At 57.0% G+C, this 54,245-nt stretch carries 62 protein-coding genes (2 of these 62 running past the window's edge); 38 read left to right on the plus strand and 24 right to left on the minus strand.

The genetic code is table 11. The features are described 5' to 3' along the window. Both ACR0BT_RS08745 and ACR0BT_RS08750 read left to right on the plus strand, forming a co-directional pair. Positions 1–112: the 3' portion of an SRPBCC family protein gene (locus ACR0BT_RS08745; RefSeq protein ID WP_170399086.1), read on the plus strand. 317 nt of this gene lie to the left of the window's left edge; the window shows 112 of its 429 coding nt (coding positions 318–429); the start codon falls outside the window, past its left edge; the stop codon is at positions 110–112. A 22-nt stretch (positions 113–134) separates the two neighbouring features. Further along, positions 135–455: a YciI family protein gene (locus tag ACR0BT_RS08750; protein ID WP_170406852.1), complete on the plus strand. Its 321-nt coding sequence runs from the start codon at positions 135–137 to the stop codon at positions 453–455. A 3-nt stretch (positions 456–458) separates the two neighbouring features. Here ACR0BT_RS08750 and ACR0BT_RS08755 read toward each other — a convergent pair whose 3' ends face one another. After that, positions 459–1,457: an asparaginase gene (locus ACR0BT_RS08755; RefSeq protein ID WP_480762957.1), complete on the minus strand. Its 999-nt coding sequence runs from the start codon at positions 1,455–1,457 to the stop codon at positions 459–461. A gap of 179 nt (positions 1,458–1,636) precedes the next feature. Between ACR0BT_RS08755 and ACR0BT_RS08760 the strand changes: the two genes are divergently transcribed. The 5 genes from ACR0BT_RS08760 (at position 1,637) to ACR0BT_RS08780 (ending at position 5,109) form a co-directional block, all read left to right on the plus strand. Then, entirely contained in the window at positions 1,637–2,170 is a 534-nt protein-coding gene (locus ACR0BT_RS08760; RefSeq protein ID WP_170399079.1) for an invasion associated locus B family protein, read from the plus strand. A 176-nt stretch (positions 2,171–2,346) separates the two neighbouring features. Continuing rightward, positions 2,347–2,517 (plus strand): hypothetical protein, encoded by a 171-nt coding sequence (locus ACR0BT_RS08765; protein ID WP_480762958.1) that lies wholly within the window; start codon positions 2,347–2,349, stop codon positions 2,515–2,517. Between the two features lie 157 nt (positions 2,518–2,674). Beyond that, positions 2,675–2,995, plus strand: coding sequence for a lysozyme inhibitor LprI family protein (locus tag ACR0BT_RS08770; protein ID WP_480438911.1), 321 nt, complete (start codon positions 2,675–2,677; stop codon positions 2,993–2,995). A gap of 77 nt (positions 2,996–3,072) precedes the next feature. After that, entirely contained in the window at positions 3,073–4,260 is a 1,188-nt protein-coding gene (rlmN, locus tag ACR0BT_RS08775; protein WP_170562225.1) for a dual-specificity RNA methyltransferase RlmN, read from the plus strand. A 225-nt stretch (positions 4,261–4,485) separates the two neighbouring features. Continuing rightward, positions 4,486–5,109 (plus strand): cytochrome P460 family protein, encoded by a 624-nt coding sequence (locus tag ACR0BT_RS08780; RefSeq protein WP_170425939.1) that lies wholly within the window; start codon positions 4,486–4,488, stop codon positions 5,107–5,109. A 3-nt stretch (positions 5,110–5,112) separates the two neighbouring features. On the opposite strand, the gene ACR0BT_RS08785 is transcribed toward ACR0BT_RS08780, so the two are convergent. The 3 genes from ACR0BT_RS08785 to ACR0BT_RS08795 form a co-directional block, all read right to left on the minus strand. Further along, positions 5,113–6,771, minus strand: coding sequence for a U32 family peptidase (locus tag ACR0BT_RS08785; protein ID WP_170425938.1), 1,659 nt, complete (start codon positions 6,769–6,771; stop codon positions 5,113–5,115). A gap of 62 nt (positions 6,772–6,833) precedes the next feature. Then, complete coding sequence (locus tag ACR0BT_RS08790; RefSeq protein WP_170406831.1) at positions 6,834–7,178, minus strand: hypothetical protein; 345 nt, start codon at positions 7,176–7,178, stop codon at positions 6,834–6,836. Then, positions 7,175–8,092 (minus strand): DnaJ C-terminal domain-containing protein, encoded by a 918-nt coding sequence (locus ACR0BT_RS08795; protein ID WP_480762959.1) that lies wholly within the window; start codon positions 8,090–8,092, stop codon positions 7,175–7,177. Before ACR0BT_RS08795 ends, ACR0BT_RS08790 begins: the two co-directional genes overlap by 4 nt. A 157-nt stretch (positions 8,093–8,249) precedes the next feature. On the opposite strand from ACR0BT_RS08795, the gene ACR0BT_RS08800 reads away from it, so the two are divergent. Then, positions 8,250–8,633, plus strand: a complete 384-nt coding sequence (locus ACR0BT_RS08800) for a hypothetical protein (protein WP_170399056.1) — start codon at positions 8,250–8,252, stop codon at positions 8,631–8,633. On the opposite strand, the gene ACR0BT_RS08805 is transcribed toward ACR0BT_RS08800, so the two are convergent. After that, the gene (locus ACR0BT_RS08805; RefSeq protein WP_480762960.1) at positions 8,634–9,731 is read right to left on the minus strand and encodes a cystathionine gamma-lyase; all 1,098 of its coding nucleotides are present in this window, start codon (positions 9,729–9,731) and stop codon (positions 8,634–8,636) included. Between the two features lie 3 nt (positions 9,732–9,734). Further along, positions 9,735–10,577: an LOG family protein gene (locus tag ACR0BT_RS08810; protein ID WP_170399048.1), complete on the minus strand. Its 843-nt coding sequence runs from the start codon at positions 10,575–10,577 to the stop codon at positions 9,735–9,737. Positions 10,578–10,655: 78 nt separating this feature from the next. Here ACR0BT_RS08810 and ACR0BT_RS08815 point away from each other — a divergent pair, with 78 nt between their 5' ends. The 5 genes from ACR0BT_RS08815 to dapD all read left to right on the plus strand — a co-directional run bounded on the left by ACR0BT_RS08815 (position 10,656) and on the right by dapD (position 14,798). Further along, positions 10,656–11,567: a threonine/serine dehydratase gene (locus tag ACR0BT_RS08815; RefSeq protein WP_170611365.1), complete on the plus strand. Its 912-nt coding sequence runs from the start codon at positions 10,656–10,658 to the stop codon at positions 11,565–11,567. A gap of 44 nt (positions 11,568–11,611) precedes the next feature. Beyond that, positions 11,612–12,211 (plus strand): GntR family transcriptional regulator, encoded by a 600-nt coding sequence (locus tag ACR0BT_RS08820; RefSeq protein ID WP_480762961.1) that lies wholly within the window; start codon positions 11,612–11,614, stop codon positions 12,209–12,211. 121 nt (positions 12,212–12,332) lie between these two features. Further along, positions 12,333–12,920 (plus strand): biotin transporter BioY, encoded by a 588-nt coding sequence (locus ACR0BT_RS08825; RefSeq protein WP_480763040.1) that lies wholly within the window; start codon positions 12,333–12,335, stop codon positions 12,918–12,920. Next, complete coding sequence (gene bioB / locus ACR0BT_RS08830) at positions 12,913–13,878, plus strand: biotin synthase BioB (protein ID WP_480762962.1); 966 nt, start codon at positions 12,913–12,915, stop codon at positions 13,876–13,878. The genes ACR0BT_RS08825 and bioB overlap by 8 nt, the downstream gene beginning before the upstream one ends. Before the next feature lie 92 nt (positions 13,879–13,970). Next, the gene (dapD, locus tag ACR0BT_RS08835; RefSeq protein ID WP_170399035.1) at positions 13,971–14,798 is read left to right on the plus strand and encodes a 2,3,4,5-tetrahydropyridine-2,6-dicarboxylate N-succinyltransferase; all 828 of its coding nucleotides are present in this window, start codon (positions 13,971–13,973) and stop codon (positions 14,796–14,798) included. A gap of 52 nt (positions 14,799–14,850) precedes the next feature. Here the strand turns inward: dapD and ACR0BT_RS08840 are convergent, their stop codons facing one another. Next, complete coding sequence (locus ACR0BT_RS08840; RefSeq protein WP_480762963.1) at positions 14,851–16,032, minus strand: aromatic ring-hydroxylating oxygenase subunit alpha; 1,182 nt, start codon at positions 16,030–16,032, stop codon at positions 14,851–14,853. A 142-nt stretch (positions 16,033–16,174) separates the two neighbouring features. Between ACR0BT_RS08840 and ACR0BT_RS08845 the strand changes: the two genes are divergently transcribed. The 3 genes from ACR0BT_RS08845 to ACR0BT_RS08855 are packed head-to-tail and all read left to right on the plus strand — an operon-like array spanning position 16,175 to position 17,392. Further along, positions 16,175–16,417: a hypothetical protein gene (locus tag ACR0BT_RS08845; RefSeq protein ID WP_480567968.1), complete on the plus strand. Its 243-nt coding sequence runs from the start codon at positions 16,175–16,177 to the stop codon at positions 16,415–16,417. Further along, positions 16,417–17,010 carry a TetR/AcrR family transcriptional regulator gene (locus ACR0BT_RS08850; RefSeq protein WP_480567966.1) on the plus strand — a complete coding sequence of 198 codons (594 nt, stop codon included), beginning with the start codon at positions 16,417–16,419 and terminating at the stop codon, positions 17,008–17,010. Before ACR0BT_RS08845 ends, ACR0BT_RS08850 begins: the two co-directional genes overlap by 1 nt. Positions 17,011–17,047: 37 nt before the next feature. Continuing rightward, positions 17,048–17,392, plus strand: a complete 345-nt coding sequence (locus ACR0BT_RS08855) for a hypothetical protein (protein ID WP_170399025.1) — start codon at positions 17,048–17,050, stop codon at positions 17,390–17,392. On the opposite strand, the gene ACR0BT_RS08860 is transcribed toward ACR0BT_RS08855, so the two are convergent. After that, the gene (locus ACR0BT_RS08860) at positions 17,389–18,447 is read right to left on the minus strand and encodes a transporter substrate-binding domain-containing protein (protein ID WP_170514903.1); all 1,059 of its coding nucleotides are present in this window, start codon (positions 18,445–18,447) and stop codon (positions 17,389–17,391) included. The genes ACR0BT_RS08855 and ACR0BT_RS08860 overlap by 4 nt on opposite strands. A 207-nt stretch (positions 18,448–18,654) precedes the next feature. Here ACR0BT_RS08860 and dapE point away from each other — a divergent pair, with 207 nt between their 5' ends. The 3 genes from dapE to rnr are packed head-to-tail and all read left to right on the plus strand — an operon-like array spanning position 18,655 to position 22,689. Then, on the plus strand, positions 18,655–19,794 hold the full coding sequence (dapE, locus tag ACR0BT_RS08865) for a succinyl-diaminopimelate desuccinylase (protein WP_480562281.1): 1,140 nt from the start codon (positions 18,655–18,657) through the stop codon (positions 19,792–19,794). A gap of 3 nt (positions 19,795–19,797) precedes the next feature. Further along, positions 19,798–20,373: a TIGR04282 family arsenosugar biosynthesis glycosyltransferase gene (locus ACR0BT_RS08870; RefSeq protein ID WP_480762965.1), complete on the plus strand. Its 576-nt coding sequence runs from the start codon at positions 19,798–19,800 to the stop codon at positions 20,371–20,373. 57 nt (positions 20,374–20,430) lie between these two features. Beyond that, the gene (gene rnr / locus ACR0BT_RS08875) at positions 20,431–22,689 is read left to right on the plus strand and encodes a ribonuclease R (protein WP_480762966.1); all 2,259 of its coding nucleotides are present in this window, start codon (positions 20,431–20,433) and stop codon (positions 22,687–22,689) included. Here the strand turns inward: rnr and ACR0BT_RS08880 are convergent. Together ACR0BT_RS08880 and ACR0BT_RS08885 are read right to left on the minus strand one after the other, a co-directional pair. Beyond that, complete coding sequence (locus ACR0BT_RS08880; protein ID WP_170406797.1) at positions 22,680–23,066, minus strand: DUF1801 domain-containing protein; 387 nt, start codon at positions 23,064–23,066, stop codon at positions 22,680–22,682. The two genes, rnr and ACR0BT_RS08880, sit on opposite strands and share 10 nt — an antisense overlap. Next, on the minus strand, positions 23,063–23,761 hold the full coding sequence (locus ACR0BT_RS08885; protein ID WP_480762967.1) for a glutathione S-transferase family protein: 699 nt from the start codon (positions 23,759–23,761) through the stop codon (positions 23,063–23,065). Before ACR0BT_RS08885 ends, ACR0BT_RS08880 begins: the two co-directional genes overlap by 4 nt. Positions 23,762–23,843: 82 nt before the next feature. Between ACR0BT_RS08885 and ACR0BT_RS08890 the strand changes: the two genes are divergently transcribed. Both ACR0BT_RS08890 and ACR0BT_RS08895 read left to right on the plus strand, forming a co-directional pair. Beyond that, on the plus strand, positions 23,844–24,551 hold the full coding sequence (locus ACR0BT_RS08890; protein WP_170425977.1) for a helix-turn-helix transcriptional regulator: 708 nt from the start codon (positions 23,844–23,846) through the stop codon (positions 24,549–24,551). Positions 24,552–24,621: 70 nt separating this feature from the next. Next, positions 24,622–25,938, plus strand: coding sequence for a lytic murein transglycosylase (locus ACR0BT_RS08895; protein ID WP_480762968.1), 1,317 nt, complete (start codon positions 24,622–24,624; stop codon positions 25,936–25,938). 40 nt (positions 25,939–25,978) lie between these two features. Here ACR0BT_RS08895 and ACR0BT_RS08900 read toward each other — a convergent pair whose 3' ends face one another. Further along, positions 25,979–27,376, minus strand: coding sequence for an aspartate aminotransferase family protein (locus ACR0BT_RS08900; protein WP_170406785.1), 1,398 nt, complete (start codon positions 27,374–27,376; stop codon positions 25,979–25,981). 75 nt (positions 27,377–27,451) lie between these two features. After that, the gene (locus ACR0BT_RS08905) at positions 27,452–28,135 is read right to left on the minus strand and encodes a GntR family transcriptional regulator (RefSeq protein WP_170406782.1); all 684 of its coding nucleotides are present in this window, start codon (positions 28,133–28,135) and stop codon (positions 27,452–27,454) included. 140 nt (positions 28,136–28,275) lie between these two features. Between ACR0BT_RS08905 and ACR0BT_RS08910 the strand changes: the two genes are divergently transcribed. The 5 genes from ACR0BT_RS08910 to ACR0BT_RS08930 all read left to right on the plus strand — a co-directional run bounded on the left by ACR0BT_RS08910 (position 28,276) and on the right by ACR0BT_RS08930 (position 33,562). Then, positions 28,276–29,361 carry a polyamine ABC transporter substrate-binding protein gene (locus ACR0BT_RS08910; RefSeq protein WP_170398992.1) on the plus strand — a complete coding sequence of 362 codons (1,086 nt, stop codon included), beginning with the start codon at positions 28,276–28,278 and terminating at the stop codon, positions 29,359–29,361. Between the two features lie 70 nt (positions 29,362–29,431). Continuing rightward, positions 29,432–30,559 carry an ABC transporter ATP-binding protein gene (locus tag ACR0BT_RS08915; protein WP_170425908.1) on the plus strand — a complete coding sequence of 376 codons (1,128 nt, stop codon included), beginning with the start codon at positions 29,432–29,434 and terminating at the stop codon, positions 30,557–30,559. Further along, positions 30,559–31,449: an ABC transporter permease subunit gene (locus ACR0BT_RS08920; protein WP_170406776.1), complete on the plus strand. Its 891-nt coding sequence runs from the start codon at positions 30,559–30,561 to the stop codon at positions 31,447–31,449. The genes ACR0BT_RS08915 and ACR0BT_RS08920 overlap by 1 nt, the downstream gene beginning before the upstream one ends. Next, the gene (locus tag ACR0BT_RS08925; protein WP_170398984.1) at positions 31,446–32,264 is read left to right on the plus strand and encodes an ABC transporter permease; all 819 of its coding nucleotides are present in this window, start codon (positions 31,446–31,448) and stop codon (positions 32,262–32,264) included. The genes ACR0BT_RS08920 and ACR0BT_RS08925 overlap by 4 nt, the downstream gene beginning before the upstream one ends. Next, the gene (locus tag ACR0BT_RS08930; protein WP_480762969.1) at positions 32,261–33,562 is read left to right on the plus strand and encodes an NAD(P)/FAD-dependent oxidoreductase; all 1,302 of its coding nucleotides are present in this window, start codon (positions 32,261–32,263) and stop codon (positions 33,560–33,562) included. Before ACR0BT_RS08925 ends, ACR0BT_RS08930 begins: the two co-directional genes overlap by 4 nt. On the opposite strand, the gene ACR0BT_RS08935 is transcribed toward ACR0BT_RS08930, so the two are convergent. The 3 genes from ACR0BT_RS08935 to ACR0BT_RS08945 form a co-directional block, all read right to left on the minus strand. After that, positions 33,557–34,357 carry a phosphotransferase family protein gene (locus ACR0BT_RS08935; RefSeq protein WP_480762970.1) on the minus strand — a complete coding sequence of 267 codons (801 nt, stop codon included), beginning with the start codon at positions 34,355–34,357 and terminating at the stop codon, positions 33,557–33,559. The two genes, ACR0BT_RS08930 and ACR0BT_RS08935, sit on opposite strands and share 6 nt — an antisense overlap. A 121-nt stretch (positions 34,358–34,478) precedes the next feature. Beyond that, a complete protein-coding gene (locus ACR0BT_RS08940) occupies positions 34,479–35,144 on the minus strand; it encodes a flagellar hook capping FlgD N-terminal domain-containing protein (RefSeq protein WP_480762971.1) in 666 nt (221 codons plus the stop codon). A 3-nt stretch (positions 35,145–35,147) separates the two neighbouring features. Beyond that, complete coding sequence (locus ACR0BT_RS08945) at positions 35,148–36,377, minus strand: flagellar hook-length control protein FliK (RefSeq protein WP_480762973.1); 1,230 nt, start codon at positions 36,375–36,377, stop codon at positions 35,148–35,150. A gap of 115 nt (positions 36,378–36,492) precedes the next feature. Between ACR0BT_RS08945 and ACR0BT_RS08950 the strand changes: the two genes are divergently transcribed. The 6 genes from ACR0BT_RS08950 (at position 36,493) to ACR0BT_RS08975 (ending at position 40,180) form a co-directional block, all read left to right on the plus strand. Continuing rightward, a complete protein-coding gene (locus ACR0BT_RS08950; RefSeq protein WP_480762974.1) occupies positions 36,493–36,765 on the plus strand; it encodes a rod-binding protein in 273 nt (90 codons plus the stop codon). Further along, on the plus strand, positions 36,758–37,105 hold the full coding sequence (locus tag ACR0BT_RS08955; protein ID WP_170398969.1) for a flagellar export chaperone FlgN: 348 nt from the start codon (positions 36,758–36,760) through the stop codon (positions 37,103–37,105). Before ACR0BT_RS08950 ends, ACR0BT_RS08955 begins: the two co-directional genes overlap by 8 nt. Positions 37,106–37,315: 210 nt before the next feature. Next, complete coding sequence (locus tag ACR0BT_RS08960; protein ID WP_170406757.1) at positions 37,316–38,533, plus strand: flagellin N-terminal helical domain-containing protein; 1,218 nt, start codon at positions 37,316–37,318, stop codon at positions 38,531–38,533. 77 nt (positions 38,534–38,610) lie between these two features. Next, complete coding sequence (gene flaF / locus ACR0BT_RS08965) at positions 38,611–38,985, plus strand: flagellar biosynthesis regulator FlaF (protein WP_480762975.1); 375 nt, start codon at positions 38,611–38,613, stop codon at positions 38,983–38,985. Then, entirely contained in the window at positions 38,985–39,386 is a 402-nt protein-coding gene (flbT, locus tag ACR0BT_RS08970) for a flagellar biosynthesis repressor FlbT (RefSeq protein ID WP_170398959.1), read from the plus strand. The genes flaF and flbT overlap by 1 nt, the downstream gene beginning before the upstream one ends. Further along, positions 39,383–40,180 (plus strand): DUF1217 domain-containing protein, encoded by a 798-nt coding sequence (locus tag ACR0BT_RS08975; RefSeq protein WP_480762976.1) that lies wholly within the window; start codon positions 39,383–39,385, stop codon positions 40,178–40,180. The genes flbT and ACR0BT_RS08975 overlap by 4 nt, the downstream gene beginning before the upstream one ends. A 119-nt stretch (positions 40,181–40,299) precedes the next feature. Here the strand turns inward: ACR0BT_RS08975 and ACR0BT_RS08980 are convergent, their stop codons facing one another. From ACR0BT_RS08980 to ACR0BT_RS08990, 3 genes are all read right to left on the minus strand, one after another. Continuing rightward, on the minus strand, positions 40,300–41,859 hold the full coding sequence (locus tag ACR0BT_RS08980; protein ID WP_170398954.1) for a DUF427 domain-containing protein: 1,560 nt from the start codon (positions 41,857–41,859) through the stop codon (positions 40,300–40,302). Positions 41,860–41,949: 90 nt separating this feature from the next. Then, positions 41,950–42,651: a winged helix-turn-helix domain-containing protein gene (locus tag ACR0BT_RS08985; protein ID WP_170398951.1), complete on the minus strand. Its 702-nt coding sequence runs from the start codon at positions 42,649–42,651 to the stop codon at positions 41,950–41,952. Next, the gene (locus ACR0BT_RS08990; protein WP_170425885.1) at positions 42,623–42,910 is read right to left on the minus strand and encodes a hypothetical protein; all 288 of its coding nucleotides are present in this window, start codon (positions 42,908–42,910) and stop codon (positions 42,623–42,625) included. The genes ACR0BT_RS08985 and ACR0BT_RS08990 overlap by 29 nt, the downstream gene beginning before the upstream one ends. Positions 42,911–43,085: 175 nt before the next feature. Between ACR0BT_RS08990 and ACR0BT_RS08995 the strand changes: the two genes are divergently transcribed. From ACR0BT_RS08995 to ACR0BT_RS09010, 4 genes are all read left to right on the plus strand, one after another. Next, the gene (locus tag ACR0BT_RS08995) at positions 43,086–43,565 is read left to right on the plus strand and encodes a hypothetical protein (protein ID WP_170425883.1); all 480 of its coding nucleotides are present in this window, start codon (positions 43,086–43,088) and stop codon (positions 43,563–43,565) included. A gap of 109 nt (positions 43,566–43,674) precedes the next feature. Next, positions 43,675–44,292, plus strand: coding sequence for a ribonuclease HII (locus ACR0BT_RS09000; protein ID WP_170406743.1), 618 nt, complete (start codon positions 43,675–43,677; stop codon positions 44,290–44,292). 105 nt (positions 44,293–44,397) lie between these two features. After that, positions 44,398–45,501, plus strand: coding sequence for a site-specific DNA-methyltransferase (locus ACR0BT_RS09005; RefSeq protein ID WP_170398940.1), 1,104 nt, complete (start codon positions 44,398–44,400; stop codon positions 45,499–45,501). A 132-nt stretch (positions 45,502–45,633) separates the two neighbouring features. After that, the gene (locus ACR0BT_RS09010) at positions 45,634–47,016 is read left to right on the plus strand and encodes an adenylate/guanylate cyclase domain-containing protein (protein WP_480762978.1); all 1,383 of its coding nucleotides are present in this window, start codon (positions 45,634–45,636) and stop codon (positions 47,014–47,016) included. Between the two features lie 74 nt (positions 47,017–47,090). On the opposite strand, the gene ACR0BT_RS09015 is transcribed toward ACR0BT_RS09010, so the two are convergent. Both ACR0BT_RS09015 and mutY read right to left on the minus strand, forming a co-directional pair. Continuing rightward, positions 47,091–48,227 (minus strand): alkane 1-monooxygenase, encoded by a 1,137-nt coding sequence (locus ACR0BT_RS09015; protein ID WP_170398934.1) that lies wholly within the window; start codon positions 48,225–48,227, stop codon positions 47,091–47,093. A 59-nt stretch (positions 48,228–48,286) separates the two neighbouring features. Further along, complete coding sequence (gene mutY / locus ACR0BT_RS09020) at positions 48,287–49,342, minus strand: A/G-specific adenine glycosylase (RefSeq protein ID WP_480438894.1); 1,056 nt, start codon at positions 49,340–49,342, stop codon at positions 48,287–48,289. 81 nt (positions 49,343–49,423) lie between these two features. Here mutY and ACR0BT_RS09025 point away from each other — a divergent pair, with 81 nt between their 5' ends. Then, positions 49,424–49,930, plus strand: a complete 507-nt coding sequence (locus ACR0BT_RS09025) for a DUF721 domain-containing protein (protein ID WP_170398930.1) — start codon at positions 49,424–49,426, stop codon at positions 49,928–49,930. A gap of 14 nt (positions 49,931–49,944) precedes the next feature. Then, positions 49,945–50,610: a DsbA family protein gene (locus tag ACR0BT_RS09030; RefSeq protein WP_170398926.1), complete on the plus strand. Its 666-nt coding sequence runs from the start codon at positions 49,945–49,947 to the stop codon at positions 50,608–50,610. A 38-nt stretch (positions 50,611–50,648) separates the two neighbouring features. On the opposite strand, the gene lpxK is transcribed toward ACR0BT_RS09030, so the two are convergent. The 4 genes in view from lpxK to ACR0BT_RS09050 are tightly spaced (each overlapping or abutting the next) and all read right to left on the minus strand, a layout consistent with a single transcriptional unit that may run on beyond the window. Continuing rightward, positions 50,649–51,647 carry a tetraacyldisaccharide 4'-kinase gene (gene lpxK / locus ACR0BT_RS09035; RefSeq protein WP_480762979.1) on the minus strand — a complete coding sequence of 333 codons (999 nt, stop codon included), beginning with the start codon at positions 51,645–51,647 and terminating at the stop codon, positions 50,649–50,651. Beyond that, positions 51,634–52,869 carry a 3-deoxy-D-manno-octulosonic acid transferase gene (locus ACR0BT_RS09040; protein WP_223117142.1) on the minus strand — a complete coding sequence of 412 codons (1,236 nt, stop codon included), beginning with the start codon at positions 52,867–52,869 and terminating at the stop codon, positions 51,634–51,636. Before ACR0BT_RS09040 ends, lpxK begins: the two co-directional genes overlap by 14 nt. Further along, positions 52,866–53,666, minus strand: coding sequence for a 3'(2'),5'-bisphosphate nucleotidase CysQ (locus ACR0BT_RS09045; RefSeq protein ID WP_223117141.1), 801 nt, complete (start codon positions 53,664–53,666; stop codon positions 52,866–52,868). The genes ACR0BT_RS09040 and ACR0BT_RS09045 overlap by 4 nt, the downstream gene beginning before the upstream one ends. Next, positions 53,653–54,245: the final stretch of a TldD/PmbA family protein gene (locus ACR0BT_RS09050; RefSeq protein ID WP_170562302.1), read on the minus strand. It continues 754 nt past the right edge of the window; only the last 593 of its 1,347 coding nucleotides appear in the window; its start codon lies beyond the right edge, outside the window; it ends in the stop codon at positions 53,653–53,655. The genes ACR0BT_RS09045 and ACR0BT_RS09050 overlap by 14 nt, the downstream gene beginning before the upstream one ends.

The following is a 54,245-nucleotide window of genomic DNA, read 5'->3' on the forward strand; positions in this document are numbered from 1 at the left end:
CGGATCACGGCTGGTGGTTGATCACCGTGAACTTGTCGATGCCGAGTCGGCCACGAACCACAACGAAGGCTGGACATCGTCGCTGCGCAAACTCGAAGCACTTTGCAAATAGGTTTTCATCAGGGAGGAGCGATATGCCCCAATATTTGTTTGTTTATCACGGGGGTCACACCCCAACCGATCCCGCCGAGATCGAGGCGACCATGGCCGCTTGGGGCGCTTGGTTTCAGGAAATCGGCGGCTCATTAGAGATTCCGGGAAATCCTGTAGGCCAGTCCTACACTGTCAGCAGCGGAGGGGTTGAAGACAATGGCGGATCAAATCCGGCCTCAGGTTTCACGGTGGTGAAGGCCGACAGCATTGAGACTGCAACCGAGATGGCCAAAGGCTGCCCGATGGTCGTGAATGGCTCGGGCTCGGTCGAAGTGGCCGAGGTGCACGAGATCGAGATGTAAGCCTCAGCCGGGGAATCCCGGTGAGGGTTTGATTACACCACATTCCAACCCGCGGCGGCTGTATTGCGTGGCGTTCATGAATTTGCGGGTGGCCGGGTGATCGGCCTCTAGCACACCTAAATGCACTAGAATCGCGGCGATGGCGCATTCGCTGGCGCGGGTAGTGCCGTCAGTGATTTTTAGCGCAACGCCCATTCGCTGTTCAGGGATGATGGCAACAAAGACGGCCTCGGCCCCTGTCTTGATTGCAACGCGCCCGTTCATCGCTCGCATCAACTCGGTACAAGCGCGAGTTTCACCTGCTACAAGTTCGGGATGTTTCACCATTGCTTCTGTGAGCTGTACCGCTGCTTCGCTGGAGCGGTCCGAACGGTCTGCGGCAGAGGCAAACCAAGCCATCGATCGCGCAAGTCCCACCAGAGACGTCGCAAAATTTGGGGCGGAGCAACCATCGATCCCATAGGTGGGGCTGGTCTCGCCAGTGGTTTCCTCGATGGCGGACAGGCAGGCCTGCTGAACTGGATGGTCGATTTCCAAGTATTCCGGCCCGGCCCCCATATGCTGCGTCAAAGTCAGGAAACCGCAATGCTTGCCTGAGCAATTGTTGTGAATCTGGCAGGGTGTATCGTCCGCAAGAATCAACCCGTCGCGGGCCGCCATGTCGGCAGGTTCCTGTGGGCCGCAGCGCAGATCGGGCTCGGACAGACCGAGATGATCGAGCCATGCGGACACGCGGTCAGTATGGATATGCGCCCCGTTATGTGAAGCACAGGCCAAGGCCAGATGTTCGCTGTTCAAACCGTATTTTGCAGCTGCTCCCGAGGTGATCAGCGGCAGGGCCTGGATCATTTTGGCCGAGGAACGGGGATAGATCACCGCGTTTGGATCACCCCAGCTGCGCACGATCTGACCACTATCGTCACAGATCACTGCATGGCCCATATGCAGGCTTTCCAACAGTGACCCGCGCCAGAGTTCTGTCATCGGTACGGCTTGTGTCATGTCCACCCCATCAATCATGCGCAAAAATCTGCCAATCGCCCTTTCGCCTGTGGCGAAACCTGCGTTAGTGTGTGTATGTCGACAATCATCGGAATACGCAACTGAACAGACGAACCGGCAGAGTTCGCACGTATTTCCGATGGGTATGAGGTAATAGGTCGGGCTAGGAGGCTGAACCGATGGGATTAAAGCTCGTCCGCGTGATCGCGGGCCTGTGCATGGCAGGAATGGCGACAACGGCAATTGCTCAGCAGGCAACCAGTACCAATCGCGTCGCTGCAAAAACGGACTGGAGCGTGTTTGTCGAGGACGACCCAACCGAATGCTGGAGCGTATCTGCCCCGAAAGAGACCGTGAACACACGCGGTGGCCGGGTCGTTTCCGTTCGGCGCAGCGATATCCTGCTGTTTGTGTTCTATCGTCCGAATGCCGAGGTTAAAGGGCAGGTGACCTTTACCGGCGGCTATCCGTTTGCGTCTGGTTCTACTGTCAATTTGGTTGTCGATGGCAGCGAGTTCGAGCTGTTCACCGATGGTGAGTGGGCATGGCCTGCGACCGCCTCGGATGATGCCAAGATCGTCACAGCGATGAAGCGCGGAAGTGAGGCGGTGCTGACCGCCCGTTCGGAACGTGGTACGCAGACCAAGGACACTTTCTCGTTGCTGGGCTTTACGGCCGCGATTGAAGACGCGGAAACGCGCTGCACGAACTAAGCCACAAGCAGATCAAATTCCGAAACCCCGCTTTCCGGCGGGGTTTTATTTGTTTGGTCCGATCCTGTGTGTTTTCAGAAATTTACGCCACGTAGAGCGGTGTTTCTTGATCCGTGTCAAAGCCTGCGTCCCCATTTTCTGAACTAATTAGTTCAGAATTTGTTGAGGAGTCGGCAATGGACTTAAGCAAAAACCTGGCAGTGCTCTTGATGGCGTCTGCGGTGATCCTTGCAGGTTGTGAGAAAGGATCGGAAACCTATCCGATAACGGGTGAGCAATGTGGTCCGGAAGATCCCGTAAAGACCCTGGATGCAGAAGACTGCTACATCCCGCCCGCAGTAAACTAACAAAAATGGGCCGCTTAAGTTTCTGCTTTAGTGGCCCATCTTGATTGGGCGCGCATCTTGATCTGTGATAGACAGATATCTCTGTCTGGAGGATTGATGGATGCGATGGGCGTTTGTTTTTTTGATGTTTCCGATATCCGCAAGTGCGGATCCAACTATGGAGTGTATTGACGCCGGTTCGCAGGTGGAAATTGGATCTTGTGTTTCGGATATGGAGTTGCGGGTAAACGCTGCGATAGACTCCAGCTATTCGCTGGCGCTTGGCTCCGCACAAGAACTGGACGAGGTCACCGGACGGGTCGTCGCTGTGCCTGCGCTGGAGGCCTCGCAAAACGCGTGGGTGGCCTATCGCGATGCGCAGTGCGAAGCGGTAGGTGCTTCGTTCGGCGGAGGATCGGGTACGGGGATCGCCATCACTGCCTGTCGGGTTGACCTAGGCCGGGCGCGAGTTGACGAATTGTTGCGTTACGCAAATTGAAGCACGAATTCTTTTGATCTTTACGTGTGTTCCTATATAGAGGCGCATCCCAAGCCAGAATCCACCGAGATACGCCAATGTCGCCCAAAGCGCCGATCACTCAAGACGTCATGACCATCCCCCGCAAACTGCCCGAGGGGAAGATGAACCTTGTCGGTTTGACCCGCGATCAATTGCGTGAGGCGCTAATTGAACACGGCACGCCCGAAAAGCAGGCGAAGATGCGCACGGGGCAGATTTGGCAATGGATCTACCAATGGGGTGTGCGTGATTTTGGTGAGATGACCAATCTGGCCAAGGCCTATCGCACGCAACTGGCCGAGCAGTTCGTAATCGAAATCCCCGAAGTCGTGACCCGTCAGGTTTCAGAGGACGGCACCCGCAAGTATCTGTGCCGCATCGCGGGCGGGCATGAGGTTGAGGTTGTCTATATCCCTGAAGATGATCGCGGAACTCTATGCATTTCATCTCAGGTGGGCTGTACTCTGACCTGCTCCTTCTGCCACACGGGCACGCAGAAATTGGTGCGCAACCTGACAGCGGCCGAAATTGTCGGGCAGGTCATGATGGCGCGGGACGATCTTGAGGAATGGCCGACACCCGGTGCCCCCAAGGACGAGACACGGCTGTTGTCGAATATCGTGCTGATGGGTATGGGCGAGCCGCTTTACAACTTTGAAAACGTCCGTGACGCAATGAAGATCGCGATGGACCCCGAAGGGATTTCTCTGTCCCGTCGCCGCATCACGCTGTCGACCTCGGGTGTGGTACCCGAGATCGCGCGCACGGCTGAAGAAATTGGATGCCTGTTGGCGATCTCGTTCCACGCTACCACTGATGAAACTCGCGACGTACTTGTTCCGATCAACAAGCGCTGGAATATCGAGGAACTGCTGCAGGCGTTGGCCAGCTATCCCAACGCGTCGAATTCTGAACGGATCACGTTCGAATACGTGATGCTGGATGGCGTGAACGACAGCGACGAAGACGCACATCGCCTGATCGCACATATCAAGCGCCATAACATCCCGGCCAAGATCAACCTGATCCCGTTCAACGAATGGCCGGGCGCGCCCTACAAGCGCAGCTCGAACAATCGTATCCGCGCCTTTGCGAACATCATCTATCAGGCGGGCTATGCCTCACCCATCCGCAAAACGCGGGGTGAGGATATCATGGCGGCCTGTGGCCAGTTAAAATCGGCCACCGAACGGGCCCGGAAATCGCGAAAGCAGATCGAGGCTGAAGCCGGGCTAAACCGTTAAGGGCATGGGCCGTGGCTTCGCGCGAAAAACTTAATGAATTGAGTGCTGTTTCCTTGTTCAAAATTTGGTATCTTCGGCGCAGACCCGCTCTGGATGGGGAACTCACCGACAGACACAAGGTGGTGAGATTGCTGGGGCGGTGCTGGTAACACCAATTAAGGCCGCTACCATTTTTCTGAAGCAAAGCGGCATTTAGGCGAACTGATCAGTCAGGGAGGCCACAATATGATTGTAAGTCACCGGCAAGTCTTGGGTATCGCGGCTGTTCTGGCGATCTCGGGATTTGTTCTCCACGCGGCATCTGCTCAGACCAAAGATCAGGATGCGCATTTGGCGATTGAAAACCCAGCCGATCTGACCAAGGAGCAAGCGCAGAAACACTATCAGTCATTGATACGACGCATGTCGCGGGGTTATGCGGCGGCACAGATGGACTTGATCCGAAACTATCAGAACTGGCCGTTGTTCAACGATGCGCCCTACATCTCGGCCACGCATGGGCAGCGCTATGTCAACAGCTATGCGAACCGCATGGCCCACAATTACGGCACATTGCAAGAAGGCGAAGAGCTGCCTGCGGGCTCGGTCCTGGCCAAAGACAGTATGACTGTCACAGATGAGGGCAATATCCATCCCGGTGCCCTGTTCGTGATGGAGAAACTGCCAGAAGGCACCAACCCGGAAACAGCCGACTGGCGTTATATCATGGTGATGCCGGACGGTTCGCTGTTCGGTGATACGATGGGCTTTCGCGCGTCAGAGGTCGATTACTGCCATGTCTGCCACGAGGCCGTCGCGGACCGGGACTATACGTTTTACGTACCCGAAGAGTATCGTGTCGCAGAGTGATCTTCAGGCCGCCGGGTCAGGCAGCTTCAGCTCAGTCGCTTCCTGACGACTGAGTTGCTCACCCTGTTTGCGTTTGGATAGGACCTCGCGGGCGAGCGCGTATTTCTCATCCTGCCAGAAGATCAAACAGCCGTTGCAGCCTTTGCCGCAACATCCCTCGGTTCCGATACGATTGGTTTTGAAGCGGCGCTCATTGCCGTCTTCGCCGATTTTCTCGACCAGCTCGTCACGACGGCGGGTATAGGCCTTAGGGTTGTCGCGACCTGAGGTTTCCAGCCCCTGCACCAGCTTGTCAAACCGAATGCGACTCCAGTGTTCGTCGGTCAGGGCACGTTCTTTGCGCAGGACGGAGTAGACCGGGAAACGGGCGCGCAGATCGTCGATATCCTCGTGATCGAACAGGGTGAAGGGAAGGCGGATCATGGTTTTGGTACTGCCATGCACAACGTTCAGCCGCGCCCCATCATGAGCGCGTTCAAAGTCATAGACCCGCAGCAGAACCGTCTCGCGCGAAATCGGAGAGACGAAATCCAATACATCCCCCGGTTCCAGCTTGTTTTTCACCTCGACCAGAAAGGCATCCTCGGTCACCTCGGTGACGATCCCGGCATATTCCCACTGCGCAATCGAGGCTGTGTGTTCGTAATCATGTGCATAATTGGTCAGGCGGCCTTCGTGGAAAGCCAGCGTGTAGCCGCGGTTCCCGATTGTTTCGAGTTCACGCATATAGGGCTTCGGGTCCCAGTTCTCGGGGTCGGCGTGATAGTCGTCGATGGCCATACGATAGGCGCGCGCGACGATGGCGGCATAATACTCCGATTTGCCGCGCCCTTCGACTTTCAGACTGTCGACACCGATCTTCAAGTATTCATCCAGCTTGGGCATGATGCACAGGTCGCGGGAATTGAGGATGTAGGATCCCCGATCATCCTCTTCGATGGGCATCAAATCACCGGGGCGACAGCCTTCTTCCAGCAGGAATTCGAATAGGTCGGCGTTTTCATCGGTAATGCGCAGCTCCTGATGCGTTCCGTCTTTCAGACGCAGTTTCAAACCATAGTTCCAGCGGCAGGAATTGGCGCAGTTGCCCTGATTGGCCCCGCGTTCGGCCATGAAGTTCGACAGTAGGCAGCGGCCCGAATAGGTCATGCACATGGCCCCGTGCACAAACGCCTCAAGCTTGATGTCCGGGCATTTTTCGCGAATCTCGACCAGTTCGGGATAGGAGACTTCGCGGGCCAGCACCACAAGTTCAGCCCCCTGATCCTGCCAGAACTTCACCGACAGCCAAGAACAGATATTGGCCTGGGTTGAGATATGAAGCGGCAATTCAGGCGCTCGTTCGCGGACGTATTGGAACACGCCGGGATCAGCGATGATCAACCCGTCGGGTTTCACCTTGCGGACGGTGTCGATGTATTCATCGAGCTTCGGAATGTCCTTATTGTGCGAGAACAGGTTCAGTGTCAGGTACGCGCGCCGGCCATGGTTGTGGCAGAACTCGACCCCCTCGATCACCTCTTCCAGCGAGAACTCGGATTTAGTGCGCAGCGACATATCCGGTGTGCCCAGATAGACCGCATCCGCGCCATACAGGATAGCGAGTTTCAACTTACGCAGATTGCCCGCAGGCATCAGCAATTCGGATCTGGACTGGGTCATGGGGATACCGGGCTAGGATCAAGGGCGCCTTCTACGCCAAAATCCCGGCTCCCAAAACCCCGTTAACTGCGACGGAATCGCGCTGTTCCGATCACTTCGATCAGTTGTTGGCGAACCGGTTCCGGTTGCGCCTCGACCGCGTTCAAAACCTCGCGCAGTTCGGCGCGTAGCCCATGCATCTGGTCGATCAGAGAGATCATCATCGACAGTGCATCGGCCTCCATGTCGTACTGGTCATGCAGTTCGCATGCCAGTTCCAGACGAGCAACGTCGATACGCTGATATCGCAGCCCTTGCTCCGATTGCTCGGGGATCACGATCTCAGCGGCCAGATATTCGGTCAGGCGATCCGAAGTCAGGCGGGCGATGGCGTCGATCAGTTCGGCTTCGGTCAATGTGCGGCTCATGACGGCATTCCTTTGCGTGGATCATAGCCGTGGGTTTCGCGCCATGTCTCCATGAAGTGCTTCAATTCATCGTCTACCTTGTCTGGCATTGCGACGGTCAGTTCTATGAACTGATCGCCCCGCTCGGACGAGCCGCGTTTCTTGACCCCTTTGCCACGCAGGCGCAGGGTTTTGCCGCTGCTGGTCCCCGCTGGGACACTGACATTGACGCCACCGTCGATGGTAGGGGCGGGAACCTTGCCACCCAGAACGGCCTCATCAATGGTGATGGGCAGCGTGATGTGGATGTCATCGCCTTGACGGTCGAACACCGGGTGATCGGCAACCGAGATCGTCACAAGCGCATCGCCGGGAGGCCCATCGCCGTACCCCGGGGCCCCTTTGCCACGCAGGCGGATGGTTTGCCCGGTCGTGATGCCCGCAGGTATCTTCACTTCAATCCGGTTCCCATCTGGCAGGGTCAATTTCTGGCTGGCTCCGAAAACGGCATCCAGGAAGCTGATCTGCAGCGAGTAGTTCAGGTTGTGGCCCGGTGCATGGAATTCCTGCGTGCGCTGTCCATATCCACCCCGCCCGCGCATGAATTCGGCAAAGATGTCGGACATATCGTCCTGTTCAGCCGCGTGACCGCGATAAGGGTTGCCAGCAGCCTCGGCATATTCGCGATAATACTGCTGCTGCGGACGTTCCTGACCCGACGCATCAATTTCGCCATTGTCGTAGCGTTTGCGCGTCTCGGGGTCTTTCAGCAGGTCATAAGCAGCAGCAGCGGCTTTGAACTTGGCCTCTGCCTCGGCATCGCCCGGCTTGAGGTCCGGGTGGCATTCTTTGGCGATCTTCCGATAGGCTTTCTTGATCTCGGCATCGCTAGCGTCTTTGGCGATGCCAAGTACGGAATAGGGATCGTCGCTCATCTTGCCTCTCGTCGATGTGGGGTTTGGCCTTGATGAAGGTATTTTATCAATTGATTTCAACAGGTCAAAAAGAAGAGGCGGCTAAATTGTCTCGTAAATCTGTCAAGCTCTGCTAATATTAAGATGTTTCAGATTGATCATTGACGGAGATCACCCCATGACGCGCAGGCTCAAATCGGTGCTGGCATTGCTGGCTGGGAACGCCATCGGGCTGCTTTTGGCCAGTTTGCTGCTGTCAGAGTTTGCGATCCGACCGATTTCCTTCATCGTGGTGGTAGTCGTGTTCACCCTGGTCCAGGTGATAGCCGAACCGCTGATCCTGAAGCTGGGGGAAAAGAAGGCGCCGGCGCTGAAGGGCGGAATTGCCTTGATCGTAACCTTTGTTGGCCTTCTGGTCACCGATCTGATCACATCCGGTCTGACCATTGGCGGTATCTCAAATCTGTTGGCCGCAACCTTGCTGGTATGGTTGGGCGCTCTGATCGGCAGTATTGTGCTGCCGATCTACGTGTTTCCCGAACTGCGCGACCCTAAGAAATAGTCATATCGCGTCTAAACTGGCCTCGATGGCCTGCCACAACTCGTCCACCGGTTCGCACCCCACGGACAGGCGGATGAAAGCAGGATCGACAGCATCCCCCCAACGGGCGCGCCGCTCGGCCGAACTGTGGACGCCGCCGAAGGATGTAGCCGGACGCAGCAGTGGGCAGCTGTTGATGAACTGTTCGGCTTTGTTCTCGGTCTCAAGCGTGATGCTTAGCAGAAACCCGAAGCGCGTGGTTTGAGCCGTCGCCAATGTGTGCGCCGGATCATCGGTCAGTCCAGGATAGCGGATCTGTTTCACGGCCGGGTGCGCCGCCAGCCGTTCAGCCAGTATTTGTGCTGAGCTACACATCCGATCAAACCGCACATCCAGAGTCTCCAAACCCCGATGTAGCAACCACGCTTCATTTGGCCCCGGGATCGCACCGGAGACGCGGCGCCATTCCTCAACTCGCTCCATGATTTGCGGATCGCGGCTGGCTAAATGACCCATCAACAGGTCCGAATGCCCACCCATCGCTTTGGTATCTGAACTCACAACCACATCGACGCCAAGGTCCAGTGGGCGCTGGCCCAATGGGGTCATCGTAGTGTTGTCGGCGATGGTGATGCCGCCGGCCTCGCGCACCGCCTCGGCAATTGCACGCAGATCAAGCATGTCCAGACCGGGGTTCGAGGGGCTTTCCAGAAACACAACATCGACTTCATCAAAGCCACCTTCGGCAAAGTCGGTGGTTGGGCGTTCGATAACCGAGACGCCCAGATTTGACAGGAAACGATCAGCCAAAAGGCGCGTCACATAATACCCGTCGGACGGGATCAGCAGCCGCGACCCGGCTTGGACCGTCGCAAACAAGGCCGCCGAAATCGCACCCATACCGGAAGGAAAGCTGAGGCAGGGTGCATCTTCGAGATGCGACAGAACGTGTTCCAGATGCACCCAGGTCGGGTTATCGACCCGGCCATAGCTGGCATGCCCATCCGGCGCGCCGGGCAGATGGTACATGCTGCTTTGGGTCAACGGCAGGGCCACAGGCTCGCCCTTGTTCAGTGCATTCCCGCGCAGGTGCAACATTTCTCCGGTCTTCGGGCTCATGGCTCAGCGCCCCGGTATTTCATCGCGTGGGGGCGCGGGTTCCCAGTTCTCGATGATCTCGACTGCCTCTTGCGCAGTGTCGACAAAGCGGAACAGGTCAAGATCCTCGTCCGAGATCGTGCCCGCATCGGCCAGCGCTTCCCAGTTGATAACCTTTTCCCAGAACTCACGCCCGAACAGCAGGAAAGGGACGCGGTCCATGCGGCCGGTCTGGATCAAAGTCAGGGATTCGAAGAGCTCATCCATGGTGCCGAAGCCGCCGGGGAAGATGGTGATGGCGCGAGCGCGCATAAGGAAGTGCATCTTGCGGATGGCGAAGTAGTGGAAATTGAAGCTGAGATCAGGCGTCACGTATAGGTTCGGAGCCTGCTCGTGCGGAAGCACGATGTTCAGGCCGATCGAACACCCGCCCGCATCCTGTGCACCACGGTTACCCGCCTCCATCACGCCGGGGCCGCCACCGGTGACGATCACATTTTCGCGGCAGCCTGTCTGATTTGACTTCTCGGTCATCAGCCGCGCAAACTCACGCGCTTCATCGTAGTATTTCGACAGCCCGGCCAAGGTCTCGGTCCGCGCCGTGTGTTTCTGAGCGGGTTCCGGAATGCGCGCGCCACCGAACATGACGATGGTCGAGGTGATCTCACGCTCTGTCATGATCATCTCGGGCTTCAGCAGCTCCAGCTGCAGTCGTACGGGGCGCAGCTCATCCCGGCACAGGAAGTCATCATCAGCGAAGGCAAGGCGATAGGCCGAAGACCGCGTCTGCGGGGTATCTGGTACCTCGCTTGCGGTCGAGCGGTCGGTCTGTGCGTCGCGAAAGGGGCTGAGGCGATCTTCTCTCATAAACGGGGTTCCCTGCTTGCGTGTTTCCAAAACAGCTATAGGGTTCGCGGGCAGAGTGCCAGTCACGGAAAGACAAGAATGGATTGGAAAAGTGAAATATTGGCAGCGCGGGATCGCATTGCCGGACACGCGCAGGTCACACCGGTGATGGAAAGCCATATTCCGGGCTATCCGATTGAAATGAAGCTTGAACATATGCAGCACACCGGCAGCTTCAAAGCGCGCGGGGCGTTCAATACCCTGCTCAGCATGGATGTGCCCGCGGCAGGCGTCGTGGCGGCTTCCGGTGGCAACCACGGTGCGGCAGCGGCTTATGCCGCGCAATCACTGGGCTACCCAGCGAAGATTTTTGTGCCCGAACTTGCAGGTCCCTCCAAGATTGCGCTGATCAAGCGGATCGGGGCTGATCTGAGTGTTGTTTCGGGTGAATACGCCAATGCACTGACCATGGCGCAGGCGCATGAGGAAAGCACCGGCGCCATGCAAATCCACGCCTATGATGCGCCAGCGACGGTGGCAGGGCAAGGGACATGTTTTGCTGAATGGGACGCGCAGGGCTTGCAGGCGGACACAGTATTGGTGGCCGTGGGCGGCGGTGGGCTGATTGCCGGAGCTTTGGCATGGTTTCAGGGTGCGCGCAAAGTCGTGGCGGTCGAACCGGAAACCTCTTGCGCGCTGAATGCGGCGTTGGCTGCGGGCGAACCGGTTGATGTTTCCGTTTCAGGCATTGCAGCGAACGCACTGGGCGCACGGAGAATTGGTGAGATTTGCTTTGGGCTGGCCCAAGGTATGAGTTCGGTTCTGGTTTCTGATGATGCGATAGCGCAAGCCCAGAATACTCTGTGGCAGACGCATCGAATACTGGTTGAACCAGCAGGGGCTGCTGCGCTTGCCGCACTGATTTCGGGCGCTTACCAGCCGGAGCCGGGTGAGCGTGTCGCAGTGCTGATTTGCGGCGGGAACATCGCGCCAGATCCGCTAACGGGTTGAGAATACGGCTTGTAGATGTTGTTCATGGATTTTATCTATAATTCATGACCGCAACCATTGCCGACACAATCTATAATGCCCTGAGCCAGAAAATCATCACCGGCGATCTTCCTGCCGGTGAAAAGCTGCGTCAGGACCATATCGCGCGCGACTTTGAGACCAGCCATGTTCCGGTGCGCGAAGCACTGCTGCGGCTTGAGGCGCATGGATTGGCCAAAAGCGAGCCGCGAAAGGGCATGCGCGTCACCGCGTTGGACCCTGCCGAAGTGCGTGAGGTGATCGAAATGCGTGTCGCGCTGGAAACGCTGGCAGTGCAGCATTCCGTGCAAAACATGACTCCACCTGCTCTGAAGGCCGCTGATGATGCACGAAAGGCGTGTGATGAGGCAGAGAGCATGCCTCAGTGGGAGGCGCGGAACAGGGTGTTTCATCGTGCCATCCTGACACCATGCGGGTTGCCCCGTCTTTTGCATGCTGTCGATGATCTGCACATTGCCAGTGCCAGGCACCTGTTTGCACATTGGCGGCCCAAATGGGTGCAGCGCGTCGATACGGATCACGCTGCGATCATTCAGGCACTGAAGAGCAAAGACGTTTCCGCCGCAACCTCGATACTTGTGCGCCATATCCGTCGTGCAAGCTGATACTTTCTGCCTTTGAAACGACAATCTGTGCCTCCTCAGAAGATTTGACTTGATTTTTAATAGATAAAAATGATGATCAATTCCGAATCTATGTAATATTATCTATAAAAAGAGAATGACGATGAAAGCCACTCTGCAATCCACCCTCCCGGCCGCCGGAGTAATAACCCCTGCGGGTCAGATCCTTCGTGTCGCGTTGGGTATTCTTCTTTTGACCGCCAGTGCAAAAGTCCAGGTGCCATTTTGGCCTGTGCCCATGACCCTTCAAGTCGCCGCTGTCATGGCTATCGCCGCGGCATTTGGGCTGCGTCTCGGTTCTGCAACCGTGATCGGTTACATGGTCGCCGGGGCAGTGGGTTTGCCGGTGTTTGCCGGAACGCCCGAAAAAGGCATTGGGCTGGCCTATATGATGGGCGGAACCGGAGGTTATCTGCTGGGCTTCGTCGCCGCTTCGGTTATGGTTGGATGGGCAGCGGACAATCTGCGCAAGCTGTTTCTGGTTCCGGCGATGCTGGCTGGACTTGCGGTGATCTATGCGCTGGGTCTGGGTTGGTTGGCTCAGTTCGTGCCTGCAGACAAGGTTCTGGTTTACGGTTTCAGCCCTTTCATTCTGGGTGATCTCGTGAAGATTGCATTGGCAGCCGTTCTCGTGATTGGCCTGCCGACGGGTCTGATGCAGAAAATCCGTGGGCCGCAGCCAGATGCTTGATACCGGGCAAGATATCCGCAGCGATTGGACCGTGGATGAAGTGGAGGCGCTGATGCGCCTCCCACTGTTGGATCTGGTAGGTCGCGCAAATGTAGTTCACCGGACATATCACGATCCAAACGACATCCAAAAAGCCAGCCTGCTGTCGATAAAAACCGGAAGCTGTCCCGAGGATTGCGCCTATTGCCCGCAATCCGCTCATCATCGCGAGGTCGAGCTGACCAAGGAAAAGCTCATGAACCCTGCGCATGTCATCTCGCTTGCCAAACGGGCGCGCGATGCGGGGGCTGAACGGTTTTGCATGGGTGCTGCATGGCGTCAGGTGCGCGACGGCGAAGAATTCGACAATGTGCTGGACATGGTGCGGGGCGTGCGCGATCTGGACATGGAGGCTTGCGTCACCCTGGGCATGCTCAAGCCACATCAGGCCAAACGATTGGCCGAGGCGGGACTTACGGCGTACAATCATAACCTGGATACTTCGCCGGAATTCTATGGCGAGATTATTGGAACTCGTACCTATCAGGATCGTCTTGAGACCCTCAGCTATTGCCGGGACGAAGGCATTGATCTGTGCTGCGGCGGCATTATCGGTATGGGTGAAAGCCTGCGGGATCGTGCCTCGCTGTTGCAGGTTCTTGCGAATTTCGACCCGCATCCCGAAAGCGTACCGATAAACGCGCTGATCCCGATCAAAGGCACGCCGCTGGCGCATCTAGAAAAGGTGGGCATTTTTGATCTGGTGCGCATGGTTGCGACCGCGCGGATCACAATGCCGCAAACACGGGTGCGTATGTCCGCAGGGCGGTCGGATTTTTCAACTGCCGAGCAGGCTTTGTGCTTTCTGGCTGGTGCAAATTCGGTTTTCTACGGCGATGTGTTGCTGACCGCACCCAATGCCGGAACCCAAAATGACCGGGATATGTTTGCCGCACTCAGCGCACTTACCGATGATTGACGCAAACCGAGGTATCCGCGTCGCATTGCGCCATGGGTCTCGCTTGCGTATAGGCCACATCAACGTGAACAGATTCTCTAGGGAGACGCCCCATGTCCAATGCGCAACTGGAAGCCGCCATCGAAGCCGCCTGGGAAGTACGTGACACAATCACCCCTGCGACCACCGGCGAGCAACGAGAAGCAATCGAAGACACGCTGAGCGCGCTGGACAGCGGTTCGCTGCGGGTGGCTGAAAAGCTCGACAGTGGTGATTGGCACGTGAACCAGTGGGCGAAAAAAGCAGTTCTGCTGGGGTTCCGCATCAAGGACATGGAAATCCAGACCGGAGGCCCGCAAGACGGCGGCTGGTGGGATAAGGTCGACAGCAAGTTCGCTGGCTGGGGAGAGAACCAGTGGCGCGCGGCAGGGTTCCGCGCCGTGCCAAACTGTGTGGTCCGCAAGTCGGCCTATGTCGCACCTGGTGTGGTGCTGATGCCCTCGTTCGTCAACCTTGGTGCTTATGTCGATGAAGGCACGATGGTTGATACCTGGGCCACCGTTGGTTCCTGCGCGCAGATCGGCAAGAACGTGCACTTGTCGGGCGGCGTCGGCATTGGAGGCGTACTGGAGCCGATGCAGGCCGGTCCGACCATTATCGAGGACAACTGCTTTATCGGTGCGCGTTCGGAAGTGGTCGAAGGCTGCATCGTCCGCGAGGGTTCGGTTCTGGGCATGGGCGTATTCATCGGTAAATCCACCAAGATCGTGGACCGCGAAACCGGTGAAGTCATGTATGGCGAGGTTCCGCCCTATTCGGTGGTTGTTGCGGGTTCGATGCCGTCCAAGAACAATGTAAGCCTGTATTGCGCGGTCATCGTGAAGCGCGTCGATGAAAAGACCCGTTCGAAAACTGGGATCAATGAGCTACTGCGCGACTGATCCCGTCGTTTCAGTCTGAATAGGCCGCAGAGTGCATGCTCTGCGGCCTTTCTTATTTTGGCATGAACTCCAGCACTTTCTGCTGAAAGAAATCAATCGCCGCCTCACCTCCGGCCCCTTTGGCCAGAGGGCCGACTTGATATCGTGGCGATTGAAGGGCGCGCTGCATCTTTTCGCACACCCAGACATCCTCGGTCTGAAAATCCCCCGTCTCCAGTGGGTGCTGGGTCCAGTGAGAGGATTTGATCCGACCGGATTCCGGGTCGTATCCGGGTATGTCCGCCGCGCGATGCGTATAGGTGAACCAGCCTTTAGGTGACCAGTTTCTGACCCGCAGAAGTGTTGTGTTGGCGTCGGCCGGTTCCATGGTCGATATCGAAAACCCCCAGGGGTTTGGCGTCAGGATCGTGGTCGGAAACAGCATGTAGACCCCGCCATAGCCCGGCGTTTCGGCATTCCGTACCGTTTTCAGGCCGGACCCTTTGGCCGAGTTTTCAACAAACTGAGGGATACGATGTTTGACGCCTTCGCGCTCGGTCGACCACCAAACCATGTTTTGGCCAAAAACCTCCCATAGATTCTTGTCATGGGTTGGCCCGCCCAACGTGTCTTTGTGCAGATAGGCCAGATGATAGCCGTCTATTGCATTTTCAAAGAAGACCTTCCAATTGCAGTTGATCTCATAGACAACGTCGTCGGGGTTCTCTTGTAGCTCGCTTGATGCCAGATCATGAGGCCAAGGTTTTTGAGCCAGATCGCCAAGCCACGCGTCAAAGCTTTGATCCGGTTCTGGGTGAACAAAAACAAGGTTGCGGAAGACACCGACTGAGGCACCGAACAACGCGGTTGCCTTCTTGTCCAGGTCCGGAAAGCACTCGCGCTGGGCTGGTACTCCGCGCAAAGCGCCATCCAGATTGTAGACCCAGTTGTGATAAGGGCAGACAATGGTTTTGCCTGCGTTTCCACAGCCTTCCAACAACTCGGTTCCGCGATGGCGGCATTGGTTGTGGAAGGCGCGCAAGTCGCCATTTGCGTCCCTTATGACGATCAGAGCGTAGGCCCCGGCCTGAATCGTCCTGAAATCGCCAGGCTCGGTGAAATCCATAGTCACGCCGGCAAAACTCCAGCACTTGCTGAACAGGGTTTTCTGTTCGGCCTCATACCAACTGTCCGAGACATATGCCTCACGCGGCAGTTGTTGCTTGGGTTGATCCGGAAGTGCGTCAGGCGGCATTGTCGAGTCCGTTTATTGTCAAAAATGATAATCATCAATATTGACAATAAACCTTCGAATGTCCAGATTTCACCTTAAGATTTTTCTGAACCCGCTTGGAGGCAGGATGACTTTTATTCAAACCCTGAGGAATCAAAGGTGGATGACACTGCTAATTCTGGCGGCGCTTCTTGTCTCGACCTTCGCCGGGTATTACGGCCTTTGGGGTCTGTTGTTCATATTTTGGGGGCTCTTGGCGGTGCGCTCGGGGCAGGCCTTCTTGATCGAACCGATAAACCGTGCGACAGATCCGGCACTGTTCTGGTCGCTGACGGTTTTGTGGATCGGTTTGGGCGTTCTCTACGTTCTGGCGGATGTTTTTCCACCAGTTTCGAACGGATTCTGATGCCCCGTCCCAGTATGAAAGACGCCAGATCCGAGCAAATCCTGAACGCATTTATGCGTTGTGTCGCGCGGTACGGGCTGGATGGCTCGACCCTGGCGCGCATATCAGAAGAGGCGGGCGTCGGGCGGCCATTGCTGCGCCACTATCTGGGCAACCGGGATGAGATGGTTCGCAAGCTGCTGGATCACGTCCTGAAAGTCTTCGCGGATCAAGTTGAGGCGCTCTTCGACACTCTGCCGTGCGCTAGTCGGGTTGCAGCGATGCTGGACGCTTTGTTCGGACGCGGCACCTATTCTTCGGAAAGTGCTGCGGTTTTTGCCGCTTTGGTCGCAGCCTCAGAAAGACACGCGGATTTGCGAGAACCCTTGCTTGGGTTTGTCTATGACTTCGAGGCAAGGATCGCTGCTGAAATCATGAACGAACTGCCTGCTGCCAATATGCAAGGGGTCCAAGCCGTGGCAGCGGGTATGTCCGCAATTTATTTCAATACGGATGCTGTGATGCCATTGCGACCCCGGGCGGAATGGCGCGACACGCAGCGCGTGGCAGCGCAGATGCTGTTGGACCACCTACACGACAGCACCTGCGACTGAGTTGACCGTGCCATCGGGCCAGCGTATTGCGGGCACTATGGAAAAGCAGAAAAAACCTTCGCGCCAGCAAGTCTATACGTTGTTGGTTCAGATCGGTCGCAAAGATGGCGACGGCCTGCCCGAAGGCGCGACCGGGGCGGCGTTGATGTGTTTTGCCAGCGGCGTGGACGAGGCCGAAGCCGTGCGCGAGACAGTAGCGATCCTGAAGCAGGCCGATACTGCACCGCTGGATGTCACCGGCTATGGCACCCTGGCCGAGCGTGAGGCGCAAGGACATGATATCGATCCGGATGAGCGGGCATTGATGCAACGGGCGCTGGATGAAAACGCGGTTATCGTGGCACAGATGACGCCATTCTTCGGCGACGAGGAAACTGCTTAGTTTCTTACCCCGAACCACTTGCGATAGATTTCGTCATAGGTGCCGTCTTCGCGCAGGGACAGCAGCGCCTGATTGACGTCTTCGACCAATGGCGATCCGGTTGGAAATGCGATCCCATAGTTTTCACGCAGGAAGATGCCCCCGGTCATTGTCGCCATTCTGCGCCCTTCGTGGCTTGCATAATAGGACAGGATCGGAGCGTCGAAAACGACCGCATCCAAATCCTTATTCTCAAACGCGTTCAACATGTCCTGCAGATCGCCATAGCCGGTATAGTCGATCTCGCGCCGGTTCAGAAAACTGGCGGCGGTTGAATCGGAAATCGTCCCGACCTGTTTGCCGTAAAGGTCGTTGACCGAATTGACGCTGCCGGTGATTGCGTCCACCGTCATCACCGAGGTGATCCGGGCCGTGAAAACGGAGACGATGAATAGGGATGACACCACCAGTACTACACCCAACAGGCGGCCAAACGGGGTGCGCGGCATCCGCTCTTCAAAGCCACCGTTCACCACCAGGTTGAGGGCCCACCAGAACGACGGGAACCACGCCTCATTCAATTTGCGATCAAAGTAGGGCTGCGCGCGTTTCTCAAAACTCCACATCAGCATGCCGCCACCAAGCAGGATCGCAAAGGCCAGCCCGATGGCGATGAACAATTCCCGAGACAGCAAAGCGTGCAACAGCGATGGCTGGCGAGCGGCCTCTGACGGGACCATGATCTGTAATCCGGCCTCAAATATCGGTTGTGTGAAATCCATTCGGGTTTCGCGCAAGGCGGTGATCGATATATTAGCGATCGCCAGATCGGCAGAGCCATCCTGAACCGCGCCCAACATTTCTCCAAATGTCTCGACGCGGTTGATCGAGTATTTCCAGCCGAGCGATTCAGACAGTGCCGCCAGAAGATCCATCGAGAAACCGGTCTGGGCACCGTCCTCGACAAATGAGAACGGAGGACGGGTTACCGTTGTAACCGTAAGAGACTGGGCCTGGCTTTGCTGCGCAAGAGTCGCGAAAGTCAGGCAGATCAATGCGAAGAAGACACGCTTCATGTGGAATCACCTGTTTCGCGGCCCTCTAACTCACTTAAGGGCAGCGCGGCAAGGCAGCCGCTGGGTCAACGCTCATGTTTTGTTGGGGTGCAAAATCAAGCCGCTTGGGCATTCGGTCTCGGAATTCGACTATTCGGGGTTGGCAATCCGGGCAATTCGTTGAATCTGTGCACGAACACAGGCACCCCTAAGGACAAGAGGCCCAATATGACCGATCCAGTTGAGCTGACAGCAAATCTGATCCGTTGCCCATCGGTCACACCCGATGAAGGCGGGGCTTTGGTCTTGCTGCAGCAAGTGCTGGAGGAGGTCGGATTTTATTGCACTCGCGTAGATCGTGGTGGAATCTGCAACCTCTTCGCCCGATGGGGGCAGAAGGGTCATGCATGCAGCTTTGGCTTTAACGGGCATACGGATGTAGTTCCGGTAGGGGATGAGGCGGCCTGGACCATGCCCCCTTTCGGCGCTGAGGTCCGGGACGGGGTGATGTACGGCAGGGGCGCGACGGATATGAAATCGGGCGTGGCAGCATTTGCGGCAGCGGCTATCGATTTTGTGCGTGACACGCCCCCGGATGGGGCGGTGATCCTGACGATCACAGGTGATGAAGAAGGCGACGCACTGGATGGCACTGTTGCTTTACTGGATCACATGGCCGCAACGGATGAGCGGATGTCGGTTTGTCTGGTGGGCGAACCCACCTGTCCGAACACGATGGGCGAAATGATGAAGATCGGTCGGCGCGGCTCGATGACCGCGTGGTTCACTGTGACCGGAGTGCAGGGGCATTCGGCCTATCCGCATCGGGCAAAGAACCCGGTGCCCGCGATGGCGCGGCTGATGGATCGGCTGGCCAGCCACGAACTGGATCTGGGGACAGACCACTTTGACGCCTCGACCTTGGCGGTTGTCACGATCGACACCGGTAATCCGGCGACAAATGTGATACCGGCGCAATGTTCTGGGACAGTGAACATCCGGTTCAATGACCTGCATTCCGGGGCCAGTTTGAGCGATTGGTTGCAATCCGAGGCAGCCGCCGTTGCCGAGGCGTTCGGCGTCGATGTCGAGACCCGGATCAAGATTTCGGGTGAAAGCTTTCTGACCCCTCCGGGGGCATTGTCTGATCTGGTAGCTTGCGCTGTCGAAGCAGAAACAAATATCCGCCCCGAGCTTTCGACCACCGGCGGGACCTCGGATGCCCGCTTCATCAAAGATCATTGCCCGGTGGTCGAGTTTGGTCTGGTCGGGCACACCATGCATCAGGTCGATGAATGTGTCGAAGTGGCGCAAATTCATCAACTCAAGGCGATCTACACCCGTATTCTGACGGATTACTTCGCCTGATCCATGCAGAAAACGCTGGTCATCATGGTGAAAGAGCCACGTCCAGGGCGGGTCAAGACCCGTTTGGGGCGCAATATCGGCATGGTTGGGGCTGCTTGGTGGTTTCGGCACCAAACGTGTTCCCTGATCCTGCGTTTGCGCGATCCGCGCTGGCAGATTGTACTGGCGGTCTCTCCGGATAGGGAGGGAATGAACAGTCGGGTCTGGCCTGTTGATTTACCCCGGAAGCCTCAGGGGCGCGGAGATCTGGGCGATCGTATGGGGCGGATGTTGCGCGGTGCTCCCGATGGTCCGGTGTGCCTGATCGGTGCGGATATTCCCGGCATCACAAGGGGTCACATTGCGCGGGCCTTTCGCGCGTTGGGCCGGGCTGAGATGGTGTTCGGGCCATCCCCGGATGGCGGCTATTGGCTGGTCGGTGCGCAGCGCTATGGGGCGCTGCCCTCAGGGTTATTCCGCGATGTGCGCTGGTCAACGGAACACGCGTTGGAAGACACACTGAATTCGGTTCGCGGGTGCCGAGTAGCGTTGCTGGATAATCTGCGCGATGTGGATACCGTGGCCGATCTGCACGGCTGACATGAGGCACCGCTTTTTGACCATGACGCGGTCGCATGCCCGTGCTAGGCCAAACTCATGACACGCATTCCGACCAAGCAAGAGGTCCTCGACTGGATCTCGGCGAACCCTACCCTGACCTCGAAACGTGATATCGCCAAGGCTTTTGGCATCAAAGGCGCGGATCGGATCGATCTGAAGCGTATCCTGAAAGAACTTGAGGCCGACGGCCATCTGGAAAAACGCAACCGCAGCTATCGCGATCCGGATCGTCTGCCGCCGGTCAGCGTGTTGCAGGTGAAGGCCCCGAACGTAGATGGCGACCTGTTTGCGCGCCCGTTGGAATGGCACGGAGAGGGGGTCGAGCCCATCGTTCTGCTCGTAACGCGTGCCAGCGATCCGGCGCTGGGTGAGGGTGACCGCATTCTGGCCCGCCTGACCGTGGTGCATGAGGAAGATCACAATTACGAAGCCCGCTTGATCCGCCGCATCGGCACCAACCCGCGCAAGATCGTCGGCATTTTCCGCAAAGGGGCCGAAGGCGGGCGGATCGTGCCCATCGACAAGGCTAGTCAGACAGAATGGCTGGTCGCGGACGGGGCCGTTCTGGGGGCCAAGGATGGTGAGTTGGTTGAGGCCGAACAGGCCGGACCCAAGAACCGCATGGGTCTGCCGCGTGCGCGTATTGTTGAACGGCTCGGCGATCCGACCGCGCCCAAGGCTGTCTCGTTGATTGCCATTCACCAACACGGTATTCCCGACGATTTCCCGGACAAGGTAATCGAAGAAGCCGACAAGGCCAAACCCGTTGGACTGAAAGGGCGTGAAGACCTGCGGGATATGCCCTTGCTGACCATCGATCCTGCGGATGCACGGGACCACGACGACGCCTGCTATGCCCATGCCGATGACGATCCCAAGAACCCGGGTGGCCATGTGATCTGGGTCGCCATAGCTGACGTCGCCGCCTATGTGAAACCCGGTACGGCGCTAGATCGCGAGGCACGCAAGCGGGGCAACTCCAGTTACTTCCCGGACCGCGTAGTGCCGATGCTGCCGGATCGCCTGTCCGGCGATCTATGCTCCCTGCACGAAGGCGTGCCGCGCGCTTGTATCGCGGTTCGGATGCAGATTGATGCCGAAGGCAACAAGATCGGCCACCGTTTTGTACGGGCTCTGATGCGCTCTGCCGCCTCGCTGAATTATAACGAGGCGCAGGAGGCGATCGACGGCAACCCGAACGACCGCACCGGGCCGCTGTTGGATACGGTGCTGAATCCGCTTTACGCCGCCTATGCTGCGCTGAAAAAGGCGCGTTCCGTGCGGCAGCCGCTGGAGCTGGACCTACCTGAACGCAAAATCGTACTCAGCGATGCGGGTGAGGTGACCAGCGTCGCGTTCCGTGACCGGCTGGATGCGCATAAGCTGATCGAGGAATTCATGATCCTCGCCAATGTCGCCGCTGCCGAGACCCTGATCACCAAACGCCGCCCGCTGCTGTTCCGCGTCCACGAAGAGCCCGCGCCCGAAAAGCTGGAAAGCCTGAGAGAGACGGCGCAGGCGGCGGGATTAAACCTCGCCAAAGGGAAGGTATTGCAGACCCGACATCTGAACGCGCTGCTAAACGCCGCCGCTGGTACCGAGGATGCGGAGCTGATCAACCTGACGACCCTGCGGTCGATGGCGCAGGCCTATTACAACCCCGAAAATTTCGGCCATTTTGGGCTGGCTCTGCGGAACTATGCGCATTTCACTTCTCCCATCCGGCGCTATGCTGATCTGATCGTGCATCGCGCGCTGATCTCAGCCCATGGCTGGGGCAAGGACGGTTTGACCGAGGATGAGATTGCACGGTTGGAAGAAACGGCAACCCATATCTCGGATACCGAGCGCCGCTCGATGATGGCCGAGCGCGATACGACTGATCGCTATCTGGCGGCCTATCTCAGCGAGCGGGTCGGCAATGAGTTTTCTGGCCGGATCAGCGGTATTGCCCGGTTCGGTGCCTTCGTGAAGATGGACGAGACCGGAGCGGACGGTCTGGTTCCAGTGCGTTCGCTGGGGCGAGAGTTTTTCCATTTCGACCGAGAGGCCGGGACGCTGATGGGCTCGGACACCGGGCTGATCATCGCCATTGGCCAGCGTGTCACGGTGCGGTTGACCGAGGCGACGCCGGTGACGGGCGGATTGGAATTGGAGTTGCTGTCCATCGATGATCAGGCGCTGCCGCGCGGCCGTGGCCCCGCCAAGCGCGGAACGCGGCGCAAGGCCGCCAGCACCAAGCGCAAGAAGGACAAGATCAAGCGCAAGGTCGAACGCAAACGCCGTCAGAGGTGATAAGTAAGCGCGCGCGCAATCAGCCAGCCATGGCGCGTAGGATCAATCTGATCGGGCCGGTCGAACAGAATCGCGCGATTGCCGTCGATCCGATCCTCGCCAGGAAAGGCGGAGGTAAAATCCCCCATCAGTCGGCTTTGGCAGTGTACGAACAACGCAAAGCAAGCCGCCTTGTGTCCGCCCAAACGAATCGTCGAGCCTTTGGGCGCCAGATAGGCGGGCTGGCCCCATCGCAACGCTTCTTCCAGAGGCTGAGCGCGTGGCAGAGAGGCCGCAGTTTCGAAGATCAACTCGCGCAGCGCTAGTGCCCCATTGCGCGTCTCTTCCGGTAGCGCCTCATAGGCTGCAGCGACTTTTTTGTCCTCAAAGGCTGTCATGATAGCGGGATCGCCTGCTCCATTCGGTCGATATAGCTGTTGAGCAGCTTATCTTGTTTAATCCGACGGGTCAGGGGGGTGTCTGATGGTGTCGCGCGCATCGCCGCCAGCATTGGACCGACGCTCATGTCCGCCGAGGTAGGTTTCTCTCCCATCAGATAAGGCGATTGCCAAAGATAGGCCGAGATCGCCTCAAAGTCGCGCTCCAGCCGGTCTTGTCGTTCGACGGGCGAAAAGCGGGATACACCTTGAAACGCGAGCCCCTTGAGAACGGATTTCCGGATCGAATTCGAAACCGGCTTGCGGATCAATGCGGGAATGACGGTAAAGAAAGTATCGCGCAGAATTGGCCAAACCTCATCATTGGCCCAACGGTCCTGGACGACATGGAAGTACAGATGTTCCTCGGCCATGCGGATCAGCGCGCGGGACTGGGCCTTTTGCAGGTCAGTCAGGCCAGCATCGAAATCGGCCCCCTGAGCCTCAAGCCAGTCGCGGATCAGGTCGCTGTCCGGAATCAGACGTTCAGGCGTGCGCAGAACCGGCAGCTTCTGGTGTGGCATCTTGCGTGGATCCAGCAGATCGGACCGTTGCCAGCGCAGGCCCGCGTTTTGAAGCATCAGGGCCGTTTTCACACAGAATGGGCTGGCGCTGAACAGGCCAAAGGCGGAGGGGAAGGTGAGAAGGGTCAGCATCATCAGCTCCATAGTTGGGACGCCTGATGGATACGCCGGACTGATGACAGATTCTGACATTAGGCTTAGAGTAGACTATACTATGTCCCGCACCGCCCGTCTTTTTCAGTTGATGCAGGCCCTAAGATCTGGCCCCTCGCCCAGAACGTCGGTTCAATTGGCGCAGGATTTAGGCGTTTCGCCGCGCACAGTGCACCGGGATATCGATGCATTGCGTGGCCTCGGGGCGATAATCGACGGAGAGGCCGGGTTCGGGTTCACCCTAATCGAGGATGCGACCCTACCGCCGCTGGGTTTTACCAATGATGAGCTTGAAGCGTTGGTTCTGGGCTTGCGCGAGGTGCAGCTGATTGGTGACCCGGCGCTGTCGGATGCCGCAAGCGCGGCCCTACGCAAGCTGCAGGGCCGGTTGCCGCAGCGCCAGTCGCACCGATTGAGCCACGCCGTTTTGACCGCCACGCGATTTGACAGGCCGGCCGTGCCAACCATCGATGTCGCCGAACTGCGCCAAGCCGCGTGGGACGAACGCGTGATCGAGTTCGCCTATACCGATGCCAAAGGCGCAGACACCCGTCGTCGGGTCAATCCGCTGAGCATCGTCTATATGGACCGTGCCAGCGTATTGCTGAGTTGGTGCCACCTGCGACAAGATTTCCGAGTGTTTCGGCTGGATCGTATGCAGGGCATGGATGTGACCGAGGATAGCTTCCGACCCAATCGCGTATCGCTGTTGCGTGATGCCATTGCGCGTATTCGCGCGGAACGTGAGGAACAGGATCAGGAAACCTGACGTTCTGCGTTTTGAGAAATCCCGATTGTGCGCTATCATCGGCTCCGAGCAGTAATCAGGATAAAACGGAATGCGTAAGTGTGTAGGTGGCGTTATGACCGCCGCATTATGGGCATCCATCGTGCAGGCGGATACAACAGAAAATTCGATACGGCCTCTGGCCCGACCTATGGTCGACAATGTGCAACTGGCCTCGGCGGACGTGACGGTCTCGGTACGGCCCGTGCTGCGGCCTAAGGTCGAGGTGCAACGTGTATCAGCAGACGGGAATGCCCGATTTCAGGCTTGGCTGGGGGCATTTCGCAAGCGGGCGCAAGAGCAGGGCATCTCGGTCAATACGCTGGATCGGGCGTTGGCTGGGGTGACCTATGACAGTGACATCATCAAACGCGATCGCAATCAGGCGGAGTTTTCCAAACCGATCTGGGAATATCTGGACGGAGCGGTTTCAAAAACGCGGATTTCCAACGGTCGTGTTGGACTAGACAAGCACCAAGAGACTTTGACCCGGATCGAAGCCCGGTACGGCGTCGAAAAAGAGGTCGTGACCGCGATCTGGGGGCTTGAGACTTCGTTCGGCACCTACCGAGGAAGCAAGCAAACCATTCGGTCGCTGGCGACTTTGGCCTTTGATGCTCGACGAGCAAGCTTTTTTGAGGAACAGCTGATCGCCGCGTTGCAGATACTGCAGGCAGGGGATGTCGACCCTGAGAATATGGTAGGCAGTTGGGCTGGGGCGATGGGGCATACACAGTTCATGCCGACCTCGTTTCTTGATTACGCGGTTGATTTCGATGGAGATGGGCGTCGTGAGATCTGGTCGGATAATCCAACTGATGCCTTAGCATCAGCTGCTTCCTATTTGGCAAAACATGGATGGACCAAAGGCCAACCTTGGGGGGTCGAAGTGCAACTACCATCCGACTTTGACTACGCCAATGCGCGGCGAGATTTCACTCTGATGCCGTCGGAATGGGCGGCCCGTGGGGTTCTTGCTTACTCGGGCAAGGCAGTGCCCGATCACGGGCAAGCAGCAATCTTGTTACCGGCGGGTGGTCGGGGTGTCGCCCTGATGATCTTCAATAATTTCAAAGTGATCGAGGCCTACAACGGCGCCGATGCCTATGTGATCGGCATCGGGCATCTGTCCGACCGGCTTGCAGGAGGCTCTCCGTTTGAGGCCGATTGGCCGCGTGGCGATCGCGTATTAAGCTTTACTGAAAAGAAAGAACTACAGCGTCGGCTGACTCAGGCGGGCTTCGATACACAAGGGATCGATGGGCGCACCGGGCCAAATACGATTAACGCGGTGCGCGCGTTTCAGGTTGCTCAGGGGTTGATCCCGGATGGATACCCGTCGCTCGGCCTGCTGGAAAGGATGCGCTGATAATCAGGGCGACCCAATTGGGTCGCCCATGATCTAATGATCAGGACGCAGGCTTCATCAGACCTTTTTCGTTGATTTCAACCAACGCATCATCCAACGATTTTTGAATGCGCACGAACATCTCGTCGATTTCGGCCGGGGTAATGACCAACGGCGGAGAGATGACCAGGCGGTCGTCCACATGACGCATGATCAGATTGTTTTTGAAGCAATGTTCGCGGCAGATATATCCGATCGTGCCGGGATCTGATGCGAACTTGGCTCGGCTTGCCTTTTCAGGCGTCAATGCGATGGACCCCATCAAGCCTGCGATCTTTGCCTCTCCGACCAGCGGATGCTCGACCAATGCGTCCCATTTCTTTTTCATATAGGGCGCGGCCACGTTGCGCACATGATCGACGACGTTTTCTTCTTCGAGGATGCGCAGATTTTCGAGCGCAACTGCTGCGGCAACCGGGTGGCCGGAATAGGTGTAGCCATGGTTGAACTCGGTGGCGCTGATGACACGGGCGACTTCGTCGCAGACGATCGATCCGCCAATAGGTGCATAGCCTGAGCTAAGGCCCTTGGCGATTGTCATGATATGCGGTTTGATCCCGACGGTTTGCGAGCCGAACCAGTTGCCGGTTCGGCCAAACCCGCAGATCACCTCATCCGCGATCAGCAGTATATCGTACTTGTCGCAGATGCGCTGAATTTCAGGCCAATATGTGTCGGGTGCGATTATCACGCCGCCTGCGCCCTGCACAGGTTCGGCGATAAAGGCAGCGACGCGATCTTCGCCCAGTTCCTGAATGGCTTCTTCCAGCTCGCGCGCGCGGGCAAGGCCGAATTCCTCCGGGCTCATATCGCCGCCTTCCGCCCACCAATTTGGCTGGTTGATATGGTGGACATTCGGGATTGGAATGCCGCCCTGCGCATGCATTCCTGCCATGCCACCCAACGACGCCGATCCAACAGAGGAACCGTGATAGGCATTCTTGCGACTGATGATGATGTTCTTGTCGGGCTGACCTTTTTCGGCCCAATAGGTGCGCACAAGACGGATGTTGGTGTCGTTGGCCTCGGACCCGCTTCCGGCAAAGAAGACATGGTTCAGATCACCTGGCGCAAGCTCAGCCAGCTTTGCAGCCAGCGCAATGGCGGGCGTATGGGTCGTCTTGAAGAAAGTATTATAATACGGCAGCTCGCGCATTTGACGTGCGGCTGCATCGGCCAGCTCGTCGCGGCCATATCCGATATTTACGCACCACAATCCGGCCATACCATCCAGAATTTCATGACCTTCGCTATCGGTCAGATAGACGCCCTTGGCACGGGTGATGACCCTGACACCTTCGTCTGCCAGCGCCTCATTGGTCGAAAAAGGATGCAAATGGTGTGCTGCGTCCAGCGCCTGCAATTCGGCAGTGGGCATGTGATTGGTGATGGTGGACATCTCGGATTCTCCAGCAAGCGTCGTTGCCAGATAGAATATGATCAAATTTTATGCTGTCAATCGAATCGCTGGTTTCTAGGTGCTTGGCAAAGCATCGCCCATCATTCCCATACCCTGCTCAATGTCCTGCGCTGTTGCTAACGCGGCCTTTTCTGCATCTCGCTCACGTAGCGCGGCAATAATGTCTTTGTGTCTGTCGGGCAGGCTTTGAGTGCCGAAGCGACCGCAAACGATGCGCAACGAAGGGCCGAATCGTAGCCATAGCCGTTCGGCTAGATCAACAAGTATCGGAGCGTCCGCATGGGAATACAGAGATTGGTGAAAGGCGTGGTTCAAACGCAGGTAACCCCCTACGTCCCCATCCGCGATCATATTGTCCAATCGTTGATCCAGCTGCTCAAGATAGTCGATCTCGGTTATAGATATGTTCTTTGTGGATCGCCTGGAAAGCTCTGTTTCTATTGAAATTCTTGCGAAAATCATCTGCTCGATGTCGTTGGCTGAAAGCAGCGGGACGCTCACGCGACGATTGCCCTGAAAAATGAGCGCGCCGTCGGAAATCAGACGGCGTATCGCCTCGCGCACCGGAGTCATGCCGACACCAAGCGAATCAGTCAGGCCCTGGATCGTGACCGGCTGCCCGGGCACGAGATCGCCAAACAGAATCTGGGATTTCAGTGTCCGATAGACCTGTTCGTGCGCTGGGCGTTTTTCTTCATCTACCGGAGGTGTATCTGCTTTATTTTTGATCAAATCCAAAAGGTTTGCCCCAATCCAAGTGTTTCTGTCTTGCCAGAATCTTCACCTATTCCGACCATAGGTGAAACCGTCGTGAAACGCAAAACTTGATCAAATCCAAAAAAAGGTCAAAATGGCCGCACAGTTGCAGGGAGAAAAATATGAAACTGAAAACGCTGGGGATGACAGCGATCGTCGCATTGGGGACTTCGGCCGCGTTTGCTGAAGAAGTGCGCGTCTATAACTGGTCCGACTACATCGACGAAGATCTGCTGAGCAAATTCGAAGAAGAAACAGGGCTAACCCTGATCTACGATGTGTTCGACAGCAACGAGGTTCTGGAAACAAAAATGCTGGCCGGTGGGTCAGGCTATGATGTGGTTGTGCCTTCAGGCACGTTCCTACAACGCCAGATCCAGGCCGGCGCATTCCAGGAACTGGATGCCGCCAAGCTGTCGAATGCAGGCAACCTATGGGATGTGATCCAGGAACGAACCGCCGGGTATGACCCCAACAACGCCTACTCGATCAACTATATGTGGGGCACGACAGGTATCGGGTTGAATGTCGGCAAGGTCAAAGAAGTGCTGGGCGACGATGTTGCGCTTAACAGCATGGATCTGGTGCTCAAGCCCGAAAACATGGAAAAGCTGGCCTCGTGTGGGGTGCATTTCCTCGACGCACCGTCTGAGATCATTCCGATGGTGCTGCAGTATATCGGCGAAGACCCTGACAGCCACGACACGGATGTAATTGGGAAAACCGAAGAAATTCTGACCAGTGTGCGCCCGTATGTTCAGAAATTCCATAGTTCGGAATACATCAATGCGCTCGCCAATGGTGATATCTGCGTTGCTGTCGGCTGGTCGGGCGACATCTTGCAGGCACGCGACCGTGCGGCGGAAGCGGATAACGGCGTGGAAATTGAATACCATCCCTTTGCGGAAGGCTCGCTGATGTGGTTTGACCAGATGGCTATTCCGGTCGACGCACCAAACCCCGAAGGCGCGCACCAGTTCCTGAACTTTATCTTGGATGCCAACAACATGGCTGCGGCGTCGAATTATGTGTACTACGCCAACGGCAACAAGGCCTCGCAGGAGTTTCTTGAAGAGGACGTGATCGGTGATCCGGCGATCTATCCGGATGATGCGACCATGCAGAACCTCTACATCACCACACCTTATCCGGCAAAGACCCAGCGGGTGGTGACACGTCTCTGGACCAAAGTGAAATCAGGCACCTGATCTGATCATAGCGCAAGGCGGGCCCACTGCCTTGCGCCATTTTTATCCTGACCGATAAACGGGGGCCGCCTTGAATTCTGAAGTCTTTGCGCCGTGGGATGACCCGCAGGCGAAACCCTTGATCCAGTTCCAGAACGTCACCAAGCGTTTTGGCGCATTCACCGCAATCGACAATCTTTCACTGGATATCTACGAGCGTGAGTTCTTTGCGCTGCTCGGCCCGTCGGGCTGCGGCAAGACCACAATGATGCGGATGCTGGCCGGATTCGAAACCCCTACCGATGGTCACATCCTTCTGGGTGGACAGGATATCGACCCGATCCCGCCCAACAAACGGGCGGTAAACATGATGTTTCAGTCGTATGCGCTGTTTCCTCATCTCAGCATCTGGGACAACATCGCCTTTGGCCTGCGCCGGGACAACATGCCCAAACGCGATCTGGAAGAGCGGGTTGATGAGATGCTGCGCCTAACCCGGCTGGAACAGTTCGCACGCCGCAAGCCGCACCAGATCTCGGGTGGTCAACGCCAACGCGTTGCGCTGGCCCGGTCATTGGCCAAAGCACCAAAACTGCTATTGCTCGACGAACCTTTGGGCGCTTTGGATAAGAAACTCCGTCAGGATACTCAGTTCGAGTTGATGGACATTCAGGAAAAAACCGGCACGACCTTTGTCATCGTGACGCACGATCAGGAAGAGGCGATGACCGTTGCCAGCCGAGTGGCCGTGATGGATCAGGGCAAACTGATGCAAGTGGCAACTCCAGATCGCATCTATGAGACGCCAAACTCGGTTTATGTTGCTGATTTCATTGGGGATGTGAATATCATTGAGGGACGCGCTACCGCAGCAGGCGACGAAAGCTATCAGATCGAGTGGGCAGAAGGGCAACCCCCGTTAGCGGCGTCTTCCGCGACCCAACTGTCCAATGGTCAGAGCTGTCATCTGGCGATCCGGCCTGAAAAGGTCGCGATCTCTGCCGAGCGCCCGGTCGATGCGATCAACGCGATTCAAGGCAAGGTGCATGACATCGCCTATCTGGGCAACTTGTCGACCTATCATGTCGAACTGCCAAACGGCACGATTATCAAAGCGCAAACAGCGAATACCCGCCGCATCTCGCGCCGCTCGTTCACCTGGGAAGACCCGGTTTGGCTGTCCTGGACAGCGACTGCCGCAGTTCTGCTGGAAAACTGATGCGCCGCGCTGTTCTTATCGCTGTCCCGTATGTCTGGTTGCTGGCACTGTTCTTGGTGCCGTTCTTTATCGTCCTAAAGATATCGCTTTCAGACACCGCACTTGCCATTCCGCCCTACACTCCGACGCTGGACCTGTCCGCAGGTTGGGCGGGTATCAGGGATTTCTTCAGCCAGCTTGATCTGGAAAACTTTGTCTGGCTGACTGAAGATGATCTTTATTGGAAGGCCTATCTGTCCAGCGTAAAGATCGCGCTGATCTCAACGGTGTTGACGCTGATTGTCGGGTATCCGATCGCATATGCGATGGCGCGCGCACCTGAAGAGTGGCGACCTACATTCATGATGCTGGTCATCCTGCCGTTCTGGACTTCGTTCCTGATCCGGGTTTACGCATGGATGGGTATCCTCAGCAACGAAGGCTATCTGAACCAGCTCTTGCTTTGGACAGGCATCATCTCAGCGCCGCTGACCATTCTGAACACGAATACCGCAGTTTATATCGGTATCGTTTATACCTACCTACCTTTTATGATCCTGCCGATTTATTCGTCGCTTGAACGGATGGACGGGTCGCTGATCGAAGCCGCTGAAGACCTTGGGTGTTCGCGTCTGCAGGCATTCTGGTTGATCACAATCCCCTTGTCGCGCCCCGGTATTATCGCGGGCTGCTTCCTCGTGATGATTCCGGTAATTGGGGAATTCGTAATCCCCTCGCTACTGGGCGGATCGGGGACCTTGATGATCGGTAAGGTGCTGTGGGAAGAGTTCTTCTCGAACCGCGATTGGCCCGTCGCCAGCGCGGTGGCCGTGGTTCTGTTGCTCATCCTCGTGATCCCGATTGTGCTGTTCCAGCGCAACCAGCAAAAGCAGACGGAGGCAGAACAATGAACAGGCTGAGCTGGTTCAACACTGTCTCACTGACGCTGGGATTTGCCTTTCTGTATATCCCGATGATCATCCTGATCATCTTCAGCTTCAACGAAAGCAAGCTTGTCACCGTTTGGGCCGGGTTCTCGACCAAATGGTACGGCGAGTTGATGCAGAACGAAGCCTTTCTTGATGCAGCCTGGGTCACGCTGCGCGTTGCCGTATTCTCATCAACGCTGGCCACGATTCTGGGCACCGCAGCGGCCTATGTTCTGGTACGCGGTGGGCGGTTCTTTGGGCGAACACTGTTTTCCGGGATGATCTATGCCCCGCTCGTGATGCCCGAAGTGATCACGGGTCTGTCGCTGCTGTTATTGTTCATTGGCATCGGATTGGACCGCGGGATCTTGACCATCGTTCTGGCGCACACGACGTTTTCGATGTGTTTTGTCTCGGTCGTCGTATCCTCGCGTCTTGTGACCTTTGATCGGTCGTTGGAAGAGGCCGCACTGGATCTGGGCTGTTCTCCTGCGCAGGCGTTTCGCTTGGTGACCCTGCCGATCATCGCTCCGGCGGTGATTTCAGGATGGCTGCTGGCTTTCACCCTGTCGCTGGATGACCTAGTGATTGCTTCGTTTACATCTGGGCCTTCTGCCACCACCTTGCCGATCAAGATTTTCTCGGCTGTGCGTTTGGGCGTCAGTCCCGAGATCAATGCGCTGTCAACATTAATGATCGCGGTTGTCACGGTGGGCGTTATTACCGCGTCCCTGGTGACCAAGCGGGCGATGGTTAGGCAGAAACAGGATGAGTTGGCCGCGGCAAGCGCTGAATGAGGCGTATATTTCCTGATTATGCCTATGGCCCCGCGCCACGCGCGGGGTGTTGGTGGGATGAGACGATCGCGACCCCTGCTTGGCCAAAGCTCGAAGACGATATCAGCGTTGATGTCGCCGTCATCGGGGGCGGGTTTACCGGCTTTTCCGCCGCATTGCATCTGTCCGAGGCAGGGGTTTCGGTCGCTGTGTTCGAGGCGGAAACACCGGGCTGGGGGGCGTCCGGTCGAAACGGGGGCTTTTGTTGTCTGGGCGGGTCAAAGCTCAGCAAGGCTGGCCTGACCCGTCGCTATGGTCAGGTGGCAACGCAGGCCTATTACCAAGCGGAAGAAGACGCCGTTTCACTGGTTGCTGACCTTCTGCGTGATAACCAAATCGACGCCGAAACGCATTCCAAGGGTGAAACTCAACTGGCCCATTCACGGCGCGCGATGGAACGATTGCGCCGGTCGGCCGATCCGGCCGGACAATTGCACGAAATCGGCGAACTGAGGAGCCTTGGGTTAGGCGGTGCGTTTTTCGGCGGCTATACAACGCCAATTGGCTTTGCCCTGAACCCCCGAAAGTATCTGTTCGGTTTGGCTGGCGCCGCCCAGGCAAAGGGCGCAACTCTGTTCCAGAACAGCCCGATCACGCAGATCAAACAGGCCGCCTCGGGATTCGTGCTGACCTCGCCTGCGGGTCACGTTCGTGCTTCGAACGTTCTGGTGTGCACAAATGGCTACTCAAGCGAGGATCTGCCGCCCTGGTTGGCCGCGCGTTATATGCCTGCACAGTCAACGGTTCTTGTGACGCGGCCTCTGACTGATGTCGAGCTGCAGGCGCAAGGCTGGACGTCGGATCAGATGGCCTATGACACGCGTAATTTGCTGCACTATTTCCGATTGATGCCCAATCGACGATTTCTGTTTGGGACACGAGGGGGGCTGCTTTCATCCCCTGGGGCTGAGGCGCGCATTCGGCAAAAGGCCTTCGGGGATTTCAGGCGGATGTTCCCCGCCTGGGACACGGTCGATGTCACACATAAGTGGTCCGGCATGGTTTGCCTTGCCCGGAACCTTGTGCCCTTTGTGGGCCCGGTTCCTGAGCATCCGGGGATGTATGCAGGGTTTGCTTACCACGGCAATGGTGTGGCGATGGGAACCTATTGTGGACGTGCTTTGGCGCGACTGGTGCTGGGGCAATCCGCAGACATTCCGTCCCCTATTGCGGGTGCGCCGGGGCGGTTTCCCTTTGGCCGTTGGCGTCGCGCTGTCATGCCGCCAGCCTATGCGTATCTGGGTCTGGCGGACCTATAAGGCCTCAACTTCCAACTCATACCCAATGGCATAATCAGCCGCACCGTTTTCGGCCCGCCAAAGACAATAAGCGGCCATGCGCCAGGCAAACCAAGGCCTCAATGACAGATAGCGTTCGGTGATATCGGGTTGGTCGTAGGCCTTAAGAAACAGCGTCTCTTCGGCCTCGGACAAGGGCGCGCCTCGATAGAGTTGCTGCATCGCAGGTGAAAGGAATATCGCCAAGTCTTCACATGGGTCACCGAAGGCCGGGCATTGCCAATCGATCAGCGTCAGCCCATTTTTCGATTGCAGGATGTTTCCCGCGACCGGATCGCCATGGATCAAGCACCGCGCGAATAATGGCGGTACTTGGGCCTGAGGTTTTTTTGCAAGCAACGATCGCCGCTCTTCCGCGTGGCAATCAGCCAGAATTTGACACGCGTGCTGTTCCAGATCTTCGCTGCCATTGCAGCCGTTAGGGAGGTCCAGATTGACCGGAATTTGGTGCAACCTTCCAAGCAGATGGGCCACGCCCGAAACATCGTCCTGCCAAGGGACGCCCGGAGCGTGGTCATAGTAGACCCAGCTGTCGTCTCCAAAGGAACCCGTGGCACGTAAATTGGGCACGAAGCCAAAGCTGTTGAGCGTGCGCAGACATTCTGACTCAAGCCGGGCATCGTTGCGAAACAAGGGGTTCTGAAACCCGGTGCTGAATAACTTCAGAACGGCATCACTATTGCCGGACAAAACCTTCCAGACATGATTGGTCCGCCCACCGTACAACACCTCGAAGGTCACGTCGTGGCGGATCAAACCTTGGGTGCTGAGCTGGGCAACAAGACCCGGGGGAGGTTGGTGATGATTAGACAGGAGAGATACCGGTTTAGGGGGCGAGTCGCGATGCACCAAGCTTTGGCCCGCCTTGCCTTCTAGATCAAGCACCCGTGCGGATTTGCGTGACCATTTCGGCGGACACCTCTGCACCGCTCTCCAGTTTCAGGATGATGCCACCTTCACTGACCTGTGCCTCTACCACCCGACCGAAGGCAGATGCGGGCGTGCTGGTTAGTAACTCACCTCTTTTGAAGCTCTCCAATTTGGCTGAGTAACTGCCAGCGGGAAAGGGATCACCGGCACTGCTGACCCCGGCCCACTCGAATTCGGCCTTATCAGTAGGCACAGGGATACGATCGACAATGGTGCCCTGGTCATTGCGGATGACCAGCTCGGCCCGGTCGGCAGTGGGTTCGGCCTGAGCAAAAATCAGAACAGGCTGATCTACAAAGCGAAACGGTGCATCGGTTTTGACATTCATCCCAACCCACCCGGTGAGCTGATTAAGATCGACTGCCCCCATTGTCAGCGCGAGACCAGACAGAAGCTCATTGGCTTTGACTTGTTGTTCGACCATCGAGAACTGCGCCAGCTGAGAGGCATATTCGGAGGAATCCAGAGGTTCAAGCGGATCCTGATTGCGCGCCTGCACGGTCAGCATGCGCAGAAAGGTCTCGAAATCTGACGTCAGTGCCGAGCGTTCCGAATTGTTGTTTGCGCCGGGATTTGCACCCGTTGCGGTCACTGAATTGGTCGCTGAAATCATCAATTAAAGCCTCATATCAAGGCCCCTTTCAGGGCCGGCCGAAAGTGTGGGTGCCTTATGGTCCGCGTCACGAACCATTTCGACCGTTTCTGAGGAAGGGTCAGGCTCTGATGGATCACCATGCCGGGACGAGTCCCCGGACATGCTAAGATCAAGCGACAGATCCCCATAACCCAGCTTTTCGAACTCAGCCGACAGAATCGCAATGTGTCGCCGCATCAGGTCCAGTGTTTCGGGCCGTTCGGCCGCGATCGATAGATGAAACCCGTCTTCTCGACCGTTGAGCGTGATTGATACGCGCCCAAGCTCTTCGGGGTTCAGGGCTATTTCAACGCCACCGGTATTTGGTCGGGTCAAAATCGAAGCGGCCAGTTGCCCCGCAATCGTGCGTGCCGTTTCCGCGCGGGCTGCGGCGACGGGCATCGCTTGCGTCGTGTCGCGTATCGTGTGGCCCACCGCTGTGTCTTTGACAGCAAAAAGGTCATCAACTTCCGCGCTGATCGCCGTTTCCGCAATAGCATCGCCCGGAGCCCGGTCGAGATTCCAAGCTGTTGCCTGCGGTTTCAAGGCGGCAGAAATGACAGTTTGCTGGGTTATTCGAGCCTCTACAGGCTCAACTGCGCGTGCGACGAGTGGCACCTCTGTTTCAGGACTTGGCGGTTCCAGTTTCGAAAACGTATCCCCCACAAAGCTAGCATTTAGCGCGTCTGAGGCCGGCATTTGGTGTAGATATCCATTTCCGCTAACATCATGGATCGGAACTTGGGTTGGCGCTCGAAGAACGTTTGCGTCAGGCCTTGGGGCAGCCGCTTCGGGCAAGCCTGTATTTTGTCTTAGCGTTGAGTTTTCAGAGGCCAACTGCGAAATTTGCTGTACCGGGCTGGGCGGAGCGGCAACATGGTTCGTCTCACCGACGGCAAAATCTGCGTGGTGTTTCGGCGCATCTGCGACCTCTTGCGCAGCCACCTGCAGTTGGGCGGGCTCTAGTTCGTCGGTTTTGATTGTCTCAGTTGAATCTGCCGTAGAAACAGATGGAATTTCTGATTGTTCGGATGGCAGGTTTGAATCAGCCACAAACGGATCTACATCCTTCAACTCGATTTGTTCGACATCCTCATTGAGCACTTCCTCAAAGGCAAACCCACCTTTGATATCACGCTCTTTACCCTGAGATGCCCCCGGTTTGTCACCCGTGGCAGATGCAGGCGACATGATCGTCAGCGGGTTGGTCATTTTTCGCTCCGGGGTTTCTTTGATCTGGCCGGCACTGTGCCCACAGGAAGTTACGTTTATTTTAACCGCTTTCCCCTTTGATCGAGAAAGTTCATAGCAATTTTCGGAGAATCCGATGACGATTACATCTACCAGTGCGACCATGCACTCCGCCCAGCTTCCACAGAAGCTGAAAGCCGCCTCTGTTGAGCTGGAAGCCGCTTTTCTGGCTGAAATGCTCAAGTCAGCAGGACTCGGCCAAGCACGAAGTTCCTTTGGCGGTGGCGCAGGCGAAGATCAGTTTGCTTCGTTTCTGGTGCAACAGCAGGCACAGCAAATGGCAAAGGCGGGTGGAATCGGCCTTTCGGAAATTTTGTTCAATGCAATGATGGAGAAGTCCGATGGATAAAGATCCGATTCAGGCACTGGAAGACCTTTTGGATCTGGAGCGCACAGCCCTGGTTCAGGGGGATTTGACCGATCTGGATCGATTGGTGCCTGAAAAAGAGAATCTGATCGATGCAATAAATGATCTGCAGGTGTTGGAAAGCGATGATCTGATCCGGATCCAGACGAAGGTCGTGCGCAATCAAGCCCTTTTGAATAGTGCGGCCGAGGGTATTCGGGCTGTGGCGGACCGAATGGCGGAACTGAAACAGGTCCGGCAGGAGTTCAGTACTTATGACGCCTCGGGGCAGCGTAGTGGGTTTGCCTTGCGATCGCGGGCAAAGCTGGAAAAACGGGCATAGCATCAGGTTTGATTCAAATTCGAGATATCGGATTTGCCCGTCTTAGCACTCCGTTAGGAGATCGGGGGCAAATGTGGCGATGCACCTGAAACAACGGGTGGCGCGAAGGCCACAAGGCACGACGCACAGGTCAGAACGACAGAATGCCTGCCGGTTTGGTGGGTCCAACATGGGCGTCAAACGCGCCCGAACGCTAAGAGGATGACAAATATGTCCAGCATTCTGACGAACAATGGCGCAATGGTTGCGCTGCAGACTCTCAAATCGGTCAACAAGAACCTCGCACAGACGCAAAACGCGATCTCGACCGGCAAGGATGTGGCTACAGCCAAGGATAACTCGGCTGTCTGGGCCATCTCGAAGGTGATGGAATCAGACGTCAACGGCTTCAATGCGATCAAGGACAGCCTGGCCTTGGGTGAATCCACTGTCGCAGTTGCACGAAACGCCTCAGAAACTGTGACGGATCTGCTGAACCAGATGAAAGGCAAGATCGTTGCGGCGCAGGAAGACAACGTTGATCGTGCTAAGATCAACACCGATGTGGCCGCGCTTAGGGATCAGATCGAATCGGTTGTCGGCGCTGCCCAGTTCAATGGCCTCAATCTGGTGAACGGTGGGGCTGGCGCAAGCATTCTGTCCTCTTTGGATCGAGACAATGCAGGCAACGTGACAGCGTCTTCCATTAGTGTATCGGCGCAAAACCTGTCGACAGGTGGTTACACTGCTGCCGACGTGTTCACTGGAACTGACGGGGTCACTGCGGATACGGCCGACGCATTCGGATTTTCGTTGGATGGAAACGGCGGAAGCGATGATGATGGAAGCATCGTGATCGCTGATCCGGGCACATTGTCCGCTGGTGATACTTTCACGGTCCGACTGGGCGACGATGTCGCGTCTTATACAGTCCGGGCTGAGGATATCGCCGCAGGCAACGCGCCCGAAGAGATCATCGCTGCGGGGCTGAAAGCTGCCATCGAAGCTTCGGATGCCAATGTTTCGGTCGTCTATGATCCGGGCACGAACGCTGCACAGCTCGATATCACCAACGAAGGTTCAGATTCGCTGCAGATCAGCGGTCAATATGCCAATGCGAACTCTGGCGGTCTAGGCGCTCTGGCCTCGATTGATGTGTCGACTTCTGCTGGCGCATCCGCAGCGCTTGGCGCGATCGAAGGCCTAATCGATACTGCGATTGATGCCTCGGCGGCTTTTGGTTCGGCGCAGGGTCGGATCGAGACCCAGAAAGAGTTCATCTCGAACCTGTCTGACTCGTTCAAATCCGGTATCGGCTCGTTGGTTGACGCTGACATGGAAGAAACCTCGGCCAGACTGCAAGCGCTGCAGGTCCAGCAACAGCTGGCGACACAATCGCTATCGATCGCGAACCAGGCGCCACAGTCCATCCTGTCACTGTTCCGTTAAACATGAAACTTCTCCGGGGCGCGCGCGCCGTGCCCCGGGCTTAACTGCCCGCTGACGGACAATTGGAAGGATTTCAAGTGACACCCCAAACGCTCGCCCAACGCGCTTATGCGCAATCTGCCGCACCGACGCGAACACCTCGGGATACAGAGTATGAGGCGATTTCCAGGATTACACATCGGTTGAAGGCTGCTTCCACACGGAAAGCGGCTGATTTCGGAGGGTTCGTTCAAGCCTTGCACGAAAATCGCCGCCTGTGGACTGTGCTGGCAACCGATGTGGCGGATGCGGATAACGGGCTGCCGAGCAATCTGCGGGCGCGGATTTTCTATTTGGCTGAGTTTACCGAACAACACAGCAGCCAGGTGCTGGCGAACAAGGCGACCGTTGAGCCGCTGCTTGAGATCAACATGGCCGTGTTGCGCGGGCTACGTCATATGAGGGGCAACTGATGGGGGGTCTGGTCCTGAAACTTGCCCCAAAGGAACGGGTTCTGATCAATGGTGTTGTAATCGAAAACGGGGATCGACGCAGTCGGTTTTCGATCATGACACCTCAGGCAAATGTCCTGCGCCTGCGCGATGCCATTCACCCGGAAGAGGTCAACACGCCGGTACGCCGTGTCTGCTATGCCGCGCAGTTGGTTCTGTCAGGCGATACCGAACCTGAGCAGGCGCGCCAGCAACTTCTGCGGCGCGTGGAAGAGCTGAGCCAGGTTTTCACGGATGCCGACAGTCGCCGGGTCCTGGCCAACGCAACTGAAGCGTTAGTGGCAGAGCAATACTATAAGTGTTTAAAGGCCTTGCGTTCACTGTTGCCGCGCGAAGAACGTCTGATGGCATATCAGCAGTGACCTTTCAGCCGGTCATACCATCAGGTGGGCTGGTTGGCTGGCGCTTTTTGCAGCGTACTTATGATGCGCAGCTTCAAAGCTATTCTACTTCGGGGATCAACGAACGGGACTCAAGGTATTTTCTAGACAATATCGGCAAGGTCCAGACGGCCGAGGATCTGGTTTCGGACCGACGGTTGTTGCAGGTGGCATTGGGTGCGTTTGGCTTGGAAGGTGATCTCGACAATCGGTATTTTATCCAAAAAATCTTGTCGGATGGAACGCAGGCCGACGATGCACTTGCGAACAGGCTGGCCGACGGCAGGTACCGAGATTTTGCCAACGCCTTTGGACTTGGTCCCGGCGATGTGCGCAAGATAGGTTCGGTCCGTGCCATGGAAAAGATCGCCAACGACAACTTGATTGCTCGGTTTGAAATCTCGATTGGTGAAGCAGATGAATCGATGCGTATCGCGTTATATACCCAGCATGCATTACGCGATCTTGCCGCGCAAAGTGGCAGTGAGGACAGACGGTGGTTTGATCTGATGGGGCTGCCCCCCTTGCGCAGTATGATGGAAACTGCATTGGGCCTGCCATCAGCATTTGCGCAACTGGATATCGACAAGCAGCTTGAGGTTTTTAAAGATCGATTGCAGCGCATTACGGGTTCATCCGATCTGGCGCAGTTCACTGAAAGTGAGGCAATCGAAAAGCTGACCGACACGTATCTGGCCCGCAATCAGATCAATCAAATCCAACAGACGATCTCACCTGCGCAGACGGCTCTGATCCTGCTGGGCGGTGGTTTTTGAACCATTGATGTCAACCAGACACGGTGTGTACGGTTTCTCGCGCAAGGCCATAGGTTGACCGATCCGAGATAGTGAGTGGCACAATTTGAGGTTCAACTCTTGCGAAGTAAACTGTCAAATCAGGCATCGGCTGAGGTTTGCAGGGCAAATGATTTGATCGGTTGCGAGACGTTGTGCAGCTTGATCGCCCCTAAAGGGATAGCCTGTTTGCAAACAGGTTCGATATCTTGCGAGACAACAATTCTATGTCCGACGGTTTTGCCATATTCGCCCAATCTGGCAGCGACATTGGCGGCCTGACCGATCACGGTAAAGTCCAACCGTTCGCGTGAGCCCACATTGCCATAGGTGACGCGGCCATAGGCGACACCAATCGAGCAGTCGAAATCATGATCACTTCCGTCACTGCGCAATTCACCCAGTTTTTCGACGATCTCAGTTGCCGAAAGCTGCGCGCTGGATCGGGCTTTGGCGGCATCGTCACCCGCCGGGAAGACGGCAAGAACAGCGTCGCCGATGAATTTCAGAACTTCTCCGTCATGGTCGTGCACGATCCCTGAAACTGTCTCAAAAAACGCATTCAGTAGCTCGATATAGTCATCACGCCCCAGTTTTTCTTCCAATGCGGTTGAATTTCGAAGATCGCAAAACATGATCGCCGCATCTATGTCATCGCCATCACCGCGGCGAATCTCGCCCCCCAGGACGCGCGCACCGCTGCGCTTGCCTACGTAGGTTTCCAGCAGAACCTGCGCGTTTTCGCGCTGCATGAAGACCTCGTAGAACCGCGCGATGACAGTAGAGCATTCAAAAACCAGACCCAGGTTCTCGGTCGTGAACCCATCGGGATGATCGCAAGTCAGGGTCAGGACATTCGTCCGCCCATCCGAGAAAGGCAGTGGCATGGCAACGTAATCGGTGGCCCCTTTTGCGCGCAGGTCTTCGATGATCGGAAAGCTGTTATGCGGATTGTCGTTGTTCAGGCGCTGCCGGACACCACCCAACCCGTTTGAAACGTGACGCAGGGGGCTGTTGGTAAAGGCAGGGTGATCATGAATTTCATAGGTCGGAGTGTGGGTCGAAATCTCAGCCGAGTCTTTCTCCCAGATATAGTGTTTGCCTGCGATCAGCGGATGCAGCGACCAGACCAGAATGCTTAGGCGTTGAATAGCGATGCCATGTTCCAGCATTTTCTCGGCCAGCGTTTTTGTAAAGGCATCAGGAGTGTTAATTTCGGACGCACCGCGCATCAGCCAATCGATCAGGGGGCCGCTGATATTGCCATCGTCGGGTTGACGCAGTTGGTTGTCGCCGAGGTCGATCCGCGTCGCGGTATCCGGCATGAATCCAATATGGCCCTGAATGGCCGCGCTTTCAGGGAAGGCGTCTTCATAAGCCCAAATCGAGTTCGTAAGGCGCTCTTCCGGTAGGCTAATGTCGTGATAGGTTGCGGTACCCTTGAAGGGGCAGAACGTCTGCAATTCGGTCTCAGGGCTGAGTTCGACGCACAGGTCTTCGCGCGGAACATAGATCGCGGGAGGTAGCCGCGTTTCGTACATGACTTTGGCGTTGTGGCTTTCGGCCAGCAGTATATCACCACGGTAGATCGCGATCCGTCCCTGCAGCGGCTCAACTGATATCCCATAGCCTTTGACATTCGGTGTGGCATGGACGTTCATCTGCAACCTCCCTTGGCCAAGCCCTTATATCATGGGTCTTGAGGGCGAGAATTCCAAGATGCGCACGTAGATTTTACCGCAATGGCATCCTCAGACCATTTGAATAACGTCTTTCTCAATCGACAGCATATAGCCCTTCTTGGCGATGTTCTTCACCAGCAGCTCACTGACCATCTGATTTCCCAAGGCGTCGCGCAGGCGTTTGATCCGGGTTGCCCCGGCGGCCTCATCGCAATCTGCAGCGTTTCTGCCCGAGATCATCGCTTCGATCTGGGCACCCGACAGGACCTCGTCATCCAGCCGGGATTCAGCCAGAACCGAAAGCGTTTCCATCGCGGCGGGGGTCAACTTAAAATCCATGTTGTTGAGATAAACGGTATTCTCTTCACGGCTGATCAGCAGGGATGTTACCTGGATCCCCGTCCGTTCAATCTGGGCCATGCGGCGGTTCAGTAGAACCAGCATGACCAGAAAAACAAGTGCGGTGATCAGCATGGCGCTGGCAAAGACCAACAGCACGAAGATGACCATTCGATAGCTGGATAGCGTATCGGCAAAGGCGGTGCCCGATTGCGCCAGAATCTCGAGCAGACGGATTTCCGATTGCGAGGTCAGGTCAGCCTCGACAAACAGCCGTTCAACCCGCGCGTTGAAGGCATTTGCGTCCGGTAGCGTCCAGAACAGGAAAACCGCTGCAGTCACCAGGATCGCGACGATTGCCGCAATCCCCAGACCAACCAGCCGAACCCCCGAACGACGCGCCTCAGTAACGGAGATAGTATTTTCCGGCATTGGCCTTCCTTTGATCCAATCCACCCGCCTCGAAAACGGTCATCACGTTCAGCAGGGTCCAGCCGTTTGATTTCAGCCGCTTGGCGACTTCTTTCCGGGCCGAGCCTTTATCGCAGTTTGAGACCTGCATGACGCCATAGTGCAGGCGTAAGGGATTGTCCTGCTTGGCCTTGTAGTCGGCATAGCAATCTGCCGCGATGGCTTGCGACCCAACCGATATCAGGGCCGTCAGAGCCAGAGAAGAGAGGATCTGTTTCATGGGCTGCATCCTGCGCATGGGTTGGGTGGATATTCAATAACCTCAGGGGGTTTGTGGTGCTGATATTGAATAACAGTATGCCGTTATTGCTTGTCTGAACGGGGTGGTCGCAGTGTCAGGTTATCAAATTCGCGGTCGGTAACCGGCCTGCCCATTATCCGAAAGGACACGCATCATGCACCGGAAATTTATCGCTCTGATCATAGCAACCGCCGTCGCCATTACGGGGATCTCAGCGTCGCAGGCACGGGCGGCAGATACCCGAGATATTCTCGGCGGATTGGCTGCGATCGCGCTCATAGGTGCTGCGGTCAACCACTATCATCAGGAGAAAAAGCGCGACGAAGAGGCAGAGCGCCGCAAGCGTCACAAGCAGGCTGAAGCCAAGGCGAAGAAGGCCAAGAAAAAACATGCTGTACGCCCGTTGCCAAAGCGGGTGGCGCGGTATGACCTACCGCAGCGTTGCCTGCGCACGTTCAATGCCTATTCGAACAAGCGTCCGCTGCTTGGGCCAAATTGCCTGAAGAAGTACTATAAACATGCCGATAGCCTGCCACACCAATGCAAGGTTGGTTTCTGGAATGGTAAAAAGGTAAAACGGGCATACGAACCCGCCTGCCTGCGCCAGAAAGGATACCGCGTCGTTTACCAGTAACAGGTTTCGAGCAGGAGTGGCGCCATAGAAGCGCCGCGCGGGAGAGGGTGGCGCAAGCTGCCCTCTCTTTTTTCTTGCGAAGCGCTACGAAACGCGATTTGCCAAGGGTATGACGACACCTGATTATGAACTCGAACGGGCTTTGCTAGCACGCGGATATACCCGAATTGCCGGGGTGGATGAGGTTGGGCGCGGTCCGCTGGCCGGCCCGGTTGTGGCCGCAGCGGTTATTTTGAACCCGGATGACATTCCTGCTGGGTTGAACGATTCAAAAAAACTGACGGCCAAGCGTCGCGGCGGTTTGGATGAGATATTGCGCGACCGGGCAGAGGTCGCGGTGGCCGAAGCCACGGTTGCAGAGATCGATGAGCATAACATCCTGCGCGCCTCGCATCTGGCGATGGTACGCGCGGTAGCTGCGCTGGACCCGGCTCCGGATTTCTTGCTGATTGATGGCAACATGATCCCGCGCGGTATGAAATTGCCCTCGCAGGCGGTGGTGAAGGGCGACGCACGATCGGTGTCGATTTCGGCAGCGTCGATCATTGCAAAAATCTGGCGTGATCAGCTGATGGTGGATTTGGCGCAACAGCATCCCGGCTATGGGTGGGAGGCGAATGCCGGATATCCGACAAAACAGCACCGCGAGGCGTTGCAAAATCTTGGCGTGACCCCACACCATAGACGTTCGTTCAAACCGGTCCACAATATCTTGTATCAAGAGTAAATCGTAAGTCGCTGATTCAAAAAAGAAATTGACGGCGAATCATCTTTGACTCATCCTTGTCTCAACCAAATGAGCGCAAAAGCGCCGTGGAACTGAGGCAGTGATATGACCACAATCAAGACAAAGGGCGCAGCCGCGCTCCCTTTAAATACGATTCTATCCGGTGACTGCATCGAGGCGATGAACAGTCTGCCCGAGGCGTCGGTTGACCTGATTTTTGCGGACCCCCCGTATAATTTACAGTTGAAAGGTCAATTGCACCGGCCCGATAATTCTCAGGTCGATGCGGTCGATGATCACTGGGATCAGTTCAGCAGCTTTGGGGCTTATGACCAGTTCACGCGGGAATGGTTGAAGGCTGCGCATCGTCTGCTAAAGCCCAATGGTGCGATCTGGGTGATTGGGTCTTATCACAACATTTTCCGCGTGGGTTCCGCCCTGCAGGATGCGGGCTATTGGATTTTGAACGACGTTGTGTGGCGCAAGTCCAACCCGATGCCAAACTTCCGTGGCAAGCGGTTTACCAATGCGCATGAAACAATGATCTGGGCGTCCAAGCGTGAAGGGGCCAAATACACGTTTAACTACGAAGCACTGAAAGCGCTGAACGAAGGTGTGCAGATGCGCAGCGATTGGGTACTGCCGATCTGCACCGGGCATGAACGACTCAAGGACGAAAACGGCGATAAGGCGCATCCGACACAGAAACCGGAATCACTGCTGCATCGTGTCCTGATTGGCTCGACCAATCCTGGTGACGTGGTGCTGGATCCGTTCTTTGGCACGGGCACCACAGGTGCTGTAGCGAAAATGCTGGGGCGTGAGTTCATTGGGATTGAGCGCGAAGAAAGTTATCGCAAGGTGGCTGAAAAGCGTATCTCAAAGGTCCGTAAGTTTGACCGCGAAGCGTTGGAAGTCAGCGCCAGCAAGCGCGCTGAGCCGCGCGTGCCCTTCGGCCAATTGGTCGAACGCGGCATGCTGCGCCCGGGTGAGGAACTGTATTCGATGAACCAACGCCACAAGGCCAAGGTCCGCGCCGACGGGACTCTGGTAGGGCAGAACGTCAAAGGTTCGATCCATCAGGTTGGCGCGCATCTGGAAAATGCTCCGTCTTGTAATGGCTGGACCTATTGGTGCTTCAAACGCGATGGCAAAACCGTGCCCATCGACGTGTTGCGTCAGCAGATCAGGGCCGAATTGCACAACTGAATACCGCCGGTGCCTGTGGCCTGACACAAGGCACTACGCCTTGCCCCGCCGTTACCGGCGGGGTCTTTTGTTTTTGCCTGTGAGATGATTGCATAGGGCAGCCCCTGACAGCCCTTTTGGGAGATAAAGGCAATGACCGAGACCACCGCCAGTCAATCCCGCCTTAGCCGGTTCTTTGTTACGCAACCGGACAACTTCGATCTGGACAACAAATATACCGAGGCGGCACTGGAACGACACAAGCGAGAGGGGCTTGAACTGGCTGTTCGTGCACGCTGGATCGCGATGGCGTTGACCGGGCTGTTGCTGATCTATCTGAATCCCCAGTGGGAGGTCTTATGGTACCATTTCATCCTGCTTCTGATCTGCGCCAATGGTTGGCTGATCCAACGCGCGGGTCGTGTGGGGCAATCCCGGACCGAGTTGCTTTTGATCTTCGTCGATCTGCTGATCATGACGCTGGGGATGATTGTGCCCAACCCGTTCAGCGAAGACGTGCGACCACTGGCGATGCAGTATCGGTTCGACAATTTTCAGTATTTCTTCATTATCCTGGCAGCAGGGACGCTTGCCTATTCCTGGCGCACTGTCATTGCGATTGGTTCGTGGACGGCGATGATGTGGACGGCTGGATGGGTGATCGCTTGGTGGGTCGCCACCCCGATCCCTGGGATTAGCGAGCGTGTGGCCGAGGCTTTGTCAGGCTACCCGGATGTGGCCGAGTTCATGGATCCCAACAGTTTCATGCCAACCCTACGCATCCAGCAGGTGATCGTTTTTGTCATGGTCGCAGTGACGCTTGGGGTGTCGATGCGCCGCCTCAATCGCTTGCTGATGTCCAATGCTGGGCTTGAACGTGAACGCGCGAATCTGTCTCGATACTTTTCGCCGAATGTGGTGGATGAGCTGAGCCAGAACGACGAACCTCTGAAGCAGGTCCGCAAAGAGGATATCGCGGTTCTATTTATCGACATCGTTGGCTTCACCAAGTTCTCGGCTGGCCGTGATCCATATGAAGTTATTGAAGTTTTGCGTGGTTTCCACGCCCGAATGGAGACCGAGGTGTTTCGCCATCACGGAACACTCGACAAATACTTGGGCGATGGGCTGATGGCCACGTTTGGAACTCCCGTACCCGGAGAACTGGATGCAAGCAATGCGCTGGCATGCGCGCGGTCCATGGTCGAGATGATCGACCGTTGGAATTTGGAGCGCAAGCGCGCGGGTGAGCCAGAGATTCGGATCGGGGTCGGGGTTCATTATGGCTCGGTCGTACTGGGGGATATCGGTGCAAACCGGCTGGAATTTGCAGTGATCGGCGATGCGGTGAATGTTGCCGCGAAGCTAGAGGCCCTGACGCGCGATTTTCAAGCGCGCATCATTGTCAGCGATGCATTGCGGTCTCAGGCTCTAAGCGAGACGCCAAATGCGCAAGACATGATGACCGGGTTTGCACAGCACTCGGACCAGCCTGTTCGCGGTGTTACAGCCCCGATGGATGTCTGGGTGCTGTAGCAACCAGGGCTCCCGCCTGTCAGCACCGCATCTAAGATGCGATCCTTCCCGTTGGGCCGGGCAGCGCGCTGCAGTCAGGTGCGAGGGGCAGGGTTGTGCGCTTTGTTGTAAGGCTTCCAGTTGGTGATTTCGGGATAGTATTGACGCCGCCAAGCGCGGACCCTCGGATTCATGATACGCCGCCATAAGGGCGGAATCATCGCGGCAAGGGTCATGACCGGATATCCATGAGGCAGTTGCGGCGCTGCGTCCTGCGTATGGTGTTGCAGCAATGGGAAGCGGCGGTTGGGCTTGTAGTGGTGATCCGAGTGGCGTTGCAGATTGATCAACAGCCAGTTTGAGGCCTTTTGTGACGCGTTCCAGGAATGGCGCGGGTGCACATGCTCATATTTGCCATCGCCCAGATATTTGCGCGTCAGCCCGTAGTGCTCGACATAGTTAACAAGTTCAAGCTGCCAGATCGCGGTGCCGGCCTGTACCAAAAACAGGCCTAGCCCTGCCCATCCGCCGATCAGAAATGCTAGCAGCAGCATGGCTCCTTGAAGGCTCCAATAGCGCCAGAACGGGTTTGCCGGGTCGGTCCACGGGCGGTCTTTGCGGGCCAGTTTTTCCAGCTCGGCGCGAAAGGCTGAGATGAGGCTTTGGCGCAGAACGCGCGGATAGAACCGGTGGAAACCTTCGTTGTAGCGCGCGGTTACCGGATCGCGCGGAGTTCCGACGTAGCGGTGGTGAACCAGCAGGTGCTCGGACCGGAAATGGGAATAAAGGACCATCGACAACAGGAAATCGCCCAGCCAGCGTTCCAGTTTGCCTTTCTGATGCATCAGCTCGTGGCTGTAGTTGATCCCGATCGTTCCGGAAAGGACGCCCATGCCGAAGAACACGCCGATTTTTTCGACCGAGCTCATATCTACGGCTCGGGTAGTGTACCAGATCAGCCCATAGAGCGTGAGGAATTGCACCGGTGCCCAGGCTTTGGTCAGCCAGATATACCATTGCAGCCCCGCATCTGGCGTATCCGGGTCGGCGTTTTCAAGGTTTAGGCCGGTCAGCCGGTCTAGCACCGCAAAGACCCACCATGTCGAAAGCGGTACCAGCAGGACCCACCATCCGCCTGCCGTAGTGGTCATCCAGATCAGAGGGATCAGGAGGTATGAGACCCAAAAGGGAAGGGCGGATTGCCATCGGGACAGGGTGTCAGATGCGATCATGTTGAGGCTCCGAAACGTTGGCGGCACCGTAGACCGCGCACTGGGCTTTGCCCAGCGGTCTATTGGCCGCGCCAGAGGTCAAAAGCCTTGCGCATAACCGTGGGCAGATCGCTGGGCCTGAATTGGTGTTTGTCCATGACTGTCAGACCGTTCGGATTGCAACCGTCTGGCAATTCGGTTGTCCAAATACGCAGGATCAGGTGAAAGTGGGTGAAGGTGTGTCTCACTTCACCGGGGATTTCGTGCCATCGCGCCGGGAACGGAGGGCTTTCCAGCGGTGTTTCGGACCAGTCCGAGCCGGGCCAGCCCAACATTCCGCCCAGCAGGCCCTTATCGGGGCGGCGTTCCAACAGCAGGGCACCATCGCCGCGTTGGGCGATGTAGATGTGGCCCAGCCGGGTGGGTTTGGGCTTCCTGGGCGTTTTTTGCGGCAGTTCCACCTGCGTCCTCGCCTTCCGCGCCAGACAGGCCGCATGCAGGGGGCAAATACCGCAAGTCGGAGATTTTGGAGTACAGATCGTTGCACCCAAATCCATGACAGCCTGCGCGTAATCTCCAGGCCGGTGCTGCGGGGTCAATGCCGCGGCTTTTTTCTTTAACAGGGGTTTTGAGGCGGGCAGGGGTTCGTGAATATCATAGAGCCTTGCTATGACCCGTTCGACATTGCCGTCCAGGACAGTTTCGGGCCGATCAAATGCGATGGCTGCGATGGCCGCCGCCGTGTAGGGGCCAACGCCCGGCAGTTTCAGTAACGCGTCGTAGCTGTCCGGGAATTGCCCGTCATGCGCGGACGCAACCACCCGCGCGCATTTCAGAAGATTGCGGGCGCGGGCGTAGTAGCCCAGGCCAGCCCATTCCCCCATGACTTGATCATCTTGCGCATTGGCAAGGGCCTCGACGGTTGGCCAGCGCGTGGTGAAACGAACAAAATAGTCGCGAACGGCGGCAACGGTCGTTTGTTGCAGCATCACTTCGGATAGCCAGACGCGGTAGGGGTCTGGTGCTACGCCTGCGGCACGCGCTGCCGGGCCGATACGCCAAGGCATTTCACGTGCGTGGCGGTCGTACCAATCCAGCAGCGTATTGCTCAGGTCAGATTCGGTGCAGTCACGCAAGTTTTATGTAACTCTCTGTCGGGTTTCGCTGGCGTCCGGGTATCAGCCTATTACAATAGCGACGCAGGAGTTGGAAACCAGATGCAACGCAGACGTTCCTCGACCCGCGGGTTCAAGCGCACCGCCACTTTGCTGAACGACCGGATCAGGCAGGCCGGGGAAAGCCGGGGATTTGCCGTCTCGCGCCTTTTGACCCATTGGGCCGAGATTGTGGGCCAGGACATCGCGTCGATCGCCCGGCCGGTGAATGTGGGATACGCCAAGGGTGGCTTTGGCGCGACACTGACGGTGCTGACAACCGGGCCGCAGGCGCCAATGCTAGAGATGCAGAAAGAACAGCTGCGCGACAAAGTGAATGCGGTCTATGGTTACAACGCGATCAATCGGGTGCGTATCACCCAGACCGCGCCTACCGGATTTGCTGAGGGGCAGGCGAGTTTCGATCACAAACCGAAACAGACGAAACCGGTTGTTTCACCAGAAATCGCAGCTGAGGCCGACAATGTGTCGCGCGCGGTTGATGATGAAGATTTGCGCGCGGCCCTTGAACGTTTGGGCCGCAACGTTTTATCCAGACAGAAACGCTAAGAAAGGGCTGATGAATGAGCCGGATTGCAACCGTAATATGTGCGGCTGTCGCCGTGGCCGCTGGCGGCTATTGGCTGACAACGTCGAGTAACACGATCCCTTCGAACCCGCTTGTTGGTGCTGCTGAGGCGCAAGAGGCGGATTTGGACACCTCGACCATCGTCGAGATGGTGCAGGGGGCCGAAGACGCGCCAGTCGAGATCATCGAATATGCATCGTACACCTGCCCGCATTGCGCGAATTTCCATCAGGGCGCGTACAAGCAGCTCAAAAAGGACTTCATCGATACCGGCAAGGTAAAGTTCACTTACCGTGAGGTGTATTTCGACCGCTATGGCCTGTGGGCCTCGATGGTCGCGCGCTGTGCAGGACCTGAAAAGTTCTTTGGCATCACCGACCTGCTGTATGAAGGCCAGTCGGAATGGACCCGTGCCGGAGGTCCTGCCGAAATCGTTGATGAACTGCGCAAGATCGGGCGTCTCGCTGGCATAGACAATGATCAGCTTGAGGCTTGCCTGCAGGACGGTACCCGCGCGCAGACACTGGTGGCCTGGTATCAGGAAAATGCCGAACGCGATGGAATTCAGGCGACGCCTACTTTCGTCGTGAATGGGAAGAAGGTTGAAAATCAGCCTTATGACGACTTCAAGACGCTGATCGAAGCCGAGCTTGGCAGCTAAATCCTGAATGGTCAGCCTGTTTTGGGCTGGCCATCTGCCTAAGGTGAAGGCGCGGCCTTCGCCAACAAGTCTTTTACTTTGTCATCCTGATTGATTTGCAACCGAACCGGTAGGGTCAGAACTTTGCTGCGGAAAGTGGCGGGCAGGCGCACGGCGTCTTTCTCGGTTGTCACCAGTTGCGCGCCCAGTGCTTTGGCCTCGTTCTCAAGCCGCGTCATCAGCGCTGAAGTCAGTGGTTGGTGATCATCCATTGCTTCAGCACGCAGCAGTTTCGCGCCTTGCTGTCGCAGAGTTCCAAAGAACTTATCCGGATAGCCTATGCCCGCAAAGGCCAGAACGGGTGTATTGTTCCAGTCCATTCCGGTTTGGAGCGGACACACCTCGCCGGTGGCGTGTGGGACCGTCAGGGCAGGTTCCCATCTTTCCGAAAATGTTGACTGCGCTGCGGCGTCCCCAAGCGACAACACGAGATCGGCACGTTTCAATCCAACGGCCACAGGCTCTCGCAGTGGACCAGCAGGAAGGCAAAGGCCATTGCCAAATCCGCGCTGCGCATCCACCACGATGATGGAAAAATCCTTGGCAACTGCGGGGTTCTGAAAACCGTCGTCCAGCACGATCGCGGTTGCCCCTGCCGCTGCGGCTGCCTGCGCGCCCGCTGCACGATCTTTGGCGACCCAGACCTCGGCAAACGCGGCGAGCAACAGGGGTTCGTCCCCGACCTGAGCCGCTGTGTGTTTGCGCGGGTCGACCTGCACCGGGCCTTCCAGCGAGCCACCATGGCCTTTGGTCACGACATGAGGTTGATGCCAGGTATCCCTCAAATATTCCAAAACCCAGATCACCGTCGGTGTCTTCCCTGTGCCACCGGCATTCAGGTTGCCAACGCAGATAACCGGTACGCCCGGCGAGATGCCTTGCCCGCTCGCCACGCGACGGGCGGTTGCAGCGGCATAGAGGCGACCAAGTGGCGCCAACAGCCTGGCGCGCAGATCCAACCGATCAGGGGCTGAGTTCCAGAAGTCAGGTGCCCGCATCGTCACGCCCTCGCCGGTCCAGTGTATCCTGTACCATATCGATCAGTTGGTCCGCCTGTGGAGCCCCTTCGGTGACAATCCGCCATCCGGCCAATGCCATGTCTGCTGTGCGGTCAGGTGCCAACAATTCGACAACGCCATCGCCCAACTCTGTTGCGGTTCGTATCTTCAACGCGGCTTTTGCCTGCCCCAATCTGTCATAGAGACTGCGATGCTTGCTGACATGAGGCCCATGGATTACCGCAGATCCCAAGGCGACTGCGGTCAGAGGGTCGTGCCCCCGCGCCCCGCGTTCCAGTGAACTTCCCATGAAGGTAACTGCGGATACACGATGCCAAAGGCCTAGATCCTCGGGCTCGGCTGTTAGAATCACTTGTGTGGTGTCTTCGATTGGATGGCCTTCATCCCAGTTGGCGCATCGAAGGTCCATCGCTTCGAGGCGTTTAAACAAGGGCGCTGACTCGGACATATCCGCCACATGCAGGACCAAAGCCAGACGTGGCAGCATCCGCAAGGCCTGACGATGGGCCGTCAGAACCGAGATGAATTCCTTGTCCTGAACCCATGCGGCCAGCCAAACCGGGCGCCCGGCCATTGTGTGAGTGGTTTCGATCAATTCATCTTCGGGCCAGGGCTCTGGGTTGGGGCTGATATGAAGTGGTGGCGCGACCGAGATTTTTGCCGAGTTCACTCCCAGGCGTCGGATTTGGCGTGCGCTGTCATCATTGGGCGCAAGTATCGCTGAAAAGCAATCCAGCGTGTATCGCGTGATATCAGGTAGCCAACGTCCACCCCTTGCGGTTTTCACGTCGACCACAGCCTCAAGCAAAATTAGCGGAATGCCCCGCTCCTGTGCGCGTGTTATGACATTGGGCATCAGCCCACCGCCAAACCACAGCCCCATATCAGGGCGCCAGTGATCCAAGAACGTGCGCGCCGCGCCGGTATGTTCGGCGGGCAGCATTGTGATCGGGGTATCGCAATCTTCCCAGTCCTTCAGATCAACATCGGGTGGGGCGGTCAGCAACAGCGAAAGTCCCGGTCGCACAGACAGCAGCCGACGGCAAATATTGTCGACGGCCCGCAACCGATCGGGTGTACTGACATGGACCCACAGAAGTTCACCTTCCGGGCGCGCAATCTCGGGGTGGCCCGTGCTTTGCGGGACGCCCCAGGACAGGACCCGATAGGCCGCAAGGCTCAGAGATCGCGGCTTGCTCATGCCGGAATTCCGGCCCCATTCGGGTCAAGCCGGGCCTGAAGGTCCGAATGCACCGCTGAACCTGCCGCCACCACGCCGTTCAGGCGCGGGTGGGTATTGTTGAAGCGCAGAGGTTGCCCCAAACGATCGGTACAGAGCCCGCCTGCCTCGCGCAGGATCAGATCTCCGGCGGCGATATCCCATTCCCAACTGGGTCGCAACGTCAGCATCCCGTCAAACCGTCCCTGCGCAACCAGCGCCATCCGGTAAGCCAGGGACGGGCGGTATACACGGCGAAAGTCAGGGGCAGCACCGGATTGCCAGTGGCGCGGATCTAGATTGGGTTTTGCCGCCAAAATCTCGGCTTCGGGCAGGTGTGCTTGACCTGAAACTTGGATGGCAGTGCCATTCAACGTTGCACCTTGCCCTTTTGCAGCCGCATAAAGCAGATCACGTAAGGGCAGGTAGATGACGGCTGCCGTGACCTCACCGTTCTCGGTTACGGCCAGCGAATGGGCCCATGTGCGCGACCCCTCGGCAAAACTGCGGGTGCCGTCGATGGGATCGATGACGAAGACCCGATCACGGGCCAGACGATCGGGTGAATCCTCGGTTTCTTCGCTCAGCCAGCCATAATCCGGGCGGGCCGCCTGCAGATCACGTTCTAGCATCGCGTTGACGGCCAGATCGGCCTCGGTCACCGGGCCTGCGCCTTCGGGTTTATCCCAGCGCTGGGCATCAGGACCCGAATAGCGCGTGGCGATCTTTCCGGCCTCAAGCGCAGCGTCGATCAGCAGGGGCAGGTCAGTTGCCGGCAAGTGTCATCCCTTCGATCAACAGCGAGGGTACAACGCGCGATAGGTAAGGCCGCGCATCGTTTGCCGGAATGATTCGCATCAGCATGTCGCGAAGATTGCCAGCGATGGTACACTCGTTGACGGGATGGGTGATCTCGCCGTTCTCAACCCAAAATCCCGAAGCGCCGCGTGAATAGTCGCCGGTATTCGGATTGATGGTCGATCCGATCATCGAAGTGACCAAAAGCCCGGTACCCATGTCGCGCAACAACTCGGCGCGGGTCTTCTCGCCTTGCGTCAGGCTCAGGTTCCAGTTGCTAGGCGACGGCGGCCCGGATACGCCGCGCGCTGCGTTGCCGGTCGAGGTCATTCCCAATTTGCGGGCGCTGGACAGGTCTAACGTCCAACCGGTCAGAACGCCATCTTCAACGATCGCCCTGCGCCGTGTTGCCAGCCCTTCGGCATCGAACGGGCGCGAGCCCGAAATGCGCGGGCGATGCGGGTCTTCAATCAAAGACAAATGTGCCGGTAGAACCTGTTGCCCAAGGCTTTCCTTCAGCCACGAGGCCCCGCGGGCTATCGCCGCGCCATTGCTGGCGG

The organism is Ruegeria sp. CJ6 (assembly GCF_056536665.1).

Bases quoted from the DNA above. Each gene is read 5' to 3' on its own strand.
- ACR0BT_RS08845 (WP_480567968.1), top strand. From the start codon at position 16,175: ATGACACTGCTAATTCTGGCGGCGCTTCTTGTCTCGACCTTCGCCGGG.
- ACR0BT_RS08930 (WP_480762969.1), top strand. From the start codon at position 32,261: ATGAGGCGTATATTTCCTGATTATGCCTATGGCCCCGCGCCACGCGCG.
- bioB (WP_480762962.1), top strand. From the start codon at position 12,913: ATGCTTGATACCGGGCAAGATATCCGCAGCGATTGGACCGTGGATGAA.
- ACR0BT_RS09000 (WP_170406743.1), top strand. From the start codon at position 43,675: ATGACGACACCTGATTATGAACTCGAACGGGCTTTGCTAGCACGCGGA.
- ACR0BT_RS08755 (WP_480762957.1), bottom strand. From the start codon at position 1,457: ATGACACAAGCCGTACCGATGACAGAACTCTGGCGCGGGTCACTGTTG.
- ACR0BT_RS08770 (WP_480438911.1), top strand. From the start codon at position 2,675: ATGGAGTGTATTGACGCCGGTTCGCAGGTGGAAATTGGATCTTGTGTT.
- ACR0BT_RS08860 (WP_170514903.1), bottom strand. From the start codon at position 18,447: ATGAAGCGTGTCTTCTTCGCATTGATCTGCCTGACTTTCGCGACTCTT.
- ACR0BT_RS08780 (WP_170425939.1), top strand. From the start codon at position 4,486: ATGATTGTAAGTCACCGGCAAGTCTTGGGTATCGCGGCTGTTCTGGCG.
- ACR0BT_RS08840 (WP_480762963.1), bottom strand. From the start codon at position 16,032: ATGCCGCCTGACGCACTTCCGGATCAACCCAAGCAACAACTGCCGCGT.
- ACR0BT_RS08885 (WP_480762967.1), bottom strand. From the start codon at position 23,761: ATGCTGACCCTTCTCACCTTCCCCTCCGCCTTTGGCCTGTTCAGCGCC.
- ACR0BT_RS09010 (WP_480762978.1), top strand. From the start codon at position 45,634: ATGACCGAGACCACCGCCAGTCAATCCCGCCTTAGCCGGTTCTTTGTT.
- flbT (WP_170398959.1), top strand. From the start codon at position 38,985: ATGGGGGGTCTGGTCCTGAAACTTGCCCCAAAGGAACGGGTTCTGATC.
- rnr (WP_480762966.1), top strand. From the start codon at position 20,431: ATGACACGCATTCCGACCAAGCAAGAGGTCCTCGACTGGATCTCGGCG.
- ACR0BT_RS08805 (WP_480762960.1), bottom strand. From the start codon at position 9,731: ATGAGCCCGAAGACCGGAGAAATGTTGCACCTGCGCGGGAATGCACTG.
- ACR0BT_RS08920 (WP_170406776.1), top strand. From the start codon at position 30,559: ATGCGCCGCGCTGTTCTTATCGCTGTCCCGTATGTCTGGTTGCTGGCA.
- ACR0BT_RS08785 (WP_170425938.1), bottom strand. From the start codon at position 6,771: ATGACCCAGTCCAGATCCGAATTGCTGATGCCTGCGGGCAATCTGCGT.
- ACR0BT_RS09005 (WP_170398940.1), top strand. From the start codon at position 44,398: ATGACCACAATCAAGACAAAGGGCGCAGCCGCGCTCCCTTTAAATACG.
- dapD (WP_170399035.1), top strand. From the start codon at position 13,971: ATGTCCAATGCGCAACTGGAAGCCGCCATCGAAGCCGCCTGGGAAGTA.
- dapE (WP_480562281.1), top strand. From the start codon at position 18,655: ATGACCGATCCAGTTGAGCTGACAGCAAATCTGATCCGTTGCCCATCG.
- ACR0BT_RS08790 (WP_170406831.1), bottom strand. From the start codon at position 7,178: ATGAGCCGCACATTGACCGAAGCCGAACTGATCGACGCCATCGCCCGC.
- ACR0BT_RS08945 (WP_480762973.1), bottom strand. From the start codon at position 36,377: ATGACCAACCCGCTGACGATCATGTCGCCTGCATCTGCCACGGGTGAC.
- ACR0BT_RS08960 (WP_170406757.1), top strand. From the start codon at position 37,316: ATGTCCAGCATTCTGACGAACAATGGCGCAATGGTTGCGCTGCAGACT.
- ACR0BT_RS08890 (WP_170425977.1), top strand. From the start codon at position 23,844: ATGTCCCGCACCGCCCGTCTTTTTCAGTTGATGCAGGCCCTAAGATCT.
- ACR0BT_RS08900 (WP_170406785.1), bottom strand. From the start codon at position 27,376: ATGTCCACCATCACCAATCACATGCCCACTGCCGAATTGCAGGCGCTG.
- ACR0BT_RS08950 (WP_480762974.1), top strand. From the start codon at position 36,493: ATGACGATTACATCTACCAGTGCGACCATGCACTCCGCCCAGCTTCCA.
- ACR0BT_RS08795 (WP_480762959.1), bottom strand. From the start codon at position 8,092: ATGAGCGACGATCCCTATTCCGTACTTGGCATCGCCAAAGACGCTAGC.
- ACR0BT_RS08980 (WP_170398954.1), bottom strand. From the start codon at position 41,859: ATGAACGTCCATGCCACACCGAATGTCAAAGGCTATGGGATATCAGTT.
- ACR0BT_RS08990 (WP_170425885.1), bottom strand. From the start codon at position 42,910: ATGAAACAGATCCTCTCTTCTCTGGCTCTGACGGCCCTGATATCGGTT.
- ACR0BT_RS08910 (WP_170398992.1), top strand. From the start codon at position 28,276: ATGAAACTGAAAACGCTGGGGATGACAGCGATCGTCGCATTGGGGACT.
- ACR0BT_RS09030 (WP_170398926.1), top strand. From the start codon at position 49,945: ATGAGCCGGATTGCAACCGTAATATGTGCGGCTGTCGCCGTGGCCGCT.
- rlmN (WP_170562225.1), top strand. From the start codon at position 3,073: ATGTCGCCCAAAGCGCCGATCACTCAAGACGTCATGACCATCCCCCGC.
- ACR0BT_RS09015 (WP_170398934.1), bottom strand. From the start codon at position 48,227: ATGATCGCATCTGACACCCTGTCCCGATGGCAATCCGCCCTTCCCTTT.
- ACR0BT_RS08760 (WP_170399079.1), top strand. From the start codon at position 1,637: ATGGGATTAAAGCTCGTCCGCGTGATCGCGGGCCTGTGCATGGCAGGA.
- ACR0BT_RS08855 (WP_170399025.1), top strand. From the start codon at position 17,048: ATGGAAAAGCAGAAAAAACCTTCGCGCCAGCAAGTCTATACGTTGTTG.
- ACR0BT_RS08895 (WP_480762968.1), top strand. From the start codon at position 24,622: ATGCGTAAGTGTGTAGGTGGCGTTATGACCGCCGCATTATGGGCATCC.
- ACR0BT_RS08750 (WP_170406852.1), top strand. From the start codon at position 135: ATGCCCCAATATTTGTTTGTTTATCACGGGGGTCACACCCCAACCGAT.
- ACR0BT_RS08870 (WP_480762965.1), top strand. From the start codon at position 19,798: ATGCAGAAAACGCTGGTCATCATGGTGAAAGAGCCACGTCCAGGGCGG.
- ACR0BT_RS08995 (WP_170425883.1), top strand. From the start codon at position 43,086: ATGCACCGGAAATTTATCGCTCTGATCATAGCAACCGCCGTCGCCATT.
- ACR0BT_RS08880 (WP_170406797.1), bottom strand. From the start codon at position 23,066: ATGACAGCCTTTGAGGACAAAAAAGTCGCTGCAGCCTATGAGGCGCTA.
- ACR0BT_RS08985 (WP_170398951.1), bottom strand. From the start codon at position 42,651: ATGCCGGAAAATACTATCTCCGTTACTGAGGCGCGTCGTTCGGGGGTT.
- ACR0BT_RS08825 (WP_480763040.1), top strand. From the start codon at position 12,333: ATGAAAGCCACTCTGCAATCCACCCTCCCGGCCGCCGGAGTAATAACC.
- ACR0BT_RS09040 (WP_223117142.1), bottom strand. From the start codon at position 52,869: ATGAGCAAGCCGCGATCTCTGAGCCTTGCGGCCTATCGGGTCCTGTCC.
- ACR0BT_RS08765 (WP_480762958.1), top strand. From the start codon at position 2,347: ATGGACTTAAGCAAAAACCTGGCAGTGCTCTTGATGGCGTCTGCGGTG.
- ACR0BT_RS08820 (WP_480762961.1), top strand. From the start codon at position 11,612: ATGACCGCAACCATTGCCGACACAATCTATAATGCCCTGAGCCAGAAA.
- ACR0BT_RS08940 (WP_480762971.1), bottom strand. From the start codon at position 35,144: ATGATTTCAGCGACCAATTCAGTGACCGCAACGGGTGCAAATCCCGGC.
- ACR0BT_RS09025 (WP_170398930.1), top strand. From the start codon at position 49,424: ATGCAACGCAGACGTTCCTCGACCCGCGGGTTCAAGCGCACCGCCACT.
- ACR0BT_RS08815 (WP_170611365.1), top strand. From the start codon at position 10,656: ATGGATTGGAAAAGTGAAATATTGGCAGCGCGGGATCGCATTGCCGGA.
- ACR0BT_RS08955 (WP_170398969.1), top strand. From the start codon at position 36,758: ATGGATAAAGATCCGATTCAGGCACTGGAAGACCTTTTGGATCTGGAG.
- lpxK (WP_480762979.1), bottom strand. From the start codon at position 51,647: ATGCGGGCACCTGACTTCTGGAACTCAGCCCCTGATCGGTTGGATCTG.
- ACR0BT_RS08810 (WP_170399048.1), bottom strand. From the start codon at position 10,577: ATGAGAGAAGATCGCCTCAGCCCCTTTCGCGACGCACAGACCGACCGC.
- ACR0BT_RS08850 (WP_480567966.1), top strand. From the start codon at position 16,417: ATGCCCCGTCCCAGTATGAAAGACGCCAGATCCGAGCAAATCCTGAAC.
- ACR0BT_RS08925 (WP_170398984.1), top strand. From the start codon at position 31,446: ATGAACAGGCTGAGCTGGTTCAACACTGTCTCACTGACGCTGGGATTT.
- ACR0BT_RS08800 (WP_170399056.1), top strand. From the start codon at position 8,250: ATGACGCGCAGGCTCAAATCGGTGCTGGCATTGCTGGCTGGGAACGCC.